We start from the raw sequence: 57,671 nt of genomic DNA on the forward strand, positions 1-57,671 counted from the left end.
TTGCTCCCGATGAGGGTGAGTCAGTCGATAAATTGCTGACTGACACACCCTCATCGGGAGCAAGCCCCCTCCCACAAATTATTCATCGTCCGTTCTATCGCTTAACTGACTGGCAAGCCCGCTCACTACAGGTCTGCTCTCAGCGGATGATCTTTTCCACTTGGATGCCCAGTTTTTTCAGGCGATACCAGAAGCTTCTTTCAGAAATCCCGATCTTCGACGCCGCCGCTGCCTGCACCCCGTTGCTCTCTTGCAAGGCCGCCAGGATGTAGGCTTTCTCCACCTCCGCCAGCGCCGCATCCAGGTCCTGAGGCACACCCAGGCCCTCGCTGAGCACCGCCGTCACGCCACCCTCGGTGGGCTTGGAGGCGAACAGGTAAGCCGGCAAGTCGATATCTTCAATCACCGGTTTGGCCGCCACGATGGTCGCGCGCTCCACGCAGTTTTGCAGTTCACGGATATTGCCCGGCCAGTTGTAGGCCGCCATGGCCTGCAACGCCTCCGGGCTGAAGCCGGTGATGCGTTTGCCGGCGGTGGCGCTCAGGGTCTCGGCGAAGTGCCGGGCCAGGGGCACGATGTCTTCGGCACGGTCACGCAGGGGCGGCAGCGGAATCGGGAACACGTTGAGACGGTAGTAAAGGTCTTCGCGGAATTCTTTGTTGGCCACCGCATCCAGCAGGTTTTTGTTGGTCGCGGCGATCACTCGTACGTCGACCTTGCGCTCGCGTGGATCACCCACCGGCTCGATCACCCGCTCCTGCAATGCACGCAGGATCTTGGCCTGCAAGGCCAGGGGCATATCGCCCACTTCGTCCAGGAACAACGTGCCTTTGTCGGCCTGCTGGAAGCGCCCGACCCGGTCACTGACCGCGCCGGTGAAAGCGCCCTTGCGATGGCCGAACATCTCGCTTTCCAGCAAGCCTTCGGGGATCGCCGCGCAATTGACCGCTACGAACGGTTTGTCGGCCCGGCTGCCGTGCTTGTGAATGGCGCGAGCGACCATTTCCTTGCCGGTGCCGCTTTCGCCGGTCAGCAGGATGGTTGCATTGCTGTCGCGTACCGAGTCGATCGCGTGCAGCACCTGGCGAAAGGCCGGGCTTTCGCCCACCAGGCTGTCGAATTGGGCATGGTGATCCAGCTCGGCACGCAGCCGCGCGTTATCGCGCAGGATGTCGCGAAACTGCAAAGCCTTGGCCACGGTGATGTCCAGCTCGTCGATGTCGAAGGGCTTGGCGATGTAGTCATAGGCGCCATTGCGCATCGACTGCACGGCATTTTTCACCGTGCTGTAGGCTGTCATCACGATCACCGGCAGGTCCGGAAAACGCACCTTGATCTCGGCCAGCAGTGCCGGCCCATCCATACCCGGCATGCGCCAGTCACTGATCACCAGGTCGATGTCTTCCTGCTCCAGCACTTTGAGCGCATGCAGGCCGTTGCTCGCGGTGAACACCTGGATGCCATTCTGGCTCAAGGCAGACGACAACAAATCACACAGCTTGGGCTCGTCGTCGACTACCAATACGTTATGCGTCATGACCTTCCTCATCGTCGCCATCGTCTTCACCCTGCGCCGGAATGTACAGGCTGAAGGTGGCGCCGGCATCTTTCTCACTGGCGCATTCAATGCTGCCGTCGTGACTTTCCATGATCGAATAGACTTTAGCCAGCCCCAGGCCGGTGCCCGAAGCCTTGGTAGTGACGAATGGCGTGAAGATACGCTCCATCATATCCGCCGGAATGCCCGGGCCGGTGTCGGCAATGCTAATCACCGTGTAGCCGTTCGTGCTGGCGATACCCAGCGTCAGACGCCCGCCTTCAGGCATTTCGTCGACGGCATTGAGAATCAGGTTGAGGCACGCCTGCTTGATCTGTTTGGCATCCGCATAAAGGGTCGCGCCGGGGGCCTGGTCGATAATTTGTGCATCGATATTGTGGGTGGCCAATTCGGGGCCGCAGAAGCCGAGGATTTCTTCGACCACCGGGCGTGCCGCCTGCAACACACGCAACGGTGGGTTGGGTTTGGCGAAGTCGAGAAACTCGGTGATCAGTTCATTGATGCGGCTGACTTCGCTGATCACGTATTCCAGGTGGCGCTTGTCGGTCTCCGCCAAGTCCGCACGGCGGTGCAACAGCTGGGTGGCGGTCTTGATAATACCCAGCGGGTTGCGGATTTCGTGAGCCAGGCCCATGGCGACTTCGCCCAGGGCGTGCAACCGGTCTCGACGGCGCAGTTGCGCTTCCAGGTGGTGCAGCTCGCCCAGGCGTTCGGTCATGTGGTTGAAGGTGCTGCTCAACTGCGCCAATTCGTCGCCGCCACTGACCAGCACTCGGTGCTCATAATTGCCGGAGATCACCGCGTTCACCCCCAGGGACAAGTCCCGCAGCGGCTTGGTCAGGCGCCGTGACACCAGTACCCCGGCGCCGAGGGACAGCGCCGAGCTGAGCAGGAAAATCAGCAAGAACAGGTTGCTCTGGTTCACCAGCCCCACCAGGCTGGTATGGCGCAGCAGGCCACTGAAGATCACGCCTTGCAGGTCGCCGGCGTCGTTGAAGATCGGCCAGTACAAACCGCTGTAATTGTTGGTGAACTGTTCGCTCGGTTGTTTGGTGGCGCGCATGGCCGTTTCGACATTCTTCGGGATGCGCGACGGGTGATTATCAAAACGCTGGGTCGAGAATATCTCGGAAAAACCCGAAGGGTTGGCCAGGTACAGGCGCAGGTCGAGGGAGTGGACATCCGCCACACTGGTGAGGAAGCTGCTGTCCAGGTAGGTAGCGACCAGGAGCAGGTAGTCCTCCCCGTCCTGCGTGGTTTCGAACGTGGAGACCACCATGCCCGTCGTCACGCCGGCCACCTGCACCGTCTGCAAGACGGCATTGCTGGTCAGGTTGATCTGCTTGACCACATCGTCAGCCGCCGTGGTGAACACCACCTTGTGATCGCTGGCGCGGATCAGCGCAACTACGTCGATATCAGTGGCGTTGGCAATGTCGGCGGTCAGCCGGTCGTGCTTGGCGGCTTGCTTGCTTGACGGCGGGCTGGTGTAGCGCAGGAACAGCTTGGCCATGCGCGCGTTGTCATGAAGGATGTTGCCGACCTCGTCCTTGACGATCTTGGTCGACTCTTGCAGCCAGATGCGCACGTTGCTGTCGAAGATCTGTGACAGTGTGGTTGCCGCCAGTTCGGCCGCAATCATGGTCGGAATAACGCTGACCAACCAGAACGCCAGCACCAGCTTGCGCTGGACGCTCCAGCGCGAGATGGCAAAGGGGCGGGCTTTCGGGCGGGTCTTGGTGATCATCAGGTTTCGCTTATCACAGCAGCCATGGCAGGGTCGGAACGATCCGGTCGAAGAAACATTTTCGCGAAATTGAACAGCCCGTTCACCCACCGATTACGCCGGCGCAAGAACAGGCTGTTGTACTCAAGCTCGCTCGTTTACCCAGACACAGACCGCGCGTTCTTCAAGCCGTTCCAGACACTGCGCTGGATGGCTCGAACGCCCAAGCAGGCTTGGGCGATGATCACGTCGAGTGCTCAGGTTCATGCCCGCTGTCGGTAATCCACGGGCGCTTGGACAGCGGCGGCATGTTGCTCGACAAACTCGGCACTCAACTCGATCACCCGGCGGTATTGCAGGTCGACGGTGATCATGTGATAGCAGTTGTCCAGCAGGATCTTGGTCACGGGACCACCCAGATGGCGCTCCACGTAATCGGCGTTCCAGCGGCTGGTGATGTCGTCCTCGATGGAGTGCAGCACCAACGCCGGGACCTTGATCTCAGGCATGCGTTTCTTGACCACGGCGTTCATGCGGTGCAACTCGCGCACCGTGATGCCCTCCATGGTCAGCAAACCGGCTTCGCTGCTCTCCCCCTCCTTCATCTGCCGTTCGACGATCGAGCGCAGGCGCTCGTTCTTGATGCCATACGGCGGCTTCTCTTCAAAGCGGCAGACGTGCACGCCGAATGGAATCTTCATCAACAACGGCGTCAGGAACGCCAACTTGTTAATGCTCCAGCCGTCGTACTTCAAGGTAGTGGAATACATCAGCAACCCGGCCACTTGCCCTGGGTGCTCGGCGGCCACATACATCGACATCACCGCGCCCATGGACAAGCCACCGACAAACACCTGCTCGTGGCGCTGCTTGACCTGCGCAAAGGTCTTGCGCACGCCTTCATACCAGTCCAGCCAGCCGGTCGCCTGCAAGTCGCTGTTATCGCCGCAGTGGCCAGCCAGGGTGGGCACGTACACCGTGCAGTTGCCCACTTTGGCCAGCCCCTTGGCGACTTGGCGCAGTTCCGTTGGGGTGCCGGTCAGGCCGTGGATCAACAGAATCCCGACCGGACCTTCACCCAACACGAAGCCGGCGTCACCTTCACCGAGGTCGACTCCGATGTTGTTCACCGCTTGGTCGCTCGCACCAGCAGTTGCTCCAGGAGTTTCAGGCCCAGGTCGATTTCCGGGTAGCTGATTTCCAGGGACGGTGCCAGGGTGATCACGTTTTTGTAGTAGCCGCCCACGTCGAGAATCAAGCCCAGTTTCTGGCCGTCAACGACCATGTCGCCTTTCATGCCTTCTTCGACCATGTAGTCCAGGGTCGCCTTGTCTGGCGTGAAGCCGTCCGCAGCGCAGATTTCGCAGCGCAGGGCCAGGCCCAGGCCATCGACGTCGCCGATGATCGGGAAACGTTTCTGCAGGTCTTGCAGACCTTCCAGGAAGTATTTGCCCTTGGCCATGACCATGGCGCCGTAGTCGACTTCGCTGGTCATCTTGAACATTTCCAGACCTACAGCCGTACCCAGTGGGTTGGAGGCGAAGGTGGAGTGGGTCGAACCTGGTGGGAAGATCTTCGGGTTGATCAATTCTTCACGAGCCCAGATACCGCCCAGCGGGTTCAGGCCGTTGGTCAGCGCCTTACCGAAGACGATCACGTCCGGCTGCACGTCGAAGTGCTCGATCGACCACAGTTTGCCGGTACGGTAGAAGCCCATCTGGATTTCATCGGACACCATCAGGATGCCGTGCTGATCCAGGACTTGCTTGAGTTCGCGGTAGAAGTTCATTGGCGGGATCACGTAGCCGCCGGTGCCCTGGATCGGCTCGACGTAGAACGCTGCGTATTCGCTGGAACCGACTTTAGGGTCCCAAACGCCGTTGTATTCGGTCTCGAACAGACGGGCGAATTGCTGCACGCAGTGGCTGCCGTATTCTTCCTTGGTCATGCCTTTAGGGCCGCGGAAGTGGTACGGGAACGGGATGAACTGCGCACGCTCGCCGAAGTGGCCGTAGCGGCGACGGTAGCGGTAGCTCGAAGTGATCGACGACGCGCCGAGGGTACGACCGTGGTAGCCGCCTTCGAAGGCGAACATCAGGCTCTTGCCGTTGCTGGCGTTACGCACGACTTTCAGGGAGTCTTCGATGGACTGCGAACCGCCGACGTTGAAGTGCACGCGACCATCGAGGCCGAATTTCTTCTTGGCGTCGACTGCGATCATTTCCGACAGTTCGATCTTGCCTTTGTGCAGGTACTGGCTGGCGATTTGCGGCAGGGTATCGATCTGCTGTTTCAGCGCGTTATTCAGGCGTGGGTTGGCGTAGCCGAAGTTTACGGCCGAGTACCACATTTGCAGGTCGAGATACGCCTGGTCTTCGGTATCCCACACGTAGGAGCCTTCGCAGCGGCTGAAAATGCGCGGTGGCTCGATGTAGTGAACGGTGTCGCCGTAAGAGCAATACTTGGCTTCTTTATCCAGAAGAACCTGGTCTTCGGCGGTAGCGATACGGATATCAGACATGGTGGAAGAGTTCCTGATTTTCAGCGGTAAAGGTGGTGGCGTTGGCGGCGATGCCCATCGGCAGTTTGGCCAGCAGCGCAGGCAGTTCGGCAAAAGTGTCGAAGCGCACGTGAGGGATATGGTTGGCTTCGCAGTATTTGGCCAGGCTGCCTTTGGCGAAGACGAAGTCGGCGGTGGAAGCCACACACATGTCGGACTTGCCGTCGCCGATCACCAGCACGCGTTTGTTGCGTGGGGTGGATTTGCACTTGCAGTTGCCGGCCGCGGCACGGCAGGCATCGCTGGAATACGGGAAGTCGATGCGCCAGCTGTTCTGGTCGACCTGGCGCAGACGGTTGGCGAGGATCGGCAGCAGGGTCACGTAGTTGCGCGACAGAATGCGCGCGATGCCCTGTTCGATGCCATCGCTGACCACCTCGATGGTAGCGCCCAGGCCCATGACGTGATCGACGAAGTCCGGGAAGTCCGGGTCGATTTCGACGCTGTCAAAATACGCCAGCAGTTCTGCCGGGGTCGCTTTGATCAGCGCCAGTTGGCGGCTCAGGCATTCGCGGGAACCGATATGTCCATCCAGCCATTCCTGTTCGATGGTTTCCCACTCGGGGCCGGCGAAGCGTTGGAGGACGTTGTCGATGACATCGGTGGGGGTGATGGTCCCGTCGAAGTCACACACGATATGCCACTGGATCATTGCGTTTACCTTGATGGAGCGCGCTGTATGCGCTTGCCCAAGAGGTATAGCAGAGAGCGTGCCAACTGGCTGAACACCAGCGGGGCTGGGCTTTTGGCCAAGATGTGTGGTGATATGTGTCGAGCAAGCTACAATTTTTGTAGCTTGCTACAAACAAGATGAGTGCTTGCGCGCAGGGCTACCTTCGCGCGTGAATGCGCGCCAGTTCAGGTAAGGAATCCGCTCCATGCTCAAAGTCACTTGCGCGGTACTCACAGGTCTGTTCGGTCTGCTGGACGTTTCCAGCGCCGCCTGGGCCGCCGGTCTCACCGGCCAGGTGGGTGCCGGCTTCAGCTATCAGCCCCGCGACCCCACCGCCAGCAGCTACGAAGTCAAACCGGTCCCCGAACTCGACCTAGACTGGGGCAACGTGAGCCTGGCGACAGACGACGGCCTGACCTGGAGCGTACTCAATACCAACGGTTTTACCGCCGGCCCCTACATCAATTACCTGCCAGGCCGGACCGCCAACGGCGCACTGCGCGGCTTGCGTGATGTGCCGGACATGGCCGAAGTCGGCGGGTTCGTGCAATACGCCCCGGCCGATTTCTGGCGCATCTACACCCAGGTCGGCCAGGCCGTCGGCGGCGCGCACGGTCGAACCGGCATGCTGGGCAAACTCGGCGGTGAACTGGGTTACCCGATGGGCGGCGACATCATCGGCAGCACGGGCCTGATGGCCTACTTTGCCGACGCCCGTCAGACCCAGGCGTTCTTTGGCGTCGACGCCAATGAATCCGCCGCCTCAGGTATCCGGGCCTACAACGCCAGCGCCGGCTTCCAGAACCTGACGCTGACCCAGAGTTTCGAGTTCCCGCTGACCTCCCATTGGTCGTGGCTGACCAGCGCCAGCTGGACGCGCCTGGTCGGTTCGGCGGCCAACAGCAGCATCGTCAAGAAAACCGGCGACGTGAACCAGGGCCAGGTGCAGACGGCGATCAGCTACAAGTTTGACTGAAGCTCAGCCTTTGGCTTCGCTGATAATCTGACGAATCGCGCCCACGAAGGCTTCCGCCGGCTGGCCGCCGCTGACCGCGTACTGGTCGTTGAACACGATGGTCGGCACCGAGCTCACGCCACGGGACACCCACAGTTGTTCCTGCTCGCGCACTTCGGCGGCGTACTCGTCGCTAGCCAGGATCTGGGCCGCACGCTGGATGTCCAGGCCGACGCTCTCGGCGATGATCGCCAGGGTCGCGTGGTCGGATGGGTCCTGGCCATCGCTGAAATACGCCTTGAACAGCGCTTCCTTGAGGTTGTACTGCAAGCCTTCTAGCCCCGCCCAATGCAGCAGGCGGTGGGCGTCGAAGGTGTTGTAGATACGGCTCTGGCCGTCGGTGCGGAAAGCGAAGCCCAGGGCTGCGCCCATGTCGCGGATGCGTTCGCGGTTGGCCTGGGACTGCTCGGCGGTGGAGCCATATTTCTCGGTGATGTGCTCAACGATGTTTTGCCCGCCGGCGGGCATGTTCGGGTTGAGTTCGAATGGCTGGAAATGAATCTCGGCCTGTACCTCGCTACCCAGTTGGTCGAGGGCTTCGGTCAAGCCGCGCAGGCCAATGATGCACCAGGGGCAAGACACGTCGCTGACGAAATCGATTTTCAGGGGAGTACTCATGGCAGGCAACCTCGCAGGCGTTCTTGTCGGCACTGACGCGCCGTAAAGGTTGCACCATACACCAAGTTCACAGCACCTTCGAAGACTCACCCAGGTCAATCTGCGCCCAATGCGCAACGTCTTCGCGATGGGCTTGCAGGTAGGGCAGCACCGCCGTCAGCAGCGGTGCCTTGAACGCTTCCTGGAATCGATGGGCCATGCCCGGAATCAGTTTCAGTTGGCTGCCCTGGATATGCGCGGCCAGGTGCACGCCGTGCATCACCGGCAACAAGGGATCGGCGGTGCCATGCACCACCAGTGTCGGGACCCGCAGCTGGTTGAGCAACGGCACGCGGCTGGGCTCGGCGAGGATTGCCATGATCTGGCGCTTCACGCCGTCCGGGTTGAAGGCACGGTCATAGGACAGTGCCGCCTGATGCAGTAATACCTGACGATCATCTTTCACCTGCGGGCTGCCCAGGGCCGCTAGCAGGTCCGCCTGCTGCTCCAGCGCCACCTCGCGATTGGGCGCGCTGCGCCGCGACAACAATTGCACCAGCGCCGCACTCGGCGCCGGCAGGCCCTCGGCGCCGGAGCTGGTCATCACCAACGTCAGGCTTTCCACCCGCTGCGGCGCCATCGCCGCCAGGTGCTGGGCGATCATGCCGCCCATGCTCACGCCCAGCACGTGGAATTGCCGGATCTGCAAGGCATCCATCAAACCCAGCGCATCATCGGCCATATCCGTCAGCGTGTAAGGCGTCGCTACCGGCAGGCCGAGCTTGTAGCGCAGCACTTCGAAGGTCAGGTTGGCGCTGGCCGGGGCCTGGCGCCAGGTGGACAGGCCGACGTCACGGTTGTCGTAGCGAATCACCCGGAACCCCTGCTCACACAGGGCCACCACCACTTCATCCGGCCAATGGATCAACTGCCCGCCCAGCCCCATCACCAGCAGCAACGCAGGATCCGACGCCCGCCCGATACTTTGGTAGGCGATGCTGACTGTTTCCAGGTCGACCGTTTGGGTCGGGACATTGACATCACATCGAGAAGCCGCAAAAGACGGCAGGCCGAACAAGAGAGCGGCCAGTAGAAAAAACACGCGCATGAAAAACACCGAAACGCAGAACCCCAGTAGAGCGCGAGTCTGATGAAGTTTGTTCACGCGCGCTGCCACACTTCCATGACAGTTTGATGAAGAGTGCCCAGCGGTCAGGTCTACACATGTAGCGCCAACTCGCCGGGGCAGGTGCGTTCAATGGGCGGATGCCGGAAGCCATCGGCCTTTTGCCCAAGGAACCCCCATCATGCCCGACCTATCTGCGCCAGCACTCGCTGACCTGCCACTGCCGACTTTTACCCCTTCACATACGACCCTGGCGTTGAACCAGGACGAGAACCTGCTGCTGCGCGCCGAACAACGCTTGCGTGATTGCCGCAGGGACATGCTCGAACTGATGAGCCACGCGCCGACACTGCGAGCGACCATCCATGACACGCTCCAACAACACCTGGGCCTGGACGGCGCCCAGGTAGGGCTGCAAACCCCATCCGAGGGCGAGCACGCGGCCGGCCGCTGTTCCCTGACCGACGCTTGCGCGTTTCTCCTCAAGTACCCGACCACTGACACCGCGACACTGAGTGACGTGCAGGTATTACACCTGCCCGCCAACCATCCACTGGCCAAGCTGACGACGCCGCAACTGCTGGAGCAGGTCCGCCGCCTGGATATCCGCGCCGCCCTCACCCAGGCCTGGAACCGCTATTGGGCGGGCCGGGCACCGCAGACCCCGATCAGCCGACGCCAACGTGCCGCACAGTTGTATCGCGAGCATTTCGAGGCGACGGGCTTGTGGCTCAAGGCTCAAGACATTGAGCGGGCGACCCCGCTCACACCGCTGTTCGTACTGCTTGAGTCGTCGGACGACACGCCGTCAGTGAACGAGCAGAAAATATTCACCGAACAGCTGATGCTCAAACATTCCGACGCCAGCCTGCATGCACTGCCCGGCGCCTGGGTGGTCACACTGGATGGGGAACAACCCGTCAGCCAGCTTTTATATGTGCCGTTTCACCAACCGGCCTGGCAGGTCTTCAGCCAACGTGCGGGTATGGAGCGTTGGCTGCTGGAGCACCAGCGCGAACTGTTCGGTACTGAAGCCCCCCTGGCGACCCTCCACTACCGGCTCCAGACACAGCCCTTGGCCAACGGCATCGAGCAATGGCTGGCCTGGCTGGTCGACGCGCAATGGCAGAGCCTGGGCAGCGCGCCGCAGCACCCGGTTTTCCGCGATGGAGCCCCCCTGGCGCTGTTGCACAGTGACGAACTGGACTTGCTGCGACGCACCCGCCCGCTGTTCTCGGCGGCAGCGCCCAGGCAAACGCCGTCGGCCGAAGAAATCGAGCTGGATTCACCGCCACCCTTTGGTTGGCTGGGCGCCGACCTTGACCCCAGCCATCGCCAGGCGGTGATCCGACAACAACGCCTGGCCCTGGAAACCCTGCAAGGCGATGAGCCGCGCATAAACGACTTCAAGCAAGCCCTCGCAGAACTCACTGCCCAGCAATTGGCGGCAGACGCCGCCGCTGTGACGATGCTGGAAAGGCGGCCATTGGATACCACGACCCTCAATATTCAGTACACAGCGCTGTATACCGCCAGGCGCGAAGGTTTGAGAGCCGAGGCCAGGCTGCAACGCAGCCTTGAGCAAATCAACCCACACGAACTGACCCGCCTGGAAACGGTACTCGACCAGCCGCTGCGCGCCGCGCGCAACGAGGACGCGTGCGTGGCCGCACTATGGCTATCGATCACCCGCCAGAACAACGCTACGACCACCGTCACCACCACCGAACTCAAAGGCCCGCTGGTCATCACCTGTGCGCTTGCGCTGACCGACCCACCTGACACTCCTCATAGCCTGTTGCTGTATTGGCCCGGCACCGGCGGCGGCCTGCAGCGGTTCGACTCCTGCCAGGCCCTGGCCACATCGGTATTACGCCTGATGCCCGAGGAACAGGCGCTTTCCATGCAACTCAAGGAGCTGACCGTCGACCCGCTCGACTACAGCCTCAACCTGCAACACGTCGCGTTCGAGGAGCAGGCCGCACAGATACGCTCGGACCATCCGGCACCACCCCACGGCCGCCGCCGTGCGGCCGAACTGGAAAAACTGCGCCTGCAGACACTTCACAACCTGCGCGTGCCGCTGCACGAAGCCCGGGACCTGGCCTGCCTGCAAGTGCTCGAACAAGACAACAGTGCCCATCTGGCCCAACAACTCCCCGATTGGCTGCGCAGCCTCACCGCGCAACAACGTGCAAGCCTCAAACCGTTGATGCAGGCTTACCTGCCGGCGATCGAACAGGCACAACAGTTATTCGACCAGTCCCTGCCCGCGCGTGGCGACTTTGTGCGGCGACACATCGATGCGCGCCTGCGCAAGGACTTCGCCCTTGAGCAAGGGTTTTCCATCGCCGTGGAACTGCCGGACTCTGTCCAACAGCAGCGCGACATCATCCCCGGCGGCAATATCGGCGGCACACCGACACGCCTGGTGGATGTTCCCAGTCGCGCACGCAGCAGCCTGACCCTGGAACAGCTGGCATTGAGCAACATTGACAGCACGTTGAGCCTGCGCCTGGGTTTTATGCGCGCAATCGTGACCAGCGACGCCACCGAGGAAGGCCGTGCGTTGCAGGCCGGGCTCAGCGCCGACTACCTGAGCAAGATGGTGCGGGACCTCAACCTGGCGAAGAAATATGAAGACCATATCTACGCCACGTTCAGAGGGCACCCGGATGAATCGACCTTTGAACAGCAGTACCGCCGTGAAGTGCTGATCAAACCCTGGCGCCTGCTGTTGCAGCTGCAAGGGCGCTACGCCGTGCTGCAAAACCAGCTGACGGAAACGGACCTGCAACTGCTCGACATCGCCATCGATGCCGACACCGCCACGGCCTGGGACTCAGGGTCACGGCGCATCCGCCTGCTGCCGGCCCACCTCGCGACGGGAGGGCGTGATACCCGTGACGAGCAGCCGATCACCTTGTCGGGCATCACCTTCATTCACGACGCAGCGAGCGGCTTGACCTTGTTGTACCTGCCCGACGCACCTGACGAACGTTTTTTCCGTCGCTACGACAGCCTGGACCAGGCGCGCAAGGGCCTGTTCGATCTGTGCCGGCTGGACAAGATGGTGCAGTACGTCGCCGGCCATGCGATCAAGGGCGATGTCCGTGCGCATATCCAGCGGATCGACCAGGCCCAGCAAAAACACTTTACGGGCATGATCGGCGCGGGCGAACGTTGGCCGGTCACCACCTCACTGTCGGCACATCTGCTGGATGCGCACATGGGGCGGCTGATCGAGGCCAACCGCAATGATGCCCGCTCCAACGAAGACCTTGCGCTGGAACGCTATGCGCTGCAAAGCGGACACCTGTTCAACGGGATCAAGATCGCCTTGGGGTTCGTGCCTTTCGTGGGTACGGCGGTGTCGCTGGTGGATGGTGTCACCCAACTGGCCGGTGCCGTCGATGCGTTCCGCCAAGGGGAAACGCATGCCGGCATTGAACAGCTGGCGTCAGTGTTCGAATGCCTGTTGTTCGCGGCCATGGATATTGTGCCGATGGCCGCCGTGCCGTCGGTGCGGGCCGATGCGGCGCGCCGGTTGATGCGCTTGCGACAATCGGCCCATGCCGGCGTCAGCAGCGGCGCCTGGCGCTCCCTGGCATCGCACAGCCGGGCAAGCATCCTGACGCGGTTCGACGGTTATGCGTATGAAAAACCGCTTTCACTGGCGGGCCTGCAACCGGGCAAACAGGGCATTTATCGCCAGGTCTATCGCCACCCCGCAGGTGACTTCATCCTCAACCACGGCCAGATCTTCCAGGTGGAGTTCGACAAGGCTTATCAAACCCTGCGACTGAGCGGCACGCGTAAAAAGTCCTATAAGCAGCCCATCGGGCTGGACGAGAACGGCCAATGGGATACCCATGGCGCGCTCTACGGCACCTTGGTGGATGGCGGGCTGCCGGGGGGCGGCAACGTGCTGGGCGCCGTGGCCGACCGCCTCGACCCGCTGTGGCCGGCGATGATTCGCCAATGGCTGCCGCGCTGGTGGACCGACCATGCCTTGCGCCAGCAGCGCAGGCTGATATCTCGGATCGGGACGGCGTTGCAGTTGATAGACGCCAGCAGCGCAGAACTCAATCGACTGCTGCCGCGCTACCACGCGGATGATCTCTCTGTTATCCCGGCGCTGGAACGCGCCATGGACAGCCTCACCGCGCAGGCGCTGAAAATGGATGAGGAGCTGGTGGCTATCTCACGCTACCTGCGAGGGAATCGCAGCCAAATGCTGAGAAAATCGCGCAGCGATGTGGCCGATAACGTGTGCCAGTGCGCGCAATTGCAAGTGCGGGTTGCCCTGCAACAAGTCCTGAAATATTCCGATGAAGCCGCCGCCCTCAACACCCGTCTTCAGGCCATGCCCTTTGATCAGGTGTCCGCCAGGCAAGCCCTCAGGGCACAGATCCGGGACTTGGATATCCAGGTATTCGACTGCTACCAGCGAACCGACGCCGCAGTTGAACTGATGAACCAATGGCTGCCCCTGGGCCCTGGAATCAATCGAAAAACCCTGGCCACCGCTGCCGAAGCCATCAACCGTCGTTATTCGGAATTTGAACGCGCGCGCTTCAAGACCGAGGCATTGACCGATCTCATCGCGCATCGCAAACCTGGGCACGACATCGCCTGGCACTACCTGCAGGGGCCGCTGGAAAACGCCGAGAACGCCTTGATACAGGCGCTGTACCTGCAACGTCATCTGCTCGAGGCAAGCCCCAACCCCAGCCAGCGCAACCGCATCTTGCAGCACTGCATCAGCACCTACGAAACCTATCAGCGCCAGCTGAACAGTTGGACGGCCGGTGTACCGCAGCTGTTTGATGACACCTATGTCGCGCAGATGCACCAACAGCTCAGCGCCCTGCGCACACGCGCCGAAAAAGCCCTGACCACCGTCACGCCCAAGACCACGGGCTCACCCGGCAAACGCGTGTTCGAGACCGACGACAACCTGCTGCTGATTGGTGACGCCGATAAAACCTCAGCCCCGCAAAAACCGCGCTACACCCTCACGGGTAAACGGGGCGAGGCGCATGTCTGGGAGCAAGGCAGCGACGGCAAATTCCGCCGCGTCGGCGCAGCCAGCCCGACGGCTTGGCAACCCACTCCCCGTGACCTGAACGCCTTGACCCAGGACGCCAAGAATCGTTTGCAGAACCTTGCCGCCCACCAGGCCCGAGTCGACGGCTACAGACGCCAGAAAATGCTCCCGGCGGACCTTGAGTTCATGATGACCAGCGAGGCAGATACCCTCGACCTGCAAGCCCGTCACCTCGCAGAGTTGGCGGGAGATTCGGCATTGGTCCGGCAACTGCGCCAAAAGGCCACCGACCTGCGCGAGCAAGGCCGGCGGCTGCGGATCAACCAGTCAATCAGCAGCCAGACACCGACCGAGGGCTACCTGGACTATCTGCTCAGTCAGCAGCTGGACGACAAACCGATTGTCGATATCCGCAAGACCGGTGCCCTGGAGGACCTGGGACGGCGCCAGGATGGCCGGCCGGATTTCATGCAGGAATTTGAAATCCGCGATGTCCGCCAGGCCACGCCCAAGCCGCTGTGGTACGCGCACTTTCACTACGAGTCGGCCACGCCCAGGCAGCTCGACCTCTTCGTCAAAGCCCACCTCAAATTGCCAGCCCAGCGTCGCCTGGGGCTGAAATGGCAGCAAAGCCAAGCCCGCGACGGGGCAACGGGCGACGTTGCATCGATCTGGAGGGGCGACATCAATAAACCGCTGGCAAGGCAGCATTTCCAGGCGGCGTGGCAAGAACAGCTCTAGTCGTCGCCACGCAGCGGCTTGTTCGCAACGGGAACATGAGACAAACTCAACTTAATTAATGTGTTGGCAAGTTTTACTCATGGAGGCCCTGGTGCTGGAAATTCGTCACCTCAAGACCCTGCACGCTTTGCGCGAAGCCGACAGCCTGGTGGAAGCCGCCGAGCGTCTGCACCTGACGCAGTCGGCGCTGTCCCACCAATTCAAGGAACTGGAAGAACGCCTGGGCATGCCACTGTTCGTGCGCAAGACCAAGCCGCTGCGCTTCACCAGCGCCGGCCTGCGCCTGCTGCAACTGGCCGACGCCACCCTGCCCTTGCTGCGTGGTGCCGAGCGCGATATCGCACGGTTGGCCGGCGGCACTGCCGGGCGTCTGCACATGGCGATCGAGTGCCATAGCTGCTTCCAGTGGCTGATGCCGACCATCGACCAGTTCCGCGACGCCTGGCCGGAAGTCGAGCTGGACCTGGCCTCGGGTTTCGCTTTCGCCCCGCTGCCGGCCCTGGCCCGTGGCGATCTGGACCTGGTGGTGACCTCCGACCCGCTGGAACTGCCGGGCATCACTTATGTACCGCTGTTCACCTACGAAGCCATGCTGGCGGTCGCCAACCAGCATGCGTTGGCGAACAAGTCCTATATCGTGCCGGAAGACCTGCTCAGCGAAACCCTGATCACCTACCCGGTGGAGCGTGACCGCCTGGATATTTTCACGCGTTTCCTGGAACCGGCCGACGTCGAACCGGCCCAGGTGCGCACCTCGGAATTGACGGTGATGATGATGCAGTTGGTAGCCAGCGGCCGTGGTGTCTGCGGCATGCCCCATTGGGCGCTGCATGAGTACAGCTCGCGGGGTTACGTGAAGGCCAAGCGCCTGGGCGAGAAAGGTTTGTTTGCGACGCTGTATGCCGGGATTCGCGCCGACATGCTGGATGCGCCGTATATGCGCGACTTCTTGCTGACGGCCAAGGACACTTCGTTTTCGACGCTGGATGGGGTCAGCGCGGTTCGATAAACGACGCAGAGCAGCACCGTGGCTGATCACTGACCTTTCAATTCACGCCACATGTGAATTTTGTCGAAATACTCGATGCCCACCCGCACCGCCAACGGCTCCAGGCCGTATTGGATAAACCCGCACCGCTGGTACAACGCCAAGGCTGCATCGTTGCCGGCGGTGACGGTCAGTTGAATCACTTTGAGGCCGGGCTGGCGGCGTGCGTCATCGAGCGCCGCTTCCACCAATTGGCGGCCAAGCCCCTGTTGCTGATGCGCCGCGCTCACATACATACCGAACAGGGTCACTTTGTGCCGGGCCTTCTCGCGTGGCTCAAAGGCCAGGCCGACAATCCCGGCCAACTCATCACCGTCGAACCCACCCAGCAACCGATCCAGCGGGCTGGAAAGGCGCTTTTCCCACCAGCTCGACGGCATCGCTGCACGCTCGGCCACACTGGAGGTGAACGCCTGTGGATAGGCACCGTAGGCCTCCAGCATCAACTCGCGATACGCGGTGGCGTCGCCGGCCACCAGCGGGCGAATCTTCATGCCGTCAGCGACTGGCGATAGAACGGCAGGATCAGGTCACGCGTCAACGGCGCCAAGTGCAGGCCACCGTCGCCCATGGGGTCGATCCAGCGCACCTCCTCGATTTCCGCCGCGGGCACCACCGCCACGTCGATGTGCACCTGGAACAACTCGGCGTGCACGGTAAAACCTGGCTCATTGGCGGCCGGGGCCGAGAAGTGGCCGAGGTAAAGGGCCTGGCTGGGGTCGATGTGCAAGTTGAGTTCTTCGTGCAGCTCGCGGGCCAGGGCCTGGGCCGGTTGTTCCCCGGCGTCGATCTTGCCGCCCGGTTGCATGAACGCCTGGGTGCCGCGCTTGCGCACCAGCAGGGTCTGGCCGTCGCGGCCGATCAGGAGGGCGGCGGCAATACGAATGGTTGAAAGGCTCATTAAAGAATGGGGGTCTCTTCGGGTAGTTTGATAAATACGCTGTATTTGGCGCCCTCCATCGCTTCGAACGCGATCAGCTTGTCCACCAGCGGCAGGTTCAACACCTTGCCGGCGTTGAGCAGCAGCATCCCGTTATCGGCATTGAGGTTGCGCGCCAGGACCATGCCGTCTTCCAGTTCCCGGGTGGAAAGGACTTTGACGCTGGGGTCGCCCAGGGTCACATCGCTCAAAAAAGTGGCGCAGGCTTTGACGAAGTCTTCGACCAGTGCCGGATCGTACAGGCGCCCGGCATACTTGCGGATATACAGCAGCGCTTCGTCGCTGTTCAGATACCGCTCAAGGATCAAGCCCTTTTGCAATTCGATAAAGTCCACCGCCAGCTTCAGCAGGCGTGAGCCGAACGGAATCGCCTCCTCCTTGAGATGGTCGGGAAAGCCTGTACCGTCCCAGCGTTCCTGGTGATGCCGAATGAGCCGCGCCGCATCCTTCATCGGCTCCAGGGTCATCAACAGCGACTCGCTTTGCGTCGGGTACGCGCGATACAACTCACGGTCGGTGCTGTGCAGCCTGTCCGACGGCGCAACCATCATGCCGTCGGTCCAGCTCAGCTTGCCGATGTTGTACAACGCAGCGGCCATCGTCAGGTCGCGGGTACTGGCTTCATCCATCGACTGGGCGTCGCAATACACCCGAATCAGCTCGATCAAGGCGCGGTTGGTCTGCTTGTCCTTGGGCAGGCGCAAGTTGGCCAGCAGCGAGAACACCTCAGTGCCCGTCACGTAGCTGCGCTTGAGCTCTTCGTAGGCCAGGTCAAGCATGTCGGCGGTCTGTTGCAACTCGGAGGTGCGCGCCGCCACGCGTTTTTCCAGTGTGCTGTTAAGCACCTTGAGCTGCTCGGTCTGTTGCCGGGCCAAGCGCTCCAGGCGCAGGTGCTCAAGGCATTGGCTGATGACCAACTGCAACTCGTCGTCATTCCAGGGTTTGCTGATATAGCGGTGAATCTGGCCTTCGTTGATCGCCTTGATGATGGTTGTCACATCGGCGTAACCCGTCAACAAAATACGGCTGGTGCCAGGATACAAACGATGCACCTCGGCCAGGAGCTGCGCGCCGTCCATTCCGGGCATGCGCGCATCGCTCATCACCAGGTCGACGTGGCGCCCGGCGAGGATCTCCAGCGCCTGGGCACCGCCGCCGGCCAGCAGTATTTCGTATGGCTGAGTGCGCAACAGGCGGCGCAAACTGTTGAGGATCGATTCTTCGTCGTCGACCAGCAAAACGACGGGTTTCGTAGCGAGCTGTTCATCCATGGTGACTCTGCCTTCAAATAAAACAAAGTTGAGCTAAATTGAACCCTCGTGTCGTACCTTGCGCCTTCGCTTGTAGGCAAGGGGGACTCACGCTGCAGGTCATCGCGCGGCAAACGCGTTAATTTGACGCCAACTGGCCGTCGATATCAAGCGAGCTCGACTATGCTGTCAGAGCAACTCGCCCCCCACTCAGAGGTGAAGCCAAGGAAGGAGCCGTTATGCAATCGAGCCTTTTGCCTGTGCGGAGCGCGCCATGAACATCGACCCGGGACGGGCCAACCGTCGCATCCTGATCGTCGATGACACCGCCTCGATCCACGAGGACTTTCGCAAGATCCTCTGCGCCGAAGCAGAGGGCGAAAAGTCCCTGGACAGCCTCGAAGCAACGCTTTTCGGCACCTCCGCGCCCGTGCGCCAGGCGTTTGTGCTGGACTCGGCCTATCAGGGCCAGGAAGCCCTTGAGCTGGTGAACAGAGCCCTGGCACAGCAATCCCCCTACGCCATGGCATTTATCGATATGCGCATGCCGCCGGGCTGGGATGGCTTGCAAACCATCGAACAGCTATGGACTGTCGATCCCAAGTTGCAAATCGCGCTGTGTACCGCCTATTCCGATTACTCATTCGAGGCCATCGAAGCGCGGCTGAAGTACAACGACCAATTGCTGATCCTGAAAAAACCCTTTGATCACCTGGAAATCCGCCAGATGGCCAGTGCCCTCACCTGGAAATGGCAACTGGCCCAGGACGTCGCCCTGAAGATGATCGACCTGGAGCGCACCATCGAGGAACGGGTGCAGGAATTGCTCAAGGTTTCGCGCCTGTTGCAATACGACACCCTCACCGACCTGCCCAACAGCACATTGCTGGGGGACCGTCTGTCCCAGGCGATTGCCCTGGGTCGACGGCACGAGACCCAGCTGGCGGTGGTCTTTATCGGCCTGGACCGTTTCAAACGCGTCAACAATGCCTGGGGCTACCCGGTGGGCGATGAAGTGCTGCAACAGGTCAGCCAAAGCCTGCTGGAGGCCGTGCGGGAATCGGATTCGGTGTTCCGTTATGGTTCTGACCAGTTCGTGGTCCTGCTCAACGATGTCCAGAATCTCCAGCAAACCCAGCATATCGCGCAAAAATTTCTCAATGCCATCAGCGTGACCCGCCATGTGGCCGGGCATGACCTGAGCGTCACCGCCAGCCTGGGCATCAGTACTTACCCCAATGACAGCGGCTCGGCGGTGGAGTTGATCAAGCACGCTGAAACCGCCATGCATAACAGCAAGGAACTGGGGCCGAACGATTTCCGTTTTTACACTGAAGACATGAACCTGCGCGCGCAACGCCAACAGGGTCTGGAAAGCGCGATCCGCCAGGCATTGGAGCGTGATGAATTTGTATTGCATTACCAACCGAAGCTGGATTTGAAGTCCGGGCACATCGTTGGCGCCGAAGCATTGATCCGCTGGTTTCAGCCACGCTCCGGCTGGGTCAGCCCCGCCGAATTCATTCCGGTGGCCGAAGACTGCGGGCTGATCGTGCCCCTGACGAAATGGGTACTGCGTCGCGCTTGCGAGCAGGCTCAAGCCTGGAACGCCCTGGGCCTGAACCCGCTGAGTATCTCGGTGAATATCTCCTCGATCGACTTCCGCCAGCGCGACTTCGTTGAGAACCTGGCCGCCATTCTCAAGCAGACCGGGCTGCCCCCGGCCCAGCTGGAACTGGAGATCACGGAAAGTGTGTTGATGCAGAGCGTCGACACCACCGTCATCACGTTGAACCGGATCAAAGCCATGGGTGTCCGTCTGGCCCTGGACGACTTCGGCACGGGCTATTCCAGCCTCAGCTACCTGCGGCGCTTCCCCATCGATGTGTTGAAAATCGACCAGTCATTCATTCGCGGCCTGATTGTGAACAATCAGGATGCGCAGTTGATCAGCGCGATCATCGGCATGGGTAAAAGCCTGGATTTGAACATTATCGCCGAAGGGGTAGAGTCGCTCGAACAGCTGAAATTCCTCCAGGCCGAGCGCTGCGAGGAAGGCCAGGGTTTCCTGTTCAGCAAGGCAGTGCCTGCGCAGGAGTTCATCTTGTTGCTGCAGGCGGGCAAGACCAGCCTGATGCCCGATCATTAGTCGTTTGCAAGGAGTGCGCGATTGAAAGCAGTGTCAACCTACGGGCTTACCCTGGCGATGTGGCTGGGCATGGGCGCGCCGTTGATGGCCGCGCCGCTGGACGAAGCGCTCAAACCGCTGCCGCCGGTGCCCACCCTGGACCCGGCCAAAGTCGAGCTGGGCCGCCAACTGTTCAATGAGCCACGCCTGTCGGTGAATAACACATTGTCCTGCGCCAGTTGCCATCGCCTGGAAACCGGAGGGGCCGACAACAAGGCATTCTCCCTGGGCTTCGATGGCAAGCCGCTCGGTATCAACACGCCGACCGTGTTCAACGCCGGCCTCAACTTCAAACAGTTCTGGAATGGCCGGGTAGATACCCTGGAAGCCCAAGCCGAACACGTGGTCATCAACCCGACTGAAATGGGCAGCGACTGGAAAACCGTGGTGCAGAACCTGGCCGCCATGCCCCTCTACGCATCTGCATTTTCCAAGGCCTACCCGGATGGCATCACCGCCTCCAACGTGCAAGACGCCCTGGCGACTTATGAACGTACGCTGCTCACCCCCAACTCACGGTTTGATCAATATCTGCAGGGCAACACCGAGATTTTGACGATCCAGGAAAAGTACGGTTACCAGCGCTTCAAGGATTACGGCTGCATCGCCTGTCACCAGGGCGTGAACATCGGCGGCAATATGTTCCAGAAGTTCGGCGTGATGGGCGATTACTTCAAGGCCCGCGGCAACCCGCTCGAATCGGACCTGGGCCGTTACCTGGTGACCCAGGATGAAGAAGACCGTCACGTGTTCAAGGTGCCCAGCCTGCGCAATGTCGCGGTCACTGCGCCGTACTTCCACGACGGCTCGGCCAAGACCCTGGAGGACGCAGTGGATGTCATGTTCAAGTACCAACTGGGCCGCAACCCTTCCCAGGACGACAAAGACCTGATCATCCAGTTTCTCAAGACCCTGACCGGCCAATGGGAGGGTAAGCCACTATGACCCTGTCCCGCAGCCATACCAGCACTCTGCTGCTCACCCTGATGACCTTGTTTCTGGCCTCGACCCTGGTGTTTCTGTACCTCAAGTCATCCCGCGACCAGACCGCCACCTATACCCAGTCCCGGGACCTGATCCGGCAACTGCAGCAACTCAATGCCCAGTGGGACAGTGAAGTGCTCAAGGCCAGGATCTCCATTACCCGCAACTACGACCCGCTGGTCTCGCCTTTGCTGGAAATGACCCGGATATGGGCCGATCTGAAAAACCGCGAGTCTTACCACGACAGTGCCGACCAGGCTGGCTGGCAAGCCAGCCAGCAAGCTTACGAAGCCGCCCTCCAGGAAAAAGCTCGGCTGGTGGATCAGTTCAAATCCCACAACGCGGTGCTGCGCAATTCCCTCGCGTTCCTGCCGACCGCCGAAGACGACATCCAGGCCCAATTCAACCGCGTTGACGATGAAAGCAGGCTGCATGTACAAAGCGTGGCCACCGACACCTACGACCTGCTGCTCAGCAGCCTGGAGTTCGCCCAGGTCACCAGCGATGAGCGGGCGGCGGATATTCTGGTGGGCCTGGGCAAACTGGCAATCAACAAGGAAACCCTGCCCAGTGAGTTTCAGGCGCCAGTCGACATCCTGAGCAATCATATTGAGTTGATCCTGCGCGAGCAGCCGCTGGTCAATGGCCTGCTTGAGCACATTGCCGCGGTCCCGGTGGCCGAAAGTCTGGATAACCTGAGCACCCATCTCGACCTGGACCAGCAGGCGTCTGACCGGGTGGATCATCAGTACCATCGCTACCTGCTGATCTTCTCGACCCTGCTGGTGGTGATGCTGCTCTACCTGGCGGTGCGCCTGTTACGCAGTTTCGCCGAGGTCAACCGGGTCAACCGTGCCTTGCAGTCGGCCAACGAAACCTTGGAGCAACGCGTGGAACGGCGCACCCAACAGCTCAAGGATGCCCAGAGCGAGCTGATGGACAGCGCCCGCCAGGCCGGCATGGCCGAGATCGCCACCAACGTGCTGCATAACGTCGGCAACGTGCTCAACAGCGTGAATATCTCCGCCGACCTGGTCGCGCGCAAACTGCGCAGCAGCAAAGCCCAGGGCCTGGGCAAAGCCATGCAGTTGATCAATGAGCACCCGCACGACCTGGGCACCTTCCTGAGCGAAGACGAAAAAGGCAAGTTGCTGCCCAACTACTTGAACCAACTGGTGGACGCCATTGCCGTTGAACAGCAAGGCATGGCCGAAGAGCTGGCGCAACTGAGCAAAAGTGTCGATCACATCAAGGACATCGTTTCCACGCAGCAATCCTATGCCGGTGTCGCAACCCCACTGGAGCCGGTCCAGATCAGCACCCTGATGGAAGATGCCTTGCGCATGAACGCCGGCGCACTGAGCCGTCACCACGTCACGGTGGTCAAGGAGTTCGCGCCGGTACCGGAAGTGATGGGTGATAAACACCGGCTGCTGCTGATCATGGTCAACCTGATCAGCAACGCCAAGTACGCCATGTCCAACCTCAGCGACCGGCCACGGCAGATGACCCTCGCGGTCCGGACGCAGGGTGACGACATGCTGGAGATCAGTGTAAAAGATGAAGGCGAAGGTATACCGGCCGAAAACATGACGCGCATCTTCACCCACGGTTTCACGACTCGTAAGGAAGGCCATGGTTTCGGCCTGCACAGTTGCGCGCTGGCCGCCGTTGAGATGAACGGCCAGCTCAGTGCCCACAGCGATGGGCCAGGCCAAGGCGCTGTCTTTACCCTGAAAATCCCTCTTACCCCTGCCGGAAGCCCCGCATGAACCAGCCTCCTAACCGGCGCATCCTGTTGATTGATGACACGCCGTCGATTCACGAAGACTTCCGCAAAATCCTGATGCCGCAGGATGACTCCAACCAGGCGCTGGATGACATGGAATCAGCGTTGTTTGGCGACACGAGCAAACCCAAGACGCAGGCATTCGAGTTGCATTCGGCCTATGGCGGCGAAGAGGGCCTGGCGCTGCTGACAACGGCCATGGCCGAACAACGGCCCTACGCACTGGCCTTCGTCGACATGCGCATGCCCCAGGGCTGGGACGGGGCAAAGACCATCGAAGAACTCTGGAAAGTCGCTCCCGACCTGCAAGTGGTGGTCTGCACGGCCTATTCGGATTACTCCTGGGACACGCTGCTAGAGCGCCTGCACGCCCATGACCGTTTGCTGATCCTGAAAAAGCCCTTCGACAATATCGAAGTCCAGCAGATGGCCAATACCCTGGCCAACAAATGGGACATGGCCCGACGCGCCTCGCTGCAAACCGCCCATCTGGAACAGTTGGTGGAACAACGCACCCAGGCGCTGCAAGTGGAAATCGCCGAGCGCAAGCTCCTCGAAAGCCAGCTGGTGCAGTCCGAGAAACTCGCGTCGCTGGGGCAACTCGCAGCCGGTGTGGCGCATGAGATCAACAACCCGGTGGGTTTTATCTCCTCCAACCTCAGTACGCTCGATAGCTATTTCAACCAGCTGCAACAGATGCTGGACGCCTACCACCATGCCGAAAGCCAGCTGGCGCCGGGGGAAACGCTGGATCGGCTCAAGGCTTTACGCACCGAACTGGAGCTGGATTTTCTCAAGGAAGATGTCCCCATCCTCATCCGTGAATCCAAGGAAGGCATTGGCCGCGTGGTACAGATCGTCAAAGACCTGAAAAACTTTTCCCGGGTGGATAACGACCAGGCCTGGCAATTGGCCGACCTGCAGCACGGCATCGACTCCACGCTGAACATTGTCGCCAGCGAACTCAAATACAAGGCCGATGTGGTCAAGCATTACGCGCCCTTGCCGGAGATCGAATGCCTGGCCTCGCAACTCAACCAGGTGGTGATGAACCTGGTCATCAACGCGGCGCAGGCCATGGGGCCGGAGCGCGGCACGATCACCATCAGCAATGGGGTGGAAGGCGAAAACGTGTGGCTGGAAGTGGCGGACAACGGCTGTGGAATAGCCCCGGAAACCGTGCAGAAGATTTTCGATCCGTTCTTCACCACCAAGCCGGTGGGCGAAGGCACCGGGTTGGGACTGTCACTGTCCTACGGCATCGTCAAGAAACACCGGGGCGATATTTCCGTCAGCAGCGAAGTGGGCAAGGGGACGAAGTTTCGCGTGGTGCTGCCGATCCGGCAAACGGCGGCATAGAACGCGCCAAGATAACGGCGCTTCTCCTGACTGACGGGCATCAGGGCCTGCTATTTGATGCCCAGCGGTTGCTCCAGCAAGGAGATCGCTCGTAAGCTTCAAGGCTCTGTAAACCGTGAAAGTCCATAAGAAATACCCGTACAGCAGGCTGGGGAGCCAATCCCAGTCGCAGCTGTCGTCGATTTTTCTTCAGGCGCAAAACGCCTGGCCGATGAGTCCGAACCCAAGGAACCCCGTATGAGCCTGTCGTTACTAAGCCGTTACGCCTTCTTTGCCGTGTGCGTCATTTTCACCCTCGCCAGCCTCCCCTTTATCGAACACGAATGGTTGTGGCCGATTACCGTGATCACCGGCCTATTGAGCCTGATCGGTATTTTCGACCTGCTGCAAAGCCCCCACGCCGTGCGCCGCAACTACCCGATCCTGGGCAATATCCGTTATCTGGTGGAAACCATCCGCCCGGAAATACGCCAGTACCTGCTGGAGTCCGACAGCGACGCCCTGCCCTTCTCCCGGGCCCAGCGTTCGCTGGTGTACTCGCGCGCCAAGAACGAAACCGCCGACAAACCCTTCGGCACGCTGATCGATGTGTACCAGTCGGGCTTTGAATTCATCGGCCACTCCATGCGCCCGGCTCCGCTGAGCGACCCCAGCACCTTCCGCGTGATGGTCGGCGGCCCTCAGTGCACGCAGCCTTACTCGGCGTCGGTGTTCAATATCTCGGCGATGAGTTTCGGCTCCCTGAGCGCCAACGCGATCCGCGCCCTCAACCAGGGCGCCAAGCTCGGCAACTTCGCCCATGACACCGGTGAAGGCAGCATCAGCCCCTATCACCGTGAGAACGGCGGCGACCTGACCTGGGAACTGGGCAGCGGCTACTTTGGCTGCCGCACCAGCGACGGCCGCTTCGACCCGGAACGCTTCGCCCTGCAGGCGCAGAACCCGCAAGTGCGCATGATCGAAATCAAGATGAGCCAGGGCGCCAAGCCCGGCCATGGTGGGATCCTGCCCAAGCACAAGGTGACCAAAGAAATTGCCGAGACACGCGGCATCATGATGGGCGAGGACTGCGTCTCCCCCTCGCGCCACAGCGCATTCTCCACCCCCATCGAAATGATGCACTTCATCGCCCAACTGCGTGAGCTCTCCGGGGGCAAACCCGTGGGCTTCAAGTTCTGCCTCGGCCACCCGTGGGAATTCATGGGCATTGCCAAGGCCATGCTGGAAACCGGCATTCTCCCGGACTTCATCGTGGTCGACGGCAAGGAAGGCGGCACCGGCGCCGCGCCCGTGGAATTCACCGACCATATCGGCGTGCCGCTGCGTGAAGGCCTGTTGTTCGTGCATAACACCCTGGTGGGCCTGAACCTGCGCGACAAGATCAAGCTCGGTGCCAGCGGCAAGATCGTCAGCGCATTCGACATCGCAAGCGTGCTGGCCATCGGCGCCGATTGGGCCAACTCGGCGCGGGGCTTCATGTTCGCGATTGGCTGCATCCAGTCGCAAAGCTGCCACACCAACAAATGCCCGACCGGAGTCGCCACCCAAGACCCGCTGCGCCAACGGGCACTGGTGGTGCCGGACAAGGCCCAGCGCGTATTCAACTTCCACCGCAGCACGCTCAAGGCACTGGCGGAAATGCTCGCGGCAGCGGGTCTCGAACACCCGTCGCAACTGTCGGCCAAACACCTGGTGCGACGCATGTCAGCGACAGAGATCAAGCTGTTCTCACAACTGCATGTGTTTCTCAAGCCTGGTGAGCTGCTGACGGGTGAGGTCAACGGCGAGTTCTATTCACGCATGTGGCAGATGGCGCGGGCGGACAGTTTTGAGCCCAATGAGGTCGAGGCTGCGTGATATCCCCAAGGCCTGCCCGACATCGGGCAGGCTTTACATTCAGTAATAACCCGCTTTTGCAATCACTTACAAATCCCGCCACCCTGCGCCCGCCCGACGTGCGGCGTACGACAACACGCGCGTTCGCCTGTCTTCATTAAACCTATTGTTCAAGAGCCAGCCGCCATGCTGAACGGACGCGACCCGCGCATCGATTTTTTTCGGGGCCTGGCGTTGATCTTCATTTTCTGGGATCACGTCCCCCACAACCCACTCGGCCAGATCACCTTGCGCAACATCGGTTTCAGCGATGCGGCGGAGGTGTTTGTGTTCCTCGCCGGCTACGCCGCCGTATTGGCCTACGGCAAGATCCTGCAACGTGATGGCTATTGGTTCGCCTCGCTGAAAATCCTGCGCCGAGCCTGGGTGCTGTACGTGGTGCATATTTTCTTATTGGCCATGCTGATGGGCATCGTGTTCTTCGCCAACAGCCATGTGGAGACCCGCGACCTGGTCCAGGAGATGGGCCTGACGCACTTCATCACCCATCCGCAACAGGCGCTGACCGACGAGCTGCTGCTGCGCTTCAAGCCCAACCTGATGGACCCGTTGCCGCTCTACATCGTGCTGCTGACCGGCCTGCCGCTGGTATTGCCGTTGATGCTGCGCCGGACTTGGGCCGTGGTGGCGCTGTCCGCCACAGTGTACCTGCTGGCGCCCTGGATGGGCTGGAACCTGCGGGCGATTGCAGATGGCGTGTGGTATTTCAACCCGGTGACCTGGCAATTCCTGTTTGTACTGGGCGGCGCGGCAGCGATCTACAGCCAGAGGCTTGAGCCCACTCAACCGCGACCGTTGTTGCAGCAACCCGTGTTTTTGCTGGCGGCGCTCTACGTGCTACTGGCCGGGGTTCTGACGTTGTCCTGGCGCTGGCCTGAGGTACACGACGCCTGGGTGCCCACCGCCCTCAGCGACCTGATCTACCCCATCAGCAAGACCGACCTGTCACCTGTGCGCCTGGTGCATTTCCTGGCCCTGGCCTACGTGACCGCCAAGTTGCTCCCGACCACCGGCTGGACGCGCAACTGGCCGGCCGAACAGGTGTGCCGCATGGGCCGTTACTCGCTCGAAGTGTTTTGTCTCGGTGTGTTGCTCGCGCCGTTGGCAGACATGCTTAACGCGCTCATGGGCGACACCCTGCTCATGCAATTACTCACCGCCATCACCGGCATGCTGCTGATGGGAGGCCTGGCCGCCTGGATGGAATTCAACAAACGCCTGGACCAGCGGCCATTCGTCCACACGCTCGCACGGTAGCCGCGCCAATCGCCCCGTGCCGTTCACGCAAGCTATATAGGTAGCGCCAGCGAACGGTACGGGGATGCTTCCATTTGCCCTCCACTTAACAGTGAAAGGAAATGGTCGATGCCTACCCATCCACCGCTCAATGAATTGTCGGGCGAGCTGCAAACCAGCGAATCCTGGGCTCGCCAAGAGACTCTGGAAATGCTCCGCGAAACCTTCGCACGCTCCATGAGCAGCCTGAGCCATGAGCAACAACGCGACTACGTCAAGCTGCAACGCGAAGCCCACAAGGCCCTGCTGGCCGTGGACGCGCAAAACGCTAAGCTGATCAGCGACTTCAAGGCCAGCGGCTTGGCCCAATTACGCAGCCGCATCGGCGGCCAGGACCCCGAAAAGGCCTACCTGCACACCCGCTACCTGGAAGAGTTGCAAGCCCCCCTGCCCTGGGAACCGCGCACCAGTGCCATGAACGATGGGCGAGGCGCACGCCGGTTTCGCCGGGCCTACGATACGTGGAAATACCGTGCCCACCATTCCAGCCTGTCGTTGTGGGATGCGGCCTGTCTCAACTTCGACTTCACCACCAGTCATTCGCCCAAGGCGGGGCAAACCTTTGTCGATGCATCGTCGCTCAGTGGCGTGGACGACCCGGATCTGACCGTCGAAAAATTCATCCAGATCAGCCGCGACCTCGACCTCGGCGGCCAACTGCAAACCACCCTTAACGACGCCCTGCGCAAAGGCGGAAAACTTCAGACTCTGCTGCTGGCCAGTGCGCGTGCCAGCCTGGCGTTCGAAGCCCTGGAGGCGTATCGCAACCGGGCCAGTACCGGCGTGACCCGTGAGCTCTACGATAAGCTCAGCCAGGCCATCGACGGCAGCGGCCCCGCGCTTGAATTCGAGACGTTCAGCATACGCACCGGCAAAACCATTGCAGTGCCCTTGCTGATGATCCGAGTGGCCAGCCTGGGCGTCGTCTCCTACTTTCCGTTCCGCCCCGACGGTGCCTTGCGCTATCACGTAGACGCCAACAGCGCCAACCAGACATTTGTGCAGCAACTCAAGGACAGCCACCGCAAGGGCGACCTGGGCTGGTTTGCAAGACAACTGCCCACCCCCGAACTGCGCGGGTTCCAGAAGTTACTCAAGGATGAACCGCGCCCGCCTGGCCTGAACCCGTTGGCGGGGTTCCTGTATGACACCTTTCATCGTCTGTTCCCCGAACGTACTCTCGACAGCCTGCGTTTTAGCGCCGACCCCAGGCAAAACCGCAAACACACCCTGGTCGAAGCCCTGACCCAGCGCCAGGTGAAACGCTACCGGGCCAACCTTTCAACCCTCGCCACCGCCCGTTCGGAGCGCGACCTGCAAGCGGTGATCGACGGTGCAGCGGCGATCGCCGATGAAATTCTGCAACTGCTGCTGACACCCGTGCCAGGTGGCGTCAGCGGGTTGAACCGAGTCATGCAGGCGGTAGTGTTCGGTAGCCTTGGCTACAGCCTGATCACCGGCATCAACGAAGCGGCCAAAGGCGAAGCCAGTCAGTTCGCGGCGGCGCTGAGCGATGTGGCCGACCTCGCGGTCAACGGCTTGTTGATCACCACCGCCGGGCGTGTGCACCGGCAACGCCTGGAGCAGTTGATCCAGCGATTGGGCCAACCACGCAAAGTCCTGCGCAGCGACAATACCTATGAACTGTGGACTCCGGATATCCGCCCTTACGCCGTGCCGGACCAGAACCAGCTCGACGGCCAGCGCATCAACCCACAAGGCACCTACGCGATCAAGGGTCACCAATACGCCTGGCTCGAGCAAAACGGGCAACGGCAGGTGGTGGAGGTCGACTACGACGCCCGGGCCATGCGCTGGAAAATCAAGCACGGCGATGGCAACGCCTACGCCCCGACGATTGTCTTCGAGCCGGCGCAACAGGTCTGGGTGCTGGACCTGCAAGATGCCCATACCCTCTCGGACCGCCAACTGACCGAGCGCATGCTGCCCAACGGCACCCATGCGCTCACCGATGCCGATATGCACACGCTGCTGCGCAGTACGGCCACCACGCGCGCCATTCTGGACCGCGTGTGGTCGGGCAGCCCTGCCCCCATCACCCTGACTGAAGGGGTACGTCGCCTGCAGGCGGACCAGTTGATCAACCAACTGGTCAACCACTTTCACCGGCGCGGACATTGGCCGCCGCATGCCGACAGCCTGGTACTGAGCCTGTTGACTCAACTGCCGGATTGGCCGGCGCAGGTGCTGATCGACGTGTACGACCCGTACGGCACGCCGCTCGAAAGCTACGCCAAAAGCGACCCACCGCCGGCCACACCACAGCGCATTACCCTCACGCGCCGCGATGACGGCACCTACAGCGCCATGGGCGACACCGGCAGCGGCGCCGTGACCCAGGAACCCTTGTTTGAATTGATCCTGCGTGCGCAACCCGCCGCCTCGGTGCTGGGCAAAGAAGGCAGCCCCAACCTCACCGAAGCCCAGCGCATCGCCCGGATACGCCTGCAGATCAGTGGACTGGCGCGAGCGCGGCGAATCGACCTGTTCAGCGCCCTGACACGCTACTCAGGCTTTGCCCGCCATGAAATCGCAGCCACCGATACCGCCAGGGTGTTTGTGCCGGTCAGGGCCGCGCCGGCGCGGGTGGAAGTCACCCCGGTGTTGAAAAAACTGCGTAGCCTGTACCGCCCCTTGAGCTCGGCCAACCTTGATCAACTGCTGCGCGACCAGCGCTTCAGCAGCACCGAGCGGGCGCAGTTCCTGCAGGATGGCACGCTGCCCCATGTGCTGCGTGAACACCTGGAAAACCATCGCACGGCCCTGCGCATCGACGCCGTGATCGATGGTTTGTATCACGCCAGGGCTTTTGATGCGGACACCGATCTATGGGCACGGGAGTTTGCCTCCAGCCTGATCCGCAACACCCTCAAGCGGCACTTCGTAATCACCGAGATCGACGACAAACCGTATGCCAACAGTGGCCCGGATGACACCACCGTGGAGTTGCGGCACCACGGCGACGGCCATTACCAGGCCTATGACATGCGCAATGCGGGCCTGATCCCGGTATCGCCGAGCGTCGACAGCTTCTACCTGGCCATCGGCTCAGTGCTGCAACCCCACGAACGGCTGAAACTGGGCATGACCTCAGACACCGATGCCCAGGGTTTGCGCAACACCCTTGGCGACCTGATGAGCGCCCAACGCAGCCCCGAAGGCTACATCACCCTGCTCGATCAGTCGTTGGGCCAGTACGCGCAAAGCGTGGTGCTGCCCGCCAACCTGTTACCCGACGCCCTGGGCCTTTACGAACTCGACGGGCAACAACTGCTGCCCCTGTATGGCTCGTTGTACCCGGTGACCTATGACCACAACCGGCTCAAATGGCGGCTCAAGCACCCGCAAAAAGTCGGTGTCGACACGCCCCGCCTGGAGCACAATCGCCGCGGCGCGTGGCGGTTTTCCAGCGAAAACCCACTGTCCTGGGACGACCACCACCTGCTCTATCGCCTCGGCAGCGAGGACTTCAACGTCGACCAAGCCACCGCGCAACACATCCTCAAGCTCACCGACACCCCGTCGCGGGCCTTGCGTGAAGTGCACAGCGCCGGCCTGGCTCCCCCTCCGTTGCTGACCGATACCAGCAAGCGCTTTCGCATCGAGCGCGAGATCCTGCACTTCATCCGCGCCATGACCACCTACACGGCCAGCCGCAGTGCACGGGCTTCGCTGCAATTGCTGTTGGTCAGCGCCTTGCCCGGATGGCCGCGCAGCCATGCCTTGGAAGTGGTCGACAGCCACGGCAAGGTGCTCGGACAGTACCCGAGCCAACTCAACCCCGACGCCGAGAAGATCCGCATCAGCGAGACCGACAGCCACGGCCCCGAGCCGCTGAAAAATATCGTATTGAACACCGCCTTGATCGAGGCACTGCTCGGCGAACTGCCCGCGACCCAGCAGGAGCGGTTGTTCAAACTGGCGAAGAAAATCGCCGAGCATGCTCATCAGGAACGCGCTCAGCTCTTCGATATCCTCTACCGCCAGAGCGAACAGCGCGGCACGCGCCTGGAAAAGCGCTTGCAGAACCATCATCCGGCACTGCCCATCAGCGCGGCCAAGGCGATTCTGGAGCATGCCAGCCGCCAGGAACTCAAGCAGTTGCACGATCACGACGAGGTCGGCCTGCGCCTGGCAGAACAGGCGCGTCTGACCGCCCATGATGTGCGCCTGAACCGCGCCTTCGAAGGTTTGTACCTCACGACCCTGGCCAACCCCGACAGCGCAAAGATCATCCTGCATTTGCTCAAGAGCGTCCCCGGCTGGCCGGCGGCCCTGCGCCTGGATATCCACGCAGGTACGCCTAAAGGGCGCTTGCTGGAGCACGCCGGGATCCTCGACGGCAATGATCGTCGGGTTCTGGTGAGGATGGACAACGGCTATCGGGCCTACGACGGCATGGGCCAGGCGCTGGGAGAAACCACCGACCTGCTCAGGGGCGTCGCCGACCTGCTGTCCGAAACTGAGCGCCAAGCCCTGGGCATTGACGACAGCGGTGATTTGACCCCATTGCGGCACCGCCTCGCTGACCTCGCGCTGGGCCAGCGCGTGGCGATCAAGGCCCTGCTCGATCTGCCGCATATTCCGTACTGGCTGCAGCCGCCGATGGCGGTCAACAGTTCATTCACGGCCTACCCGTTTACCTTGAGCGACCTATGGCCGTTCCACGCACGCCAGCCGGTGGATCTGGTCAGCAAGGTGCGCGAGATCTACCCCAGTTTCAGCGTGGCCAAGGCCAACGCCCTGATTGATGCACTGGGCATGAGCGAACCCGCCGCGTTACTCGAACTGGAGCGGCGCAAGGCCGAATACCAGGCTTTGGATTACGGCCTCACCCGCTGGGCGGAGTCGCCCCACGCCAACGATGACCCCGCCACCGACCCCTTGGGCATGAACCTCGGCCAGCGGCGCTACCTGGCCGAACAGATCCGCAGCGCCTGGCGTCAGGAAACCCGGGTACTGTATGCCGACGGCCTGCTCGACGTGCACGTGCTCAAGCTGCAACTGGGCGACAACGACTTGCCCGACGCCGATTTTCTCCTGGGCACCCAGGGCTTTGCGCATATCGATTACCTGCATATCGCCGGCGATACCTTCTCGGCCACCGGTAATGCGTTTCTGAGCAAGTTCGCCAACCTCAAGTATCTGAAAATCGACTGCATGCTCACGGAGCTGCCCGCCAGCATCACCGCCATGACCCAGTTGGAACAGCTGTTCCTGGCGGACAACGACATCGTACTGACCGACGAATCCCGGCAACGCCTGGCCACCCTGACCCGCCTGGAAGAACTGCACCTGGATAACAACCCATTGGGCCTGCCACCGGATATCAGCAGCATGCCGAGGCTGACGGTTCTGTCACTGCGCAATACCGGCCTCACTCAATGGCCAATAGGTGCCGAAACCCGCGACGACCTGGGTGCGTTGATGCTTCAGGAAAACCGTATTACCACGCTTCCCGACGCGTTGTTCAACACCAGCATGGCCCGCACCAATCGCAATACGGTGTTGCACGACAACCCCTTGGACGCCGACACGCTAGAGCGGATAAACGACTACTACGCCCAGACCGGCGTCAGGCTGGGCGGCCCCTTGCCGGGCATCCAGCATCAACAGAACGTGCCGGCCGACTTGAATGATTGGCTTACCGGCATCCCTGCTGCCGAACACGCGGCCTGCAAAAAGCTGTGGGACCTATTGAAGAGCAACGAGGACGCGAGCTCCGATGACGCATTTCGCGTACTGAAGGACCTGACCAAGTCTTATGCCTATGTAAAGAACGAAACCTCGAAAAAAGCCCTGACCCAACGGGTGTGGCACCTGCTGAACGCCATGGGCGATTCCACCGAGTTACGTAACGACGTATTCCTCAACACCTACCTGGCAGGCACCTGTGGTGATGGGGCGATCCTGGCCTTTATCGATATGGAAATCCGCCACCTGCGCTACGTGGCCAAGGCGCAATCGAACATCGCCATAGCCGAACGCGAGCTGCTGGCCTTGGCGCAAAGCCTGTTCTACCTGCGCACACTCGACCAGTTCGCCGAGGACCATCTGAAATCACTGCGCGAGGCCCAGGTCGATCCTGACGATGCCGAGGTGAAGCTGTATTTGCGCATGAGCCTGGCAAAGGAGTTCAACCTGCCGGTGCATCAGGAAGAGCTGTTGTATTCGGCACGGGAGTGGGTCAAGTCCAGGGATATTGCCAATGCCCGGCAGAAGCTGCGGGACATCAGCAAGACCGACGCGCCGCAAACCTCTTTGTTGCAGGAAGACTTCTGGCTCGAATACCTGGCCCGCAGCTACCCGGAGCCTTTCAGCACCATTGACACCATCACCCGGCACCAGGTGAATGCGTTGAACCAGGCAGTGACGGACAAACGCTCAGACACCTACCTGGACCGGCGCCAGTCGATTACCGACCAGGAAACTGCCGAACGTGAACGCCTGATCCGTCAATTGACCCAGGCAGCACAACTGGCCAACCAGAGACGCAGCTAACGCCAGGGGAGCGAACTCGCTCCCCCCGCACTAAACAGAGCGTGGTACTCCCTCACCCGCGTCGGTCGGCTGCAACTTGAAGGCATAGAACACAAACGTCAGCAGCACCAGGAACACCGGCCCCACATACAGCGCCACGCGGGTGTCCGGGAAGTACGCCATCAACCCCACGACCAACACCAGGAAGGCCAGCGCCAGGTACGAACTGACCGGGTACAACCACATGCGGTATTTCAACCCGGCCTGTTCGGCAGCGCTCAAGCTTTTACGGAATTTAAGCTGGGCCAGCAGGATCATCAGCCAGGTCCAGATCGCACCGAAGGTGGCGATGGAGGTGACCCAGACAAAGACTTTCTCCGGCACCAGATAGTTGAGCAACACCCCCAGCAACAGTGCAAAGATCGACAACAGCAGGGCGCGACGCGGCACACCGTTGTTCGAGGTCTTGGCGAAGGTTGCCGGGGCCTGGCCATTCTGCGCCAGGCTGTAAAGCATGCGCCCGGTGCTGAAGATGCCGCCGTTGCACGACGACAGGGCCGCGGTGATCACCACAAAATTGATGATGCCGGCGGCGGTCTTGATCCCCAGGCGCTCGAAGGTCATCACAAACGGGCTGCCTTGGGTACCGATCGCATTCCACGGGTAGATCGACAGAATCACAAACAGCGCCCCCACATAGAACAGCAGGATGCGCCAGAACACCGAGCCGATTGCGCTGGGGATGGTCTTCTGCGGGTTCTTCGCTTCACCGGCGGTCAGGCCGATCATCTCCACGCCCAGGTAGGCGAACATGACCATTTGCAAGGACATCAGGACGCCCTGCACGCCATTGGGCATGAAACCGCCGTGGGCCCACAGGTTGGAAATACCCAGCGCCACGCCATCGTTGCCGAAACCGAACGCAATGATGCCAACGCCGCCGATGACCATCGCAATGATCGTGACGATCTTGATCAGGGCAAACCAGAACTCGAACTCACCGAACGCCTTGACCGCGATCAGATTGATGGTGCCCATGCTGATCAGCGCCGCCAAGGCCCAGATCCAGCGCGGCGTATCGGGGAACCACACGCCCATGTACACCGCGACCGCCGTGATTTCCGCGACACAGGTCACCAGCCACAGGAACCAGTAGTTCCAGCCGGTCAGGAAGCCCGCCAGCGGGCCCAGATAATCCTGTGCATAACGGCTGAACGAACCGGCGACAGGGTTGTGCACGGCCATCTCGCCGAGCGCACGCATGATCACCAGGATCGCCAGGCCGCCGATGATGTACGACAGCATGATCGCCGGACCGGCCATTTCAATGGCCTTGGCCGAACCCAGGAACAGACCGACGCCGATGCAGGCGCCGAGTGCCATCAAGCGAATATGTCGCTCACCGAGTTCGCGTTTGAGCGGGCCGCCTTGAGCGGTCTCGCCATGGGGCAGGGGGTTGCCGACTGGCATAGGGATACAACCTCATCTTGTTATTGGATAGCCCGTCGCGTTTCACACGCCGTTGCCGGTGAGGCCAGGCGGAAATCGAAACCGGGGCCGTCTCATGAACAGCCCCGCCTTGCAGGGCAAGACGATGGGCCGTGCAGTATAAAAAGCCTCGACCAGTGCCTTTCACTGTAAAAGCCAGTCAATTTAGTGGAAGCGCCCACAATAATGCAATTTCACAGGCGCATATGACCTATACCCGGCGACTAATCGCCGCAGCTGCAGTCGTTCACTCAAGGGCGGATTCAGAAGCTTCCCACGCAAAAAACACAATTTCCTCACATCAAGCCCACACCGTCTAAGCTTCAAACAAGTCCGATCAATCTGCGTGAATGGATCAATCGACTATGGGCGCACTGTGGCAAACCGAATCGACCAAGGCTGCGAAATTACAAGGCAGTTCGGAACCAGCGCCTTTACCCCAAAATAAACCCAGGCCCCGCTACGGGCGCCGGCTGTTCTGGCTGATCGTGCTGATGGCGCTGCTGGCCCTGGGCTTTGCCGCCGCCAGAGAGATGCGCACTTCACGCCTGCAAGCCGAGCAACTGAGCAGGCTGGCCAACCAACTGACCTACCGGTTGGCCGACGGTCCCAGTGATGCCATCGTGTACCCAGGCCCCGGACCGTTTGATCGACGCCTGGGCTACAGCGATCTCGACGACTTCCTGGCCCGCTTGCTCAAACGCGGTTACGTCGTGCAATCCCAGACGCGCTTCTCCGCCCAATTGATGGATTACACCCGCCAGGGACTGTTCGTGCCCTATGCGGAAAAAATCCAGGCCGGTTTGTCGCTCACCGATTGCCAAGCGCTGCCGCTGTACCAATACACCTACCCGCAACAGCTCTACGCCAGCTTCGCCGGCATTCCGCCGCTGGTGGTCAACAGCCTGCTGTTTATCGAAAACCGTGACCTGCTCGACCCCGCCGCCCCACAGGCCAACCCCGCCGTCGACTGGCCGCGCTTTGCCAAGGCGGCCTGGTCGCAAGTGGCCAAGACCCTGCACCTGCCAGGCCAGAGTGCCGGCGGCAGTACCCTGGCGACCCAGTTGGAAAAGTACCGCCACTCCCCGGATGGCCTGACCCTTTCCGGCGCGGAGAAACTGCGGCAGATGTTTTCCGCCGGCGTACGGGCTTACCAGGCGGGGCCGGACACCGCGATCGCACGGCAGAATATCGTGCGCGACTACCTCAACAGCGTGCCGCTGTCGGCCGTGCCGGGGCACGGTGAGGTGCACGGCCTGGCCGAAGGTTTGCGGGTGTGGTTCGGCGCCGATTTCAACCAGGTCAACCAGGCGCTGGTGGGCAATGACCTGCGAGCCAAAGCGCTGGCCTTGCGCGAGGTGCTGGCGTTGATCATCGCCCAGCGCCGCCCTTCACATTACCTGGTCAAGGGGCGTGACGAACTGGCGCAACTCACCGACAGCCATCTGCGATTGCTGGCCCAGAACGGCGTGATCGATGCGCCCTTGCTCAACGCGGCCCTTGGCGCCCCGCTCAGCTATCGCGACTGGGTGCAACAACCCACGGTGCAACCGATTGAAACCAACAAGGGCATCAGCGTCGCACGCAGCCGGGTTGCCGCGTTGCTCAATCGCCCGCTGTACGACCTCGACCGCCTGGACCTGTCGGCGACCAGTACCTTGCAAGGCACCCTGCAGACCCAGGTCAGCGATTACCTCAAGCACTTGGCCGACCCTGACTATGCGCGCCAGCTCGGCCTGCTCGGCGAACGCCTGCTGACCGCCGCCAGCACGCCTCAAGTCCGCTACAGCTTTACCCTGTTCGAGCTGACCCCGGACGGTTCGCGGGTCAGGGTACAGACCGATAACACCGACCAACCGTTTGATATCAATGAAGGCAGCAAGCTGGAGTTGGGCTCCACGGCCAAGCTGCGGGTGCTCACCACCTACTTGCAAATCATCAGTGAGCTGCACGACCAATACGCGGCGCAATCGCCCGCCGCGTTGAAAAAAGTGCCGATCAACGATCAGGACCGCCTCAGCCGGTGGGCCATCGACTACCTGATCCAGACCCCGGACAAAAGCCTGGAAAAAATGCTCGACGCCGCCCTTGACCGCACCTACTCGGCCAACCCGGCAGAAGGTTTTTTCACCGGGGGCGGCCTGCATCACTTCCATAACTTTCGCAGCCAGGACAATGGCCGCAGCCCCACCCTGCGCGACGCCTTGCGCGAATCGATCAACCTGCCGTTCATTCGCCTGATGCGCGATATCGTGCGCTACACCACCTACGCAGGCCCCAACAACAGCGCGCAGTTGCTCAAGGACGACAACGACCCTCGGCGCCAGGAATACCTGGCCAGATTCGCCGACCGCGAAGGCACCGCGTTCCTGCTCAGGTTCTGGAAGAAGTACCAGAAAAAAGACACCCAGGCCCGCCTCGATACGTTCCTCGACAGTGTCCGTGCGACGCCGATCCGCCTGGCGGCTGTGCATCGTTACTTGCTGCCCGACGCGAGCCAGGAAAGCTTCAACCGCTTCGTGCGCTCGCACCTGGCCGGCAGCAAGGACGTCGGCAAGCTCAGTGACGAGCGCCTGGCCAAGCTCTATCAAGACTACCGTCCCGGCAGCTATGACTTGCCTGACCAAGGCTTCATCGCCAAGGTCCATCCGCTGGACCTGTGGCTGCTCGGCTACCTGCTCAACCATCCCGACGCGACATTCGGCGAGGCCGTGAAAGCCAGCCAGTTCGAGCGCCAGGAAGTCTACAGCTGGCTGTTCAAGAGCCGTCATCAAAGCGCACGCGACAGCCGTATTCGCACCATGCTGGAGATCGAGGCGTTTCTCGATATCCATCAGCGCTGGCAGGCGGTCGGCTATCCCTTCGATCACCTGGTGCCCTCCCTGGCAACCGCCATTGGCAGCTCCGGTGACCGACCTGCGGCGCTGGCGGAACTGATGGGCATCATCCTCAACGACGGTGTGCGTTCCAAAGTGCTGCGCATCGACAGCCTGCACTTTGGCGCCGACACGCCCTATGAAACCCGCCTGATCAACGACCCCGCGCCCGGCAAGCGGGTCATGCCGGTGGCGGTGGCGCAAGCCCTGCGCGGCGCGTTGTCCCAGGTGGTGGATGCGGGGACGGCAAAACGCGTCTCCGGCAGTTTCAAACTGGCCGACGGCACCCCGCTGGCCATGGGCGGCAAGACCGGTACCGGCGACAACCGCATCGAAGCCATCGGCGCCGGCGGCCGGGTGATCAGCTCCAAGTCGATCAACCGCACCGCGACCTTTGTGTTCTACCTGGGCGATAGCCATTTCGGCACGCTGACCGCCTTCGTTCCTGGCCGCTCGGCGGAACACTTCACCTTCACCTCGGCCTTGCCGGTGCAAGTGCTCAAAGGCATGGCGCCGATCCTGATGCCGTACCTGCAACCGGGTAGCCATACCCAATGCGTGCCGGCCGCGGAAAACCGCCAGGCTAATGGCGAAGCCGGCGCAAGGGCATGGGGCTCGGCAAGCGCCTACAACCCCGAGTCCCACACCACGGTGGCCGTGCCTGAGTAGGCGCTGCCCCCCCCGTGATCGAGCATCTGCGACACGCTGTCCGCCTTGATCTCAAAGTGCAGGGTGCTGGGCTTGCGGTCGATGTACCGGGTCGGCTGGAACAACTGGGTGCCCACACCGTCCAGGCGCAAGGGCAGCCGGTTGACCGGTCGCCCGACGCTGTCGTTCAACCCGACGGGCAAGGTGACGGCGACGTCCAGCGGGACTTGATCGCCGGCGGCGTTGCGCATACTGCAGGTATTGCCCATGGGCTCGCCGCATTCCAGGGTCATCTTGAATGGCGAGCTGGCCCACAGGTTGACAGTCTGGTCGCGGAACAGGCGCGTGGGTTTGCGTCCGTTCTTCAACCACGCCTGCCAGCCCTCCTGGGGTTCGAGTTGCACGCGGTTGCCACCCGGCGGCACCTCGACCTTGAGGTGGTGATCGACGTTCAGGGTAAAGTTGAAAGTCAGTTGGTTGTCGTTGGGCTGCATGATGTCACCGAAATCGAAATCCGCCCGGGGGCCTACGCTGTAGGTGATGCTGCCGGTGTACACACCGCTGTCCATGGTCAGCGGGTTCGGAGTGCTGAGTTCGTAGGAGTACTCGAAAACCGGATAGCGGATGTCCGGGATATCCTTGACCGCAGCCATGTCGCAGGCACCGACGTTGAGCGGTGTGATCCAGGACCACAAGAAAAACGTATTGTTACCCGTGCCATAGTTGGTCCCCAGACAAGGTGCAGGGGCATATTTCCAGCCAATGGCGCCCCTGGCCCAGACCGTTTGGCCCACACCTCCATACAAATCGAAACGACCACCGATACCGGCGATGCGCATCCTCACCGTTTCCGACGCGCCTGTGACTGCATGACTGACGATCACATCGCGCCACTCGCTGGGCACCTTGAACATCGCGCCTTTGCGTACGTCGGTATGGCCGCCCTGGATCGGTACGCTGGATGAGAAGCTCAGGTCGCTGGTGCGGATGCTGAAAATCCCCAGAGCCTTGCAGCGCTCAGGGATGTGCCAGGGGCAGATCCCGCTCTCGGGTGTGGTGTTGACGAAACGGTTGAGCAAGGGGTTGGACGGATCCGGGCGAAATACCGCCGTGATGTCCTGGGTCAGAGCCTGCGCGGCCAGCGGTAACAGCAACGCCAGCGCACACACGGCGCGGATAATCAACTTCATCAAAGAAACCTCATGAGCCCGGCGCAGTGGCGTCGAACACCACCCGCACCGTGCCGTAGTAATTGCCGGGAAGGTAGTCGTCGGCGGGTTTGATCGCGACGATTTCCAGCGGGACGCGCGTGCCGGGCTTGGCATCAAGGGTGGACACCACTTCGCTGCGGTCCAGGCTCAACGCCTGCCGGTTGAAACTCACGCGCAGATCGATACGGTCGCTGCCGTTGTACAGAAACGGCTGTTCCTCAAGCCGCGCGCCGATGGCACCGCCGGTGTTTTTTACATCGAACAGCGCGCGCAACGGGCTCAACTGCGACGACACCGGGTTGTAGTCCAGGCGTTGTTCACGGTGGAACAACTGCGGGTCGACCGGCAGCACATAAAAGTCCGGCGTGGGGATCTCGACAAACACTTCGAAGGTCTCCCGCTCGAGCGCCGCCCGGCTATGGGTGGCGGTCAGCAGGCCGACGATGGAGACAGCGGCGCAGGTCAGTAACTTGAGCATTTTTTACCTCGGCACGGGATCAACCCTTGATCTCGATGGTTTTCTTCGCGGCGCCTTCGATCAGGTTGAAGCGGTATTCGCGCCCCGCTTCCTTTTCGAAGCTGAAACTGCGACCGGCCATGATGTGGTGCTTGACGGTGGGCCGGCAGTCACGCGGGTCGTCGACCCGGCAGTCCTTGAATTCATCCACCACCACGACGCTGTTACCGTTGTTGCGCAGGGCATAGCGCCTGGCGGCGTTATCAGCCTGGGTGTCGAAACGCGTGTTTTTCGGGCGCACGAAAAACACCGTGCCGTAGCCTGCGAGCACCCGCACACCGGCGGCGAGGTTGTCTTTGTATTCGGCGCGCTCTTCATCGGTAAGGGCGAATTCATCTTCGCTCTGTGGCACGACGGGCACGAAGCGCACGCGGAAATACCGCTCCTTGTCGCGGTTGCCCATGAACAGCAAGCGCGTGCCCTGGGTACCGTTGGCCGGCACGATCAGGCGCGCCGGGCTGGCCATCAGGCCGTCGCGGGCGGTGCCGCCGGCATGGTCCTGCAACGGCACTTCCCGGTAGCTGCCATCGGCGGCGTAGATCATCTCGAGAATGTTGACCTTGACGAAAGCCGTGGAGGTGCCGCCGTTGAACACGCGCTTCATATAGGTACTTTTTTCCGCATCCAGGTAGTCGTAGACCACCCCGACATTGATCTGCGGGCCGGCGTGGCTGCTCAGCGAAAACAGCGTGGCGCCTAACAGCATGCAAAAACGTTTCATTGCTTGAACCTCAACGGATAAAGGGTTTCAACCGGCGGTTTGCGTGCCATGCACCACATCGGCCAGGGTGTCCGGCGTACAGCTGAGGTCGCCGATCATCAGCACGTCGCCTTCGCGGCGGGCGGTGCCTGGGTCCACGCGGAACTGGCAGAGCAATTGATTGGCAAAGCTCACTTGCAGGGTGGGTGTACCGGTGTGCATCTCCAGGGAGAAGAACCCGTCCACTTCGCTGACCCCACGGCTCGCGTGGTTGATCACGTGGTGGCCCTTGAGCGGATTGCCCTGGGCATCGAGCAACCGTCCGAGCACGGTGACGGTTTGCATCACACTGATCTTGCGATAGTCCACCCCCCCCTTGTTCAGGTGGTAGTTGCTGCGCGCCGGCTGGATAGCGGCGGCCGGTGGGTGGTTGCCTTCGAAGTCAAAACTCAGGGTGCTGCTCTTATAAGCCGTGATCGGCACATAGTTGCGCCCGGGGCGCAAGGTGGCGCTGCCACCGGCCAGGTCATCGGCGCGCAGGGTGATGTCGTCGAGGTCGGTCTCGACATCCACGATCATCCCGGCCCCTCCGGTGTGGTACTGGCTGCTGAGCACCATGTTTTGCGCGCCTACGGCGACGGTGCTATTGAGGTTCAGGCCGCCGCTGAGCTTGTCGTTGAACGAGGAGCGCTGCAAGAATGCGTCGCCGTAGAGCGCTTCGGTCTGGAAGCTGCTGCGACCGGACAAGCCGACGCCATAGGTATCCGCCGTCGCCGTGGCCGAGACGCCCTGCAGGAAGTGATCATCCAGACTGCGCTGGTAGGTCAGCGAGCCATTGTTGTCGCGGCCGCCATCGCGCGCAGTGCGTGTGCCGAGGCTGGCCGACCATTGCTCGCCTGGTCCCCCAAGGGCGAGGCTGACGCTGATGTCGACACCCCGGTTGCGCTTGTCGCCAGTACTGGCCGTGGCCGGGCGATCGAACACCGAAACACGCCAACTGGCATCGCTGCCCAACACCGTACCGCGCTGGTTCCAGCCCAGGTCCAGGCCGAGACCTTCGATGTTGCCCTGGCTGTAGGAGAGCCGGGAGTTGATCGAACTCTTGTTGCTCAGGCGATGGTTGATCGACAACGACGAATTGCTGGCCTGCCCGACGAAGGTGCTGCGCGGCCGCACACGCGTGCCATCGGGCAAGGTTTCATAGGTGCGGCGCGTGTCGAGCCAGCTGCGGTTGTGGCTGGCCACGAGGCTGCCATGGCCGTAGCTGTACAGGCCCTGGATATCCAGGCCGGTGCCGTGATCCTGGGTCTGGTAGACATTGGCATATACGCTGGTGGCGTTGGCCAGGGTCCAGTCGACCGACACGCCATTTTGCAGCTTCTCGCGCACCTTGCGCGTCGACAAACCCAGGATGACCCGGGGATGGGCCAGGTAGTTGGCGCTGGCACCATAGGTCATGAAGCCGCTGGCCTGTTCGTCCCAGTTGCTCAGCAGTTTGCTCTCGCGCCCGAGGAAGCTGCTGTAACGCCAGCGCTCGTCGGCGTTGCGCCAGTTGTTGGGTTTGTAGACCAGTTCCTGGGTGGTGGAGGTGGTGCGGCCGTCTTCGACCAGGCGCACTTCCACCTCGTAGATACCGCCGGGGAGTGGCCGAGTGTCGAGGGTCTGCAACCCGGCTGCCACGGCCTGGCTGTTAAGCAGCAAGCCGTTGCGGTAGATCTCTACCGAGGCCTGGCGGCTGGCGGTGACATAGATCGGGTACACGCTGGGCTTGGGGTTGTTGATCAGCAGGCTGTCGGAGCTGCCATACATCACGCCCACGGCGGTGTCGGGGTTGGCGCCGAACGCGCGTATCTGTCGGGTCAGACCGTCGGAGCCTGGGGTGAAATAACCCAGGCGCAGGAATTGGCCTTGCAGTTCGCGCTGGCTAAAAAGCTCGTGTACAGCGTGGTAAAGAGTGGTGTCGGTGCCGCCGAGGCGTGACAACTGCAGGTTCAACGCCTGGGTCCAGTTGCCGATGCTGGAGCTGGCTTCCAGGCCATAGCGCCCACCGAGTTGCTCCTCGGCGCCACCGTTGAGGTTGAGTTGATTATTCAGGATCAGGCCCACGCTGCCTGTTTCAGGCTGATCGTAATACCGTTTGACTTCGGCATTACGCTCGACGTTTTCGGTGAGGATCGAGACCAACGAATTTTCAATACTGTAGTGCACCGCCAACAATTGCGACGGGCAACTTCGCTCACAACTTCCCAGGGGCATGCCCTGTTGCAGGAGTTGTTGCCAATTATCGCGTTCACCGGCTGAAAACTGACTGTCGGCAACATCGCTGAACGCCAGTAACGTGATGCGATCATCCCGCCCCAGCACGATCATCGCCTCGCCGAGAAACTGTTGATCGAGTTCGACGCGCACGGCCAGCGGCACATCGAAGAAGTGTTGTTCGAAATCACTGGGCAACTCCTTGGATTGCGACAACAGGCTGCGCGGCGTGGTGCCAGGCGCTGAGGGCGCTGCCAGTGCGCTGGCGCACAGCGATAGCGCCAGGGCGCCCGCGATAGGCGTCATCGGAAACATGAACGGAATACTCACTTTTACGGACAGCCGAAGCTGTCAAACGGGGCGGCGGCCAGGACAGGCCACCGCCCCTTCATCAACGCCTGGCGCTCAACCAGGCGCTCCACGACACGGCGGCGTTACAGTGCCGGCGCGCGCGGCACAGCGTCGAAGATCACGGTGTAGTTGGCGGTGTACAGGCCGTTCTGGTTGTCCGCCGGTTTGGCCGGAGTAATCACCAGGTCAGCCTGGGTGCCTGGGGTGGATTGCGGGTCATCCACCACTTCTTGCGGTGAGGCGGTCAGCACGACGCCGTTGAAGGTGTTGGTCAGCGCAATACTGTTGCTGCCGTTGTACAGCGCGGCTGCCGTAGGGCCACCTTCAATGTAGGCGTGCACGGAGCCATCGGTATGTTTGACGCTGAAGGTTGCACGTAGCGAGCTCAGCTCACCGCTGACGGGGTTGTAGCTCATGACTTCGTCTTTACCGAAGTTGGGATCCAGCGGCTGGGCGTGGAACTGCTTGGTGGGAATGTCCGCCTTGATCTGGATGGAAGTGCGCGCATCATCCGCGGCAAACGCCAGGGACGAACCCAGTACAGCGGCAACCAGTGGCGAGGCAATGGCGATTTTTTTCAACATGACTGAATACCTGTTTTCTAACTTAAAGGAGTTGGCGTTACAGAACGCGCTTTAGCGTTTCCAATAACGTGCATTGACAACTTCGCAAGTTTCAACGCGACACAAGTATCCCGTGAGTTTTCCAACACGTAAGCAGGTGATTTCCTCGTATCGGGTAGCCCGGCAACGATCAAGTCAATAGGAAAAATATGGCACTTTGCCAAAACTCATTAATTAGCTGTAAGAAGAAAACTACTCATAATTAAACGAAAGCTTTTTATTAGTGGATCATTCCGTCAGAACAATATTACAACCCGTCATTTATACAACTAACAAAGTTCTTTCCGGATATGAATTCACGCTGCTGCCACGCGTAAACGCAGCGACAGCGACAGGTAGCCATTCGTCCGAAAGGCTTGCGCCCATCTTAAGATATATCTTACGTTATATCTAACCAAGACGGAGAGCCAGCACATGAGAGAGCATCATCCCCACCACCCCCATCATCACGACGGCTTCGAAAAACGCCCAGGACGCGAACGCGGCGGCCGAGGCCCTCGGGTATTTGCACCCGGAGACCTGAAATTGCTGCTGCCGGCGCTGATCGCTGAGCAGCCGTGCCATGGCTACGACCTGATCCGCCAGATAGAAAGCCTGTTCGATGGCACCTACAGCCCCAGCCCTGGTGTGATTTACCCGACCCTGACCTTTCTGGAAGAGAGCGAACTGATCACCGGCGACACCGAAGGCGGAAAAAAACGCTACACAATCACCGACGCCGGTCGTCTCTTCTTAAGCGAGCAAGCCGTTGCCCTGGAGGGTGTACGCATGCGTCTGGACGTCAGCAAACGTTCGCTTCGTGGTCACGACCGCCCGCCGGAAATCCACGAAGCGGTACACAACCTGCGCCATGCCTTGCATTCGCACCACGGGCGCTGGAGCCCGGAAGAAATCGTTCGTGTCGCGGCGCTGCTCAATGGCACCGCTCAAGCCATTGCCGACGGGAAAGCTCAATGAATACTCAAGCCATCCATCGCGTTACCCATGAAATCAAACGTCGCCGCCTGCAAGTATTGAGGGTGGTGGATATCACCCCGCGCATGCGCCGCATCACCTTGGGCGGCCCCGAACTGGCGGGTTTTGTCAGCCTGGGCAGTGACGATCACATCAAGCTGCTGTTCCCACAGAACGCCGCCGAACAGGCAGCACTGGAGAGCCCGACCTTCACGATCAAGGGCGACGGCCCGCAGCCCGCCATGCGCGACTACACGCCACGGCGCTTCGACCTGAGCATCGGCGAGCTGGACATCGACTTTGTCCTGCACGGTGACGGCCCTGCCTCGACGTGGGCAGAGCAGGCGCAGGTCGGCCAGCACCTCTATATCGGTGGGCCTCGGGGCTCGATGATCGTGCCGGATATGTTCGACAGCTACCTGTTGATCGGCGATGAAACCGCCCTCCCCGCCATCGCCCGCCGCCTGGAAGAACTGCCGGCCGGGCGCCAGGTATTGGCGGTGATCGAGATCGCCAACGCGGCGGAACGGCAACCCCTCGAAAGTGCTGCCGACGTAAAAGTGATCTGGGTGATCCGTGGCCAGGATGACCTGCTGGAAACCGTACGCACGCTGACGCTGCCGAGTGGTTCGCTGTACAGCTTCGTGGCGACCGAAAGCAAACTGTCGCGCCAGGTGCGTCGTGTATTGCTGGACACGCACCGGGTCAATGAAGAATTCCTCAAGGCCGTAGGCTACTGGCGTGCCGACGGAAGCGACGAGGAGTGAATCAGGCGTGGGGCTTGATGAGTCTGTCCAGCCCCACCACCGCCAGCGCGATCGCGACAAACCCCGCCAGAATCCCCCCGGCATTCACAAACACTTGTGGATAACCCAGGGTGCCGACATCGATGAACGGGTACTGATACTGCCCGAGCAAATCGCCCCGCAGCAGCACATAGCCGAAGTACACCAGTGGGTAGATCACCCAGGCGCCGATATGCCCTAGGCGCAAATGGCCCTTGGGCACGCACCGCCACCAATAGATCAAAAACAGCACCGGCATCACGTCATGCAGCAGTTCATCGGCGATGAATTGAAAGCCTGCAGGGCTCCACAAATGCCGCAGCAACAGGTTGTAGGCCAGGCTGACCACGATGATGCTCACGGCGATCCCACTGCTGACCGTAGGCGCCAGGAAAAACCGCCTGGCCGCTGAATCCCGGTTGACCAGCGCATAGCTCAGCACCACGACCACCAGGGTATTGGTCAGTACCGTGAAGAAACTGAAAAAGTTGATCAACCCGCCCAACAGGCTGGCATCGGTGAGCCAGCGCGAATAGAAAATCAGGTACTGCTGAATCGCCAACCCGACCCAACCGGCCAGTGCCGCCGTGGCCACAAAGCGCTTCATGGGATCAATCCAGCGGGCGTTTGGTGCGCATCAGCTTCACGTACAACCCTTCGACTTTCTCCCGCGCCCATGGGGTTTTGCGCAGGAACGTCAGGCTCGACTTGATACTCGGATCGCTCTTGAAGCAGCGGATATCGATGCGTTCGGCCAGGCCTGCCCAATCGTAATGTGCCACCAGGGTGGTGAGGATATGTTGCAGAGTCACACCGTGGAGCGGGTCATTGCTTGTCGCGGTCATGCCAGGCCTTTTGCAAAAAGAGAAAACACAGCCGCGCACCTTAGCCGACGAGGCGTACAGGTGGAAGCACTGCATTGAATATAGCCCTCGGAGAAAAGTTCCCGCTATCCAGCTGAAAAAGAGATGTTATATTGTAACGACAAATATCAAATGTAATGATCTCGATACCGTCTTGAACCTGCTCTTTTTCGCTGTTTTGCCAAGGAATGTCCGATGTCCCTCTTCCCTCTCTGGCGCTTGACCCCGCTCGCCGCCGCCTTGTTGATCTGCTCCGAAACCCACGCCCTGGAGCTGCAACCTCAAATCATCACCGCCAACCCGCTGGGCAGCGAGCAACTCGCTTCGCCCACCACCGTGCTCGCAGGCGACGACCTGACCCTGCAACAAAAAGGCAGCCTGGGCGAAACCCTCAACAAGCAACCCGGTGTGTCGTCTTCGTACTTTGGCCCCGGCGCCAGCCGACCGATCATTCGTGGCCAGGATGGCGACCGCATTCGCATCCTGCGCAATGGCGTGGGCGCGCTGGATGCCTCGTCCCTGTCCTATGACCACGCCGTGCCGCTGGACCCGATCAACGTTGATCGCATCGAGATCGTGCGCGGCCCGGCGGCGCTGCTGTACGGCGGCAGTGCCATCGGGGGCGTGGTCAACACGTTCGACAACCGCATCCCCACCGAGGCCATCGAAGGTATCCACGGTGCCGGAGAGTTGCGCTACGGCGGCGCCGACACCACCCGCAGCAGCGCGGGCAAACTGGAGGCCGGGAATGGCACCTTCGCCTTGCATCTGGATGCCAATGCACGGGAATTCAATGACCTGAAAATCCCGGGTTATGCACGCAGCCGTCACGCCCCTGAAAGTGAAGACGGCCCTGGCAAAGAGGGCCGCCTGGGCAACAGCAGCGGGCGCCAGGACGGCGGTGCGCTGGGGGGTTCCTACACTTGGGACGACGGTTATGCCGGCCTGTCCTACAGCAACTACGACAGCAACTACGGCTCACCCGCCGAGCAGGACGTGCGTATCCGCATGAAGCAGGATCATTACGCCTTTGCCTCCGAGTTGCGCAACCTGCAAGGCCCGTTCAGTTCGGTGAAGGTCGACGCGGGGTATACCGACTACCAGCACCGGGAGATTGAAGGCGGCGAAACCGGCACCACCTTCAAGAACAAGGGCTATGAAGCGCGGGTCGAGGGCCGTCACCTGCCTATCGGTCCGTTCGAGGGTGTGGTCGGTGCCCAGGTGAGTCGCAACGAGTTCTCGGCCCTCGGCGAAGAAGCCTTCGTGCCACAGACCGATACCAACGCCGGCGCGCTGTTCATCCTCGAAGAAATGCAAGCCACCGAGCGCCTGAAACTCAGCCTCGGCGGGCGCCTGGAACACACGCACATCGACCCGGATGCCAAAGGCAACGCACGTTTCGCCAATGCCGACCACTCCAATGACTTCAACGCGGGCAGCCTGTCATCAGGCGCGGTGTATAGCCTCACGCCGGTGTGGTCCCTGGCCGCCACGCTGGGCTACACCGAGCGCGCCCCGACATTCTACGAGCTGTACGCCAACGGCGCCCATGTCGCCACCGGCACTTACGAAGTGGGCGATGCCAACCTGTCGAAAGAAAAAGCCGTGTCCAGCGACCTGGCCCTGCGTTTTGACAACGGTACCCACAAGGGCAGCTTTGGCGTGTTCTACAGCCGCTTCTCCAACTACATCGGTTTGCTGGGCAGCGGTCGCACGCTGAACGATGAAGGTGAAGAAGACGCCGGCGGGATCCCTGAGTACAAATACTCCGGCGTACGCGCACGTTTCGCCGGCTTCGAAGCCCAGGATCACTGGAAGTTGGGCGAAGGTGCCTACGGCAAATTCGCGCTGGAATTGTCGGGCGATTACACCCGCGCCACCAACCTGGACACCGGCGAAGCCTTGCCACGCATCGCGCCGCTGCGTTTGAACAGCGGTTTGCTGTGGGAACTGGACCGCTGGCAGGCACGCATCGATGTGGAACATGCAGCGGGTCAAGGCCGTGTGCCGGCTAACGAAAGCGGCACCGATGGCTACACCACCTTGGGCGCCAGCGCGGGTTACCGCTTCAATGTGGGCGGCAGCGAGTGGCTGGCGTTTGTGAACGGCGAAAACCTGACCAACCAGACCGTACGCTATGCCAGCTCGATTCTGCGTGATATCGCACCGGCTCCAGGGCGCAGTGTGCAATTGGGCATCCGCACCACCTTCTAAAACCACAGCCAAACCCTGTGAAAGGGGGCTTGCTCCCGATGACGCAGTTCCAGTCGTTGTAGCCAATGACTGAACCACCGCCATCAGCAGCCCCCTTTTTTCATCCTGTTTTTGCAGCGACATTTAGTCACTGTTACCAAAACTGAAACGATGCATCTTGCGATTCATGCTTTCTCTTGTTTCGCCGCCGCATTATCCTTGCCCGCAATAAACTGAAACGTTTCACGCCTGCGGTCGACCCCATCTTGCCGAATTTTTTCCTTTTTAAAGACAGCGCTGTCTTACCCCGACCTGCGCCTGGGAATAAATCACCCGCCTGTGGATAACCCCGCTGCACCCCAGAAAAACCAAAAACAACGATGAACCAAGCCCGCGCTGAATCGTCATCTACAGTGAAGCACGGGGTTACATAATTCCAACGTAACGGAGAAACACACTATGAGCACTGATGGTGCCTCAAGCCCAAGCCGCCTGCTGCCCAGGCTGCTAGGCGTCTTGCTGCTGATCATGGGCCTGGCCTTGCTGGCCGGTGGCGTCAAGCTGAGCATGCTCGGCGGGTCGCTGTACTACCTGCTGGCCGGTATCGGCATCGCCCTGACCGGCGTGCTGCTGCTGGCTACTCGCCGCGCTGCGCTGGGCCTGTACGCACTGGTGCTGTTCGCCAGCACCGTGTGGGCGCTCTGGGAAGTCGGCCTGGACTGGTGGCAATTGGTGCCGCGCCTGGCGCTGTTGTTCGCCTTGGGCATCGTCATGTTGCTCCCGTGGTTCCGTCGCCCGCTGCTGCGCGGCCAAGCGGCGCCGCTGGGCACTGGGGCACTGAGCGTGGCCGTGGTATTGGCCGGTGCAACGGCGCTGGCCAGCCAATTCACCAACCCGGGTGAAATGGTCAAGACCGGCCAACTGGACCGTGACGCCGTACCTGGCATGGCCAGCGCAGCGCCGAGCCAGGCCGACGGTGAATGGAACTCCTATGGCCGTTCGGCCTTCGGTGATCGTTACTCGCCACTGGCCCAGATCACCCCGGAAAACGCGCACAAGCTGGTGCCGGCCTGGACCTACCGTACCGGTGACATCCCCGGCCCTGGCGACCCCGGTGAAACCACCGCGGAAAACACCCCGCTGAAAGTCAACGGCATGCTCTATGTATGCACCCCGCACAGCCAGGTGATTGCCCTGGACCCGGACACCGGTAAGGAAATCTGGCGTTTCGACCCGAAGCTGAGCACCGAAGGTGCGGCAAACTTCAAAGGTTGGGCGCACATGACCTGCCGTGGCGTGTCGTATCACGATGACGCCGTGTACGCTTCCGAGCAGAGCCCTACCGGCAGCGCGAGCCCAGCGCCGGTCAGCGCCGTATGCCCGAAACGCATTTTCGTGCCGACTGCCGACACCCGCCTGATCGCCCTGAACGCCGACACCGGCAAGATGTGCGAAGACTTCGGTGACAAAGGCCAGGTCGACCTGCGTGCCAACATCGGCAGCTTCGCTCCAGGCGGTTACTACTCAACTTCGCCTCCGGCCGTGACCAAGAACCTGGTCGTGATCGGCGGTCACGTGACCGACAACGTCTCGACCGACGAGCCAAGCGGTGTGATCCGCGCGTTCGACGTACACACCGGCAAGCTGGTGTGGAACTGGGACAGCGGCAACCCGGACGACACCACCCCGTTGGCCGAAGGCAAAACCTACACCCGCAACTCGCCGAACATGTGGTCCATGTTCAGCGTCGATGAAAAGCTTGGCATGTTGTACCTGCCAATGGGCAACCAGATGCCCGACCAGTATGGCGGCGACCGTACCCCGGCCTCTGAGAAATACAGCGCCGGCCTGACCGCACTGGATATCGACACCGGCCACGTGAAGTGGACTTTCCAGTTCACTCACCATGACTTGTGGGACATGGACGTGGGCGGCCAGCCAAGCCTGATCGACATCAAGACCGCCGACGGCGTCAAGCAAGCGGTAATGGCATCGACCAAGCAAGGCAGCATCTACGTGCTGGACCGCAGCAACGGCCAACCGGTAGTGCCGATCAATGAAATCCCTGTACCGCAAGGCGCAGTGGCCGGCGATCACACCTCCCCGACTCAACCGAAGTCCGACCTGAACTTCATGCCACCGCCGCTCAAAGAGCGCGACATGTGGGGTGTGACGCCGTTTGACCAACTGATCTGCCGGATCGATTTCAAGTCGATGCGCTACGACGGCCCATTCACGCCGCCATCGCTGCAAGGCTCGATCGTGTACCCCGGTAACTTCGGTGTGTTCGACTGGGGTGGTCTCTCCGTCGACCCGGTCCGCCAGATCGCATTCGTGAACCCGAGCTACATGGCGTTCAAATCGAAACTGATCCCGGCTGCCGACATCGCCAAGCAAGGCCCACGCGTCAGCGAAACCCAAGGCGTGCAGCCGAACAAAGGCGCACCGTATGGCGTGATCCTCGAAGCGCTGCTGTCGCCGATGGGCCTGCCGTGCCAGGCTCCGGCCTGGGGTTACGTGGCAGCGGTCGACCTGACCACCCACCAAACCATCTGGATGCATAAAAACGGCACCGTGCGCGACAGCTCGCCGGTTCCGGTCCCACTGACCATGGGCGTGCCAAGCCTGGGTGGTACGTTCACCACCGCCGGTGGCGTAGCGTTCCTCAGCGGCACCCTGGACCAGTACCTGCGTGCCTATGACGTGAAAAACGGCAAGCAACTGTGGGAAGGCCGCCTGCCTGCAGGCGCGCAAACCACACCGATGACCTACACCGGCAAGGACGGCAAGCAATACGTGCTGGTCATGGCCGGCGGTCACGGCTCCCTGGGCACCAAGCAGGGTGACTATGTGATGGCGTTCAAACTGCCGGACTAAGCAATCCCGGTAGCCTGTGAGAGGGGGCTTGCTCCCGATGGCGGTCTTTCAGCTGAATCTTTTTTGGCTGGCACATCGCTATCGGGAACAAGCCCCCTCCCACATCGGGCCGCAACGCCGCATCCACATCTCGAACGCCATGGCATTCAACGGCCGGCCGATCAGGTAGCCCTGGGCGGTGTCGCACTTCCACTGCTTGAGCAATTTCAGGCTGGGCTCGAATTCCACGCCCTCGGCGACCACCTTGAGCCCCAGGTTGTGGCTCATCTCGATGGTCGAGCGCACGATCACACCGTCACCGGTGGTGCTGTCGAGGTTGCGCACAAACGATTGGTCGATCTTCAATTCCTGCACCGGCAGGCGCTGCAATTGCGCCAGCGACGAATAACCCGTGCCGAAATCATCCACCGACAAGCTGATGCCGCAACCACGCAGCTGTTCCAGCACGCTGAGCGCCTGCTGCGGGTTATGCATGATCGCGCTTTCGGTGATTTCAAAGATCAGCCGCTCGGCCGCCACCTCGTATTGCATCAGCAAGGCGGTGACGCGGATGGCCAGGTCATCATCGGCCAGATCATCCACGGAAATATTCACCGACACCTGCATAGGCAAGCCCCGTTGCCCCCACTCGGCGATTTGCCGCACTGCCTCTTCGATCACCCACAGAGTCAGGGCGCCCATGCTGCCGGTGCGCTCGGCCAAGGGGATGAACTCGCTGGGCGACACCAGGCCCAGAGTCGGATGCTGCCAGCGTAACAGCGCTTCCGCCTGGCGCACGTGGCCCTGGTTGAGGTCGAGCTTGGGCTGGTAGCACAGGAACAATTCGCCCTCGATCACCGCACGGCGCAGATCGCGGATCAGGGTGATCTGGCGCTGGTGGGCCAAGTCGCGGTCCTGCTGGTAGATCTGCAAGTAGCCCGGCGAGGCCGCCGCGTCATGCCGGGCGATGGCGGCGCGGCTGATCAACTCGTCCACCTGCTGGCCGTCGGCGGGGTAAGCGGCGATGCCGATACTGACCTCATGGCGCACTTCGTCATGGCCGATGCGCTGGGGCTCGGTGAGCAGCCCATACAGGTGGTCGGCACGGGCCACGGCGCGGTCGATCTCGGTGTTTTCCAACAGCAGCAGAAACTCGCTGCCGGCAATGCGCGCGGCCGTGTCGCTGGCCAGCAGGCTCATGGACAAGCAGCGGCTGGCTTCGCGCAGCATGTCCTCGACACCTTCAGGGCCGAAGCCTTCGTTGATCACCCGGTAGTTTTCAATGCCGATATATAACAACACCACCGGGCGTCGGGCGCTGATCGCACTGCCCAGGCGCTCCATGGCCAGGGCGCGATTGGGCAGACCGGTGAGCGGGTCGTGCAGGGCATTGTGGGCCAACTGCCGCTCACGCACGGCGATACCGCTTTGCATCGCATTGAAGGCCCGGGCCAGCAAGCCGAACTCGTCGTGGCTGCGAACCCGTACGGCGGTGCGATAGTCACCGGCCCCAATCCGCCCGGCCGCCGCTACCAACGCATCAAGTGGCCGCGATACGCGGCGCGCCAGGAACAGCGCGGCCGCCAGTGCTACCAGCAGCACGGCCAGGGCAATCCCGAGAAATTGCCGGTCCAGCGGCGCAAAGGATTCCAGGGCGTGGTCCAGCGGGCTTTGCAGCAAGACGCGCACCTCATCGCCATCACCGGTATTGGCCAGCGGCAGAACCTGGCTGAGTACACGCTTGCCATGAAACACGCCGACCTGCGCTTCGGGGTTCAAGTGCACGTCACGCAGCCGTTCGATGATGCTGGCCTGGTACTCGTAGGGCTGAGTGGTGAACAGGCGGCCGACCTGGCCGTCCTGCACGCTGAGGAAGGACACCTCCAGGTTGCTCATGGAGCGCAGCTCATTGGCGAACAACGTGTCCATGGGAAAACCCATGACCACTCGGGCGATGGGCTGCGGGTCGAGGACCACATCCTGCACCAGCAAGTAAGGCTGCCCGTCCATCGCCACGATCAGCATCTGCAGCCCGCTGCGTCGCGCCTGCCGCAAGGCATGGTCATAGGGAAAAGGCTGACCGCGGGTGAGTATCGGCAAGGTACTGACCATGACCTGCCCCTCCAGGTCCAGCACGAACACCTCGCTGGAACTGATACCGCCGCCATGCCGACGCAACTCGGCCAGGATAGGTTCACTGCGGCCGGCGGCGACGGCCTGCATGAACGGGCCATCGGCGGTGAGCCAGTCCAGCCCGGATTGCAACCGACGCCCGCGCAGGTCCAGCAGGCGCTCGAACACTTGGCGGCCGGTTTCCAACTGCACCTCGGCCTGGTTCTCCACGGCACGAGTAGTGGCGGCCTGTACGGCAAAGTAAGTGGCCGCAACGACCACCAGCAGCAACAGCGCCAACACCCCGGCAATGCGGGTCTGAAAAGTGTGACGCCACTTCATCGCAGTGCCCTCGGGCAGTATTCGCCGCTCTCTGCCAAGCCGTCCCTGTGTCATGCGCCTCCCTGGCGACTGCTGATCTGGCGTCAAAAAAACGTCCACTCTGATCGAATGTTGTGTTTTAGCAGATTAGCTGGGACCTGGGATAAGTACACCCAATAGAACCTGGAACTTTCCTGTCATTTTATTGGCGACTGAGGACTGTGCGGATTAAGCGCTCCGCGCGCGCATGAAGTCCCCCCAGCGGCGCACCAGGTAGTTGTGCTCATCCATCACCGAATTCCACACCGCAACATGCCCCATGCGCTGTTCATAAGAACCGCCATCGCGCACCTCGCCCACATCGATCAAGGGCAAGCCATCGCTGCCCGGCAATTCTTCCCGCGCAGGCTTGCCGGCATACCAGTAATCCCATTCGGCGCAGGTCAAATGATCACGGCTGCGCGCCGGGTTACCGATGTAGTAGCCCTGGCGAGCCATCACCGCCCCAGGCCAGCCGGACAGCCACCAATTGAGGTAGGCATAGGCCGCATCCAACACCGGGCCCCGGGCATGACGGGACAGCGACAAGCCGCCGAACCAGGCGCGATAGCCTTCGCGGGGCACGGCCAGGCGGTATTTCACGCCGGCGCGGTGCAGGCGCATCAAGGTCGGCGACCACAGGCTCTGGATATCGATACTCGGGCTGAGCATCAATTGCGCCGCCTCTTCATCATCCGACCAGAATGCGGCGAAATGCCCCTCCTTCTGCTTGCGCACCAGGATATCGGCGAGCACATCGATCTCTTCGATGCTCATGTTGCCGATGTCCTTGAACTGCGCCAGCCCTGCGCCCTGCACTGCCAGCGCCGCGTCGAGGGCTCCGATGGCGGCATCGCTTTGCAGCGCGGTGCGCGCACGCCACGCCGGGTCGAGCAGCCAGCCCCAGCTTTCATTGCCGTGGCTGAAACCCTCGGGCAAGCGTTCGGGACGGTAGGCGAAGCTGTCGGCGTTATGGGTCAGCGGCAACATGCTGATGCGCTCGGTCACCGTGCTGCCAAGGCTGCCGTCGTGCTGCACGAACAGGCGCTCGCTCGGCACGCTGCCACTGCCCAGGCGGTCATTGGCCGATAGACGACCACGCTTGGGCAGGTCGTTGATCTCATGCCACAGCGCAATCCGCCGGGTGTCGATGGGCTGGATCGCCCGCGCCGGCCACACGAAGTCGACGTTGTGGAACCACTGGTCGTACAGGTCGTAGCTGTCGGGCTGCATCACCGCGATGCGCTGGGCCTGTTCGACATCGTGCACCTGGTACACCAGGCGAATGCCCAGCTCCTGTTCGGCACGCACCCGCAAGCATTCGAGCAGCGTCACCGAAGTGCCGAGGACACGTAGGGTGATCATGCCGCGAACCGCCGTGAAAACACCTCAAAGGAGTGACGCAACCGCGCCGGGTCGAGCCCACGCAGGATAAAGACCAGGCGCGATTGCCGATCGCTGCCCGGCCACGCAGGCAAATGGACCGGTGCATGCAGGCAATGCTGCACGCCATGGATGACGATAGGGGCCGAGCTTGCGTTCACGTTGAGCAGTCCTTTGACGCGAAGGATTCGTTCGCCATGGCATCTTAACAGCATCGATAACCAGACCCCGAAACCGACCCAGTCCAGCGGTTGCTCGAACGTCAGGCAACACACCTGCGCCGCACCGTGGGAGGCGGAGGTGGTTTGATGCAACTGCCAGCGATTGACCTCCACAACCGGTTCAGCGCTGCGCAAGCCCTCACCGAGCAGCAATTGGTCGCCGCTGTGAATGTCCTGGGTCGTGAGGATCGGCGTACCGGCGTTGAGTGCCTGCAAATGCGTGCGCAAAGGAGCACAGTCGCCCGCCACGTCGGTTTTGCTCAGCAGCAGCCGATCCGCCGCCGCGACCTGGGCCAGCCATTCGGGGTGCAAGCGCTCCTGCAGCGCGGCGTGGCTGGCGTCCACCAGGGTGACCACCAAGCCAATATGGAAACGTCCGCGCAGTTGCACGTCGTTATTGAGCGTGGCGAGGATCGGCGCCGGGTCAGCCAGGCCGGTGGTTTCCAGGATCACCCGTTTGAACGCGGGGATTTCACCGCGCTCGCGGCGTTGCCACAGGCCGAGCAAGGCCTCTTTCAACTCGCCGCGAATCGAACAGCAGACGCAGCCACTGGGCAGCAGCACGGTGTCCGGCGCGACCTCCTCCACCAACAGATGATCAATGCCGACATCGCCGAATTCATTGATCAGCAAAGCCGTGTCGCCCAGGCTTTCACCCTGCAGCAGACGCTTGAGCAAGGTGGTTTTGCCGCTGCCGAGGAAGCCGGTGATAACGTTGAGGGCGATACTCATGATGACTCCAGAGACTCCAGCAAGCGTGGATCAAGCGGGTCCAACGGTCGGCCGAGCATGTCTTCAGCCGCCTGCCACAATGCATCCAGGCCACTGGCCAAGGCTTGTTTGCCGGTGGCGCCCAGCAGCAGGTAAGAGGCGCCCTGGAAGTCCTCGACCTTGAGCCGAAACACCGCCAGCACCTGATTGATCGCGGCGATCCGGCGCAGGCGCTCACGGCGCCGGGGCAGTTCATCGCCGAGGGG

At 61.4% G+C, this 57,671-nt stretch carries 37 protein-coding genes and 2 pseudogenes (1 of these 39 running past the window's edge); 16 read left to right on the forward strand and 23 right to left on the reverse strand.

Annotated features, from left to right (window positions below; genetic code table 11):
- Window positions 1-139 precede the first annotated feature (139 nt).
- The 6 genes and pseudogenes from DK870_RS05175 to DK870_RS05195 form a co-directional block, all read right to left on the reverse strand.
- Window positions 140-1,537: a sigma-54 dependent transcriptional regulator gene (locus DK870_RS05175; RefSeq protein WP_161548175.1), complete on the reverse strand. Its 1,398-nt coding sequence runs from the start codon at window positions 1,535-1,537 to the stop codon at window positions 140-142.
- Window positions 1,527-3,305: a HAMP domain-containing sensor histidine kinase gene (locus tag DK870_RS05180; RefSeq protein WP_090366493.1), complete on the reverse strand. Its 1,779-nt coding sequence runs from the start codon at window positions 3,303-3,305 to the stop codon at window positions 1,527-1,529. The genes DK870_RS05175 and DK870_RS05180 overlap by 11 nt, the downstream gene beginning before the upstream one ends.
- Window positions 3,305-3,436, reverse strand: a pseudogene (locus DK870_RS29630) (GNAT family N-acetyltransferase); the annotation flags it as partial. The pseudogene DK870_RS29630 and the gene DK870_RS05180, both read right to left, overlap by 1 nt.
- A gap of 111 nt (window positions 3,437-3,547) precedes the next feature.
- Window positions 3,548-4,414, reverse strand: coding sequence for a carboxylesterase (locus DK870_RS05185; protein ID WP_090366494.1), 867 nt, complete (start codon window positions 4,412-4,414; stop codon window positions 3,548-3,550).
- On the reverse strand, window positions 4,411-5,805 hold the full coding sequence (locus DK870_RS05190; RefSeq protein ID WP_060754441.1) for an aspartate aminotransferase family protein: 1,395 nt from the start codon (window positions 5,803-5,805) through the stop codon (window positions 4,411-4,413). The genes DK870_RS05185 and DK870_RS05190 overlap by 4 nt, the downstream gene beginning before the upstream one ends.
- Window positions 5,798-6,496 (reverse strand): MtnX-like HAD-IB family phosphatase, encoded by a 699-nt coding sequence (locus DK870_RS05195; RefSeq protein WP_060754442.1) that lies wholly within the window; start codon window positions 6,494-6,496, stop codon window positions 5,798-5,800. Before DK870_RS05195 ends, DK870_RS05190 begins: the two co-directional genes overlap by 8 nt.
- A 226-nt stretch (window positions 6,497-6,722) precedes the next feature.
- Between DK870_RS05195 and DK870_RS05200 the strand changes: the two genes are divergently transcribed.
- Window positions 6,723-7,493: a MipA/OmpV family protein gene (locus tag DK870_RS05200; RefSeq protein ID WP_161548176.1), complete on the forward strand. Its 771-nt coding sequence runs from the start codon at window positions 6,723-6,725 to the stop codon at window positions 7,491-7,493.
- A gap of 3 nt (window positions 7,494-7,496) precedes the next feature.
- Here DK870_RS05200 and DK870_RS05205 read toward each other — a convergent pair whose 3' ends face one another.
- On the reverse strand, window positions 7,497-8,150 hold the full coding sequence (locus DK870_RS05205; RefSeq protein ID WP_161548177.1) for a DsbA family oxidoreductase: 654 nt from the start codon (window positions 8,148-8,150) through the stop codon (window positions 7,497-7,499).
- A 67-nt stretch (window positions 8,151-8,217) separates the two neighbouring features.
- Window positions 8,218-9,237 (reverse strand): alpha/beta fold hydrolase, encoded by a 1,020-nt coding sequence (locus DK870_RS05210; protein ID WP_060754445.1) that lies wholly within the window; start codon window positions 9,235-9,237, stop codon window positions 8,218-8,220.
- Window positions 9,238-9,436: 199 nt separating this feature from the next.
- Here DK870_RS05210 and DK870_RS05215 point away from each other — a divergent pair, with 199 nt between their 5' ends.
- Complete coding sequence (locus DK870_RS05215) at window positions 9,437-15,046, forward strand: dermonecrotic toxin domain-containing protein (protein WP_161548178.1); 5,610 nt, start codon at window positions 9,437-9,439, stop codon at window positions 15,044-15,046.
- A 91-nt stretch (window positions 15,047-15,137) separates the two neighbouring features.
- Window positions 15,138-16,055, forward strand: a complete 918-nt coding sequence (metR, locus tag DK870_RS05220) for a transcriptional regulator MetR (protein ID WP_034096103.1) — start codon at window positions 15,138-15,140, stop codon at window positions 16,053-16,055.
- 26 nt (window positions 16,056-16,081) lie between these two features.
- Here metR and DK870_RS05225 read toward each other — a convergent pair whose 3' ends face one another.
- Genes DK870_RS05225 through DK870_RS05235 form a run of 3 tightly spaced genes read right to left on the reverse strand, consistent with a single transcriptional unit; the run spans window position 16,082 to window position 18,305 of the window.
- The gene (locus tag DK870_RS05225) at window positions 16,082-16,588 is read right to left on the reverse strand and encodes a GNAT family N-acetyltransferase (protein ID WP_060754447.1); all 507 of its coding nucleotides are present in this window, start codon (window positions 16,586-16,588) and stop codon (window positions 16,082-16,084) included.
- Window positions 16,585-16,995, reverse strand: a complete 411-nt coding sequence (locus DK870_RS05230; RefSeq protein ID WP_060754448.1) for an NUDIX domain-containing protein — start codon at window positions 16,993-16,995, stop codon at window positions 16,585-16,587. The genes DK870_RS05225 and DK870_RS05230 overlap by 4 nt, the downstream gene beginning before the upstream one ends.
- Entirely contained in the window at window positions 16,995-18,305 is a 1,311-nt protein-coding gene (locus DK870_RS05235) for an HD domain-containing phosphohydrolase (RefSeq protein ID WP_161548179.1), read from the reverse strand. The genes DK870_RS05230 and DK870_RS05235 overlap by 1 nt, the downstream gene beginning before the upstream one ends.
- Before the next feature lie 253 nt (window positions 18,306-18,558).
- Here DK870_RS05235 and DK870_RS05240 point away from each other — a divergent pair, with 253 nt between their 5' ends.
- From DK870_RS05240 to DK870_RS05275, 8 genes and pseudogenes are all read left to right on the forward strand, one after another.
- Window positions 18,559-20,433, forward strand: a complete 1,875-nt coding sequence (locus DK870_RS05240; RefSeq protein WP_161548180.1) for a bifunctional diguanylate cyclase/phosphodiesterase — start codon at window positions 18,559-18,561, stop codon at window positions 20,431-20,433.
- A 57-nt stretch (window positions 20,434-20,490) separates the two neighbouring features.
- The gene (locus tag DK870_RS05245) at window positions 20,491-21,417 is read left to right on the forward strand and encodes a cytochrome-c peroxidase (protein ID WP_161548350.1); all 927 of its coding nucleotides are present in this window, start codon (window positions 20,491-20,493) and stop codon (window positions 21,415-21,417) included.
- Complete coding sequence (locus tag DK870_RS05250; protein WP_161548181.1) at window positions 21,414-23,228, forward strand: DAHL domain-containing protein; 1,815 nt, start codon at window positions 21,414-21,416, stop codon at window positions 23,226-23,228. Before DK870_RS05245 ends, DK870_RS05250 begins: the two co-directional genes overlap by 4 nt.
- Window positions 23,225-24,604 carry an ATP-binding protein gene (locus DK870_RS05255; protein ID WP_161548182.1) on the forward strand — a complete coding sequence of 460 codons (1,380 nt, stop codon included), beginning with the start codon at window positions 23,225-23,227 and terminating at the stop codon, window positions 24,602-24,604. Before DK870_RS05250 ends, DK870_RS05255 begins: the two co-directional genes overlap by 4 nt.
- A 54-nt stretch (window positions 24,605-24,658) precedes the next feature.
- Window positions 24,659-24,845, forward strand: a pseudogene (locus DK870_RS05260) (LuxR C-terminal-related transcriptional regulator); the annotation flags it as partial.
- Complete coding sequence (locus tag DK870_RS05265; RefSeq protein ID WP_161548183.1) at window positions 24,842-26,461, forward strand: FMN-binding glutamate synthase family protein; 1,620 nt, start codon at window positions 24,842-24,844, stop codon at window positions 26,459-26,461. The pseudogene DK870_RS05260 and the gene DK870_RS05265, both read left to right, overlap by 4 nt.
- Before the next feature lie 165 nt (window positions 26,462-26,626).
- A complete protein-coding gene (locus DK870_RS05270) occupies window positions 26,627-27,757 on the forward strand; it encodes an OpgC family protein (RefSeq protein WP_161548184.1) in 1,131 nt (376 codons plus the stop codon).
- Between the two features lie 108 nt (window positions 27,758-27,865).
- Window positions 27,866-34,318, forward strand: coding sequence for an NEL-type E3 ubiquitin ligase domain-containing protein (locus tag DK870_RS05275; RefSeq protein WP_161548185.1), 6,453 nt, complete (start codon window positions 27,866-27,868; stop codon window positions 34,316-34,318).
- Between the two features lie 30 nt (window positions 34,319-34,348).
- Here DK870_RS05275 and DK870_RS05280 read toward each other — a convergent pair whose 3' ends face one another.
- Entirely contained in the window at window positions 34,349-35,767 is a 1,419-nt protein-coding gene (locus tag DK870_RS05280; RefSeq protein WP_161548186.1) for an amino acid permease, read from the reverse strand.
- Between the two features lie 383 nt (window positions 35,768-36,150).
- Between DK870_RS05280 and DK870_RS05285 the strand changes: the two genes are divergently transcribed.
- Window positions 36,151-39,330, forward strand: coding sequence for a transglycosylase domain-containing protein (locus DK870_RS05285; RefSeq protein WP_161548187.1), 3,180 nt, complete (start codon window positions 36,151-36,153; stop codon window positions 39,328-39,330).
- On the opposite strand, the gene DK870_RS05290 is transcribed toward DK870_RS05285, so the two are convergent.
- The 5 genes from DK870_RS05290 to DK870_RS05310 form a co-directional block, all read right to left on the reverse strand.
- Entirely contained in the window at window positions 39,288-40,499 is a 1,212-nt protein-coding gene (locus tag DK870_RS05290) for a hypothetical protein (RefSeq protein ID WP_161548188.1), read from the reverse strand. The genes DK870_RS05285 and DK870_RS05290 overlap by 43 nt on opposite strands.
- A gap of 10 nt (window positions 40,500-40,509) precedes the next feature.
- The gene (locus tag DK870_RS05295; protein WP_161548189.1) at window positions 40,510-40,998 is read right to left on the reverse strand and encodes a CS1 type fimbrial major subunit; all 489 of its coding nucleotides are present in this window, start codon (window positions 40,996-40,998) and stop codon (window positions 40,510-40,512) included.
- Window positions 40,999-41,017: 19 nt separating this feature from the next.
- Window positions 41,018-41,758, reverse strand: coding sequence for a molecular chaperone (locus DK870_RS05300; RefSeq protein WP_161548190.1), 741 nt, complete (start codon window positions 41,756-41,758; stop codon window positions 41,018-41,020).
- Between the two features lie 27 nt (window positions 41,759-41,785).
- Window positions 41,786-44,308 (reverse strand): TcfC E-set like domain-containing protein, encoded by a 2,523-nt coding sequence (locus tag DK870_RS05305; RefSeq protein ID WP_161548191.1) that lies wholly within the window; start codon window positions 44,306-44,308, stop codon window positions 41,786-41,788.
- Window positions 44,309-44,427: 119 nt separating this feature from the next.
- Window positions 44,428-44,928: a CS1 type fimbrial major subunit gene (locus DK870_RS05310; RefSeq protein WP_060754462.1), complete on the reverse strand. Its 501-nt coding sequence runs from the start codon at window positions 44,926-44,928 to the stop codon at window positions 44,428-44,430.
- Between the two features lie 453 nt (window positions 44,929-45,381).
- On the opposite strand from DK870_RS05310, the gene DK870_RS05315 reads away from it, so the two are divergent.
- A complete protein-coding gene (locus DK870_RS05315) occupies window positions 45,382-45,924 on the forward strand; it encodes a PadR family transcriptional regulator (RefSeq protein WP_060754463.1) in 543 nt (180 codons plus the stop codon).
- Window positions 45,921-46,688 (forward strand): siderophore-interacting protein, encoded by a 768-nt coding sequence (locus DK870_RS05320; protein ID WP_161548192.1) that lies wholly within the window; start codon window positions 45,921-45,923, stop codon window positions 46,686-46,688. Before DK870_RS05315 ends, DK870_RS05320 begins: the two co-directional genes overlap by 4 nt.
- Window position 46,689: 1 nt before the next feature.
- Here DK870_RS05320 and DK870_RS05325 read toward each other — a convergent pair whose 3' ends face one another.
- Both DK870_RS05325 and DK870_RS05330 read right to left on the reverse strand, forming a co-directional pair.
- Window positions 46,690-47,313 carry a Pr6Pr family membrane protein gene (locus DK870_RS05325; protein WP_161548193.1) on the reverse strand — a complete coding sequence of 208 codons (624 nt, stop codon included), beginning with the start codon at window positions 47,311-47,313 and terminating at the stop codon, window positions 46,690-46,692.
- A 4-nt stretch (window positions 47,314-47,317) separates the two neighbouring features.
- Window positions 47,318-47,551: a VF530 family DNA-binding protein gene (locus DK870_RS05330; protein WP_060754466.1), complete on the reverse strand. Its 234-nt coding sequence runs from the start codon at window positions 47,549-47,551 to the stop codon at window positions 47,318-47,320.
- 213 nt (window positions 47,552-47,764) lie between these two features.
- Here DK870_RS05330 and DK870_RS05335 point away from each other — a divergent pair, with 213 nt between their 5' ends.
- Both DK870_RS05335 and DK870_RS05340 read left to right on the forward strand, forming a co-directional pair.
- Complete coding sequence (locus tag DK870_RS05335; RefSeq protein ID WP_161548194.1) at window positions 47,765-49,783, forward strand: TonB-dependent receptor; 2,019 nt, start codon at window positions 47,765-47,767, stop codon at window positions 49,781-49,783.
- A 438-nt stretch (window positions 49,784-50,221) separates the two neighbouring features.
- The gene (locus tag DK870_RS05340; RefSeq protein ID WP_161548195.1) at window positions 50,222-52,639 is read left to right on the forward strand and encodes a glucose/quinate/shikimate family membrane-bound PQQ-dependent dehydrogenase; all 2,418 of its coding nucleotides are present in this window, start codon (window positions 50,222-50,224) and stop codon (window positions 52,637-52,639) included.
- A gap of 78 nt (window positions 52,640-52,717) precedes the next feature.
- On the opposite strand, the gene DK870_RS05345 is transcribed toward DK870_RS05340, so the two are convergent.
- The 4 genes from DK870_RS05345 to DK870_RS05360 form a co-directional block, all read right to left on the reverse strand.
- On the reverse strand, window positions 52,718-55,072 hold the full coding sequence (locus tag DK870_RS05345) for a bifunctional diguanylate cyclase/phosphodiesterase (RefSeq protein ID WP_090366530.1): 2,355 nt from the start codon (window positions 55,070-55,072) through the stop codon (window positions 52,718-52,720).
- Between the two features lie 207 nt (window positions 55,073-55,279).
- Entirely contained in the window at window positions 55,280-56,455 is a 1,176-nt protein-coding gene (locus DK870_RS05350; RefSeq protein ID WP_060754470.1) for a PotD/PotF family extracellular solute-binding protein, read from the reverse strand.
- Window positions 56,452-57,426 carry a GTP-binding protein gene (locus DK870_RS05355; protein ID WP_161548196.1) on the reverse strand — a complete coding sequence of 325 codons (975 nt, stop codon included), beginning with the start codon at window positions 57,424-57,426 and terminating at the stop codon, window positions 56,452-56,454. Before DK870_RS05355 ends, DK870_RS05350 begins: the two co-directional genes overlap by 4 nt.
- Window positions 57,423-57,671 carry the 3' portion of a hypothetical protein gene (locus DK870_RS05360; protein WP_060754472.1) on the reverse strand. Its footprint extends 48 nt past the window's final position, so the window shows 249 of its 297 coding nt (coding positions 49-297); its start codon lies off the right edge, out of view — the gene reads right to left on this strand; its stop codon occupies window positions 57,423-57,425. Before DK870_RS05360 ends, DK870_RS05355 begins: the two co-directional genes overlap by 4 nt.

This window comes from Pseudomonas sp. Q1, from assembly GCF_009935975.1.
GTDB lineage: Bacteria > Pseudomonadota > Gammaproteobacteria > Pseudomonadales > Pseudomonadaceae > Aquipseudomonas > Aquipseudomonas palleroniana.

What these genes read in the sequence shown, in the direction of transcription:
- DK870_RS05340 (WP_161548195.1), top strand. Translation starts at nt 50,222, where the DNA reads ATGAGCACTGATGGTGCCTCAAGCCCAAGCCGCCTGCTGCCCAGGCTG.
- DK870_RS05345 (WP_090366530.1), bottom strand. Translation starts at nt 55,072, where the DNA reads ATGAAGTGGCGTCACACTTTTCAGACCCGCATTGCCGGGGTGTTGGCG.
- DK870_RS05245 (WP_161548350.1), top strand. Translation starts at nt 20,491, where the DNA reads ATGTGGCTGGGCATGGGCGCGCCGTTGATGGCCGCGCCGCTGGACGAA.
- DK870_RS05270 (WP_161548184.1), top strand. Translation starts at nt 26,627, where the DNA reads ATGCTGAACGGACGCGACCCGCGCATCGATTTTTTTCGGGGCCTGGCG.
- DK870_RS05285 (WP_161548187.1), top strand. Translation starts at nt 36,151, where the DNA reads ATGGGCGCACTGTGGCAAACCGAATCGACCAAGGCTGCGAAATTACAA.
- DK870_RS05195 (WP_060754442.1), bottom strand. Translation starts at nt 6,496, where the DNA reads ATGATCCAGTGGCATATCGTGTGTGACTTCGACGGGACCATCACCCCC.
- DK870_RS05255 (WP_161548182.1), top strand. Translation starts at nt 23,225, where the DNA reads ATGAACCAGCCTCCTAACCGGCGCATCCTGTTGATTGATGACACGCCG.
- DK870_RS05275 (WP_161548185.1), top strand. Translation starts at nt 27,866, where the DNA reads ATGCCTACCCATCCACCGCTCAATGAATTGTCGGGCGAGCTGCAAACC.
- DK870_RS05280 (WP_161548186.1), bottom strand. Translation starts at nt 35,767, where the DNA reads ATGCCAGTCGGCAACCCCCTGCCCCATGGCGAGACCGCTCAAGGCGGC.
- DK870_RS05295 (WP_161548189.1), bottom strand. Translation starts at nt 40,998, where the DNA reads ATGCTCAAGTTACTGACCTGCGCCGCTGTCTCCATCGTCGGCCTGCTG.
- DK870_RS05230 (WP_060754448.1), bottom strand. Translation starts at nt 16,995, where the DNA reads ATGAGCCTTTCAACCATTCGTATTGCCGCCGCCCTCCTGATCGGCCGC.
- DK870_RS05250 (WP_161548181.1), top strand. Translation starts at nt 21,414, where the DNA reads ATGACCCTGTCCCGCAGCCATACCAGCACTCTGCTGCTCACCCTGATG.
- DK870_RS05240 (WP_161548180.1), top strand. Translation starts at nt 18,559, where the DNA reads ATGAACATCGACCCGGGACGGGCCAACCGTCGCATCCTGATCGTCGAT.
- DK870_RS05305 (WP_161548191.1), bottom strand. Translation starts at nt 44,308, where the DNA reads ATGTTTCCGATGACGCCTATCGCGGGCGCCCTGGCGCTATCGCTGTGC.
- DK870_RS05325 (WP_161548193.1), bottom strand. Translation starts at nt 47,313, where the DNA reads ATGAAGCGCTTTGTGGCCACGGCGGCACTGGCCGGTTGGGTCGGGTTG.
- DK870_RS05335 (WP_161548194.1), top strand. Translation starts at nt 47,765, where the DNA reads ATGTCCCTCTTCCCTCTCTGGCGCTTGACCCCGCTCGCCGCCGCCTTG.
- DK870_RS05315 (WP_060754463.1), top strand. Translation starts at nt 45,382, where the DNA reads ATGAGAGAGCATCATCCCCACCACCCCCATCATCACGACGGCTTCGAA.
- DK870_RS05215 (WP_161548178.1), top strand. Translation starts at nt 9,437, where the DNA reads ATGCCCGACCTATCTGCGCCAGCACTCGCTGACCTGCCACTGCCGACT.
- DK870_RS05355 (WP_161548196.1), bottom strand. Translation starts at nt 57,426, where the DNA reads ATGAGTATCGCCCTCAACGTTATCACCGGCTTCCTCGGCAGCGGCAAA.
- DK870_RS05350 (WP_060754470.1), bottom strand. Translation starts at nt 56,455, where the DNA reads ATGATCACCCTACGTGTCCTCGGCACTTCGGTGACGCTGCTCGAATGC.
- DK870_RS05290 (WP_161548188.1), bottom strand. Translation starts at nt 40,499, where the DNA reads ATGAAGTTGATTATCCGCGCCGTGTGTGCGCTGGCGTTGCTGTTACCG.
- DK870_RS05210 (WP_060754445.1), bottom strand. Translation starts at nt 9,237, where the DNA reads ATGCGCGTGTTTTTTCTACTGGCCGCTCTCTTGTTCGGCCTGCCGTCT.
- DK870_RS05265 (WP_161548183.1), top strand. Translation starts at nt 24,842, where the DNA reads ATGAGCCTGTCGTTACTAAGCCGTTACGCCTTCTTTGCCGTGTGCGTC.
- DK870_RS05300 (WP_161548190.1), bottom strand. Translation starts at nt 41,758, where the DNA reads ATGAAACGTTTTTGCATGCTGTTAGGCGCCACGCTGTTTTCGCTGAGC.
- DK870_RS05330 (WP_060754466.1), bottom strand. Translation starts at nt 47,551, where the DNA reads ATGACCGCGACAAGCAATGACCCGCTCCACGGTGTGACTCTGCAACAT.
- DK870_RS05205 (WP_161548177.1), bottom strand. Translation starts at nt 8,150, where the DNA reads ATGAGTACTCCCCTGAAAATCGATTTCGTCAGCGACGTGTCTTGCCCC.
- DK870_RS05175 (WP_161548175.1), bottom strand. Translation starts at nt 1,537, where the DNA reads ATGACGCATAACGTATTGGTAGTCGACGACGAGCCCAAGCTGTGTGAT.
- DK870_RS05310 (WP_060754462.1), bottom strand. Translation starts at nt 44,928, where the DNA reads ATGTTGAAAAAAATCGCCATTGCCTCGCCACTGGTTGCCGCTGTACTG.
- DK870_RS05225 (WP_060754447.1), bottom strand. Translation starts at nt 16,588, where the DNA reads ATGAAGATTCGCCCGCTGGTGGCCGGCGACGCCACCGCGTATCGCGAG.
- DK870_RS05190 (WP_060754441.1), bottom strand. Translation starts at nt 5,805, where the DNA reads ATGTCTGATATCCGTATCGCTACCGCCGAAGACCAGGTTCTTCTGGAT.
- DK870_RS05320 (WP_161548192.1), top strand. Translation starts at nt 45,921, where the DNA reads ATGAATACTCAAGCCATCCATCGCGTTACCCATGAAATCAAACGTCGC.
- DK870_RS05200 (WP_161548176.1), top strand. Translation starts at nt 6,723, where the DNA reads ATGCTCAAAGTCACTTGCGCGGTACTCACAGGTCTGTTCGGTCTGCTG.
- DK870_RS05235 (WP_161548179.1), bottom strand. Translation starts at nt 18,305, where the DNA reads ATGGATGAACAGCTCGCTACGAAACCCGTCGTTTTGCTGGTCGACGAC.
- DK870_RS05180 (WP_090366493.1), bottom strand. Translation starts at nt 3,305, where the DNA reads ATGATCACCAAGACCCGCCCGAAAGCCCGCCCCTTTGCCATCTCGCGC.